Here is a 57,671-nt window from a genome sequence, read left to right as displayed (position 1 = left end):
CACGTCGTCCAGGATCGGCTGGGCGATCTCCTTCACGCCCCGGTCGGAGAGCACCGTGCGGGAGGCCTCCAGGAGGTTGCTCTCCAGGCTGGAGATGGTGTCGGCGCCGGTCCAGCCGTCCACGTAGTAGAGCAGGCCGATCATGCTGACGAGCAGCGGCGGCACGGACATCAGGGTGAAGAACGCCGCCTCCGCCGCGAGGCCGAGGATGCGGTACTCCATGCACGAGTTCACCGTGTCCTTGAGGAGCAGCCAGGCGGTCCGGCGCTTGGAGACGTTCCGGTAGAGGGCGCGGGCCCGGTGGAGACGGCCGGAGGGGTGCTCGGTGAACTCAACTGCTGGCTGCACGCCTCTTACGGTATCCGCCGCGACAGGCGGCCCTCACCACGCGGTACGCATACCGGGGTGCTCCGGGTACGGATTGCCGGTCCTGTTCCGGTACGGGCGGCGCAGCGCCCGCCGGTTCCGGTGCGTGGTCGCGGGGTACGCACGCCGTCCACCCCTCCCGCACCGGGCCGCACGCTTCCCACGGGTCGCGCCGCACGGCAGAAATACAAAGGCAACCCACGGGAAACCGGCGAGATTTATTTGGCATTCCACTTGTCATGACCGCGCTGGCCGGGCGGTGGCCGAAAACAGCGGGTTCAGCAAGTGGAATGGTTGATGACGCTTGCTTCGACCGGAGTAGAAGTTCCCCGTTGAAGCACATGCCGGGGCTGCCCGGCAGACACCGGAGAAGATCGGCCATGGCGCGGTCGTGGCATCGGAAAGCGTCAATTGCCCGAACTCCCTTGACCTGTTCCCGAATAGACCGAAAGAATCCAGATTGCATTCCACTGCGGACCACCGCCAAGGGGGAGGGGCGCCGCGAAACGGGGGACCACAGGACACCTGACCAAGTGTCCCAACTGCAACGTTGCCCGTGATCTGTCGGAGAACCGGGCAGATCACCCTCGTACCGCTCCGCGCCGACCCAGCCGGCCGTCCGGTTCCACTCTTCCACACGCCGACTGAACGTTTTTGCTCGACATGTCATTGTGCGCCACGCCACTCACCCCTGGGCGTATTCCAACGATGAACCGCCCCGGAGAGTTCAATGCTTTCACTCGCACCACGCCCTCCTCTTTCCCGTCCGTTCCCAGACGTCACCGCCCGGCCCAGGCAATGCGTGCCCGGCACGACGTGATCAGCCACGGCCCCTGACGAATACTTCCGGACGCTCCGGAACCGGTGCGCCATAACCGGCACGACGGGGCGCGGGTGCATATCCGGGGACCGAAGGACAGGGAAACGGGCGGCCGGTGCCCGGGCCCGTCGTGCGACGGCCGGGCCCTCGTCACGGTTGCCCGCGGTCCGCCGGCCGGTCCGGGCACCGCACACGACAACACACACGCCGAAACGAAACATCGCGCAAGGAGTTCATGTGGTGGGAAACAGCGGTGAGGCCGCGACGGCCGCTCCGCCCGGCCTTCCGGCCGCGCAGGTCACACGCGCGGACACCGGCACCCCGGTCACGCACGCGGAGGCGGACACGCGGGTCGCACACACCGGCACGGCGGACACGGGCACGGACACGCGGCTCACCCGCGCGGACACCGAACGGGTCCTCGCCGAGGTGCTGGCCGCGGTCGTACGGGTCGACCACGTACCGGCCGACAGCCACTTCTTCGACGATCTCGGCGCCAACTCGCTGGTGCTGGCCCACTTCTGTGCGAAGGTCCGGAAGCGGTCCGACCTGCCGTCGGTGTCGATGAAGGACGTGTACGCCCATCCGACGGTGCGCGGCCTGGCCGCCGCCCTGACCGAGGCCCCCGATCCGGGCCCCGAGCGGGCGCCCGTGCAGGCCGAGCCGGTGGCCCCCGGCAGCCCGTTCGGCCACGCGCTGGTCGGGACGCTGCAGCTCCTCCTCTTCGTCCTCTCCTGCCTGATCGGCGCGGTCACCCTGACGCGGGGGTACGAGTGGGTGACCGCCACCGGGTCGGCCCTGACGGCCTACCTGCGGGCGGCGCTCTACGGCGGGGCGCTCGTCGTCGTCACGAGCATCCTGCCGATCGCCGCCAAGTGGCTGCTCATCGGCCGCGCCCGGCCGACCGAGTTCCCGGTCTGGTCACTGGCCTACCTGCGGTTCTGGGTCGTCCGGGCGCTGCTGCACACCAGCCCCGTGATGCTCTTCGTCGGCAACCCGCTGTACGTGCTGTACCTGCGCGCCCTCGGTGCCCGCATCGGCAGGAACGTCACCGTCCTGAGCCGGCTGGTGCCCGTCGCCGCGGACCTGCTCACGGTGGGCGAGGGCTCGGTGATCCGCAAGGACGCCCTGATGCAGTGCTACCAGGCCCGTGCGGGACGCCTGCGCACCGGCCCGGTCACCCTGGGCCGCGACGTGTTCGTGGGCGAGCGGACCGTGCTGGACATCGGCACGTCGATGGGTGACGGCTCCCAGCTCGGCCACTCCTCCGCGCTGCGCCCCGGTGAGTCCGTGCCGGCCGGGGAGAGCTGGCACGGGTCCCCGGCCGAGCGCACCTCGATCGACCACGTGCGGGTGGCCCCGGCGACGTGCGGCACGTTCCGCCGCTTCGGCTTCGCCCTCGCCTCCGTGCTCCAGGTGTTCCTGCTCTGGGTGCCGCTGGCCGTCGGCGGGCTGTACCTGCTCTTCGCGGTGGCGCCCGGGCTGGAGGCGCTCGTCAACCCGCGGGCCCGGGACATCGGCTCGCTGCGGTTCTACGTCGAGGCGCTGGCGCTGTCCGCGGTGCTGTTCGCGATCGGCATCGTGACCGGCGCGGTCATGGTGCTCGTGGTGCCGCGCCTGCTGAACCGGATGATCGAGCCCGACAAGGTGTACCCGCTCTACGGCTTCCACTACGGGGTGCACCGCACGATCACCCGCCTGACCAACATCAGGTTCTACAAGTGGCTCTTCGGCGACAGCTCCTACATCGTGTACTACCTCAAGGCCCTCGGGTACGACCTGTCCAAGGTGCGGCAGACCGGCTCCAACTTCGGGACCGAGCTGGCGCACGAGACACCGTTCCTGTCCTCGGTCGGCAGCGGCACGATGGTCGCGGACGGGCTGTCGATCATGAACGGGGAGTACTCGGCCACCTCCTTCAAGGTCACCCGGACCTCGATCGGCGCGAGCAACTTCCTCGGGAACGCCATCGCCTACCCGGCCGGGGGCAGGACCGGCGACAACTGCCTGCTGGCGACCAAGGTGCTGGTCCCACTGGACGGCGAGGTCCGCGAAGGGGTGGGGCTGCTCGGCTCGCCCGCCTTCGAGATCCCGCGGTCGGTGGAGCGCGACAGCCGCTTCGACCACCTGCGCGAGGGCGCGGAGTTCGAGCGCCGGCTGCTCGCGAAGAACCGTTACAACCTGAAGTCGATGGGCATGCACCTGGTCCTGAGGTGGGTGTGCGGCTTCGTGCTCACGGTGCTCGGCTTCGCCGCCGCCGACCTGTACTGGCACGGCACCGCAGGGCTCGCCGTGGTCACCGCGTTCATGGTGTTCAGCTCGGTCTTCGTCGTCGTGTACTTCGCGCTGGTGGAACGCTTCATCCTCGGGTTCCGCCCGCTGCAGCCGGAGATCTTCTCCATCTACGACGAGCGGTTCTGGCACATCGAGCGCCTGTGGAAGGTGCCCGACCTGCACCTGGGCGTGCTGAACGGCACCCCGTACAAGATCTGGGCCTGGCGGCTGATGGGGGCGAAGTTCGGCAAGCGGGTCTTCGACGACGGCGCCTACCTGACCGAGCGGACCCTGTCCACGGTCGGTGACGACTGCACCCTCAACGCGGGCAGCCGGCTGCAGGCGCACTCGCAGGAGGACGGCACCTTCAAGTCGGACCACGTCCATCTCGGCGACGGCGTGACCCTCGGGGTCGGCTCGCTGGTCCACTACGGCGTGACCATGGGCGACGGCGCCGAGCTCGCCGCCGACTCCTTCCTGCTGAAGGGCGAACAGGTACCGCCGCGCGCGCGGTGGGGCGGCAACCCGGCCACGGAGGACCGGGGACGACGGTGAGCTGGGGGAACGAACCGATGGACCTGATGGACGCGAAGAGGAAGCGGGCCGAGGACGCCCGCGCGTACTGGCGCGGGGTGCTGACCGCCGGCGGGCGGACGGAGGTCCCCCGCTGGACACCGGCGCCGGCGGCCGGGACGGGCGAGGTCGAGGTGGCGCTGCCCGACGGGTTCCTGGCGGCCGTGCGGGCCCTGGCCCTGCCGCTGGACTCGGTCCTGCTCGCCGCACACGCGCGCGTGCTGGCCGTGCTGACCGGCGAGCGGGAGGTCACCACCGGCTGGGTGGCCGTCGCGGGCGGCCGTCCGCTGCCCTGCCGGCTGAACACCGCTCACGGCCCGTGGCACGAGCTGCTGCGGCACGCCCGGCAGGTCACGGCCGACGTACGGGCGTACGCGGACTTCCCGGTCGACGACCTGCGCGAGGAACTGGGCCTCACCGGCCCGCCGTTCGAGACGGTGCTCGACGCCACCGGCAGCGACGGCGCCCTGGAGGGCGACACCGTGCTGCGGGTGGGCATCCGGAGGCAGGGCGACCGGATCGGGCTGCGGGTGCGCCACCGCACCGACGTGCTCGGCGGGGAGGCCGCGGCCCGGGTCGCCGGCTACCACGTCACCGCGCTGACCTCGCTGGCCCTCGACCCCGAAGCCGACTACGGACGGCAGGGCCTGCTCTCCGCCGACGAGACCCGCCGGCAGCTCGACGGGCTGGCGGGGCCGCGCCGCGAGCTGCCGGACCGGCGGGTGCACGAGCTGTTCGAGGAGCGGGTACGGACCGACCCGGACGCGGTCGCCGCCGTGTGCGGCGAGGAGCGGTGGACGTACCGGGAGCTGAACTCCCGCGCCAACCGCATCGCCCACGCCCTGCTCGCGCGCGGCCTGGAACGCGAGGGCGTCGTCGCGGTGGTGACCGAGCGCAACCTGGACTGGACGGCCGCCGTGCTCGGCGTGCTGAAGGCCGGCGGCGTCTACCTGCCCGTCGAGCCGCACTTCCCGGCCGGGCGCATCGCGAGGACGCTGACCCGCGCCGAGTGCGTGCTGGCCCTGACCGAGGAGGGCAGCACGGCCACGCTCGACGCGGCGCTGGAGAGGCTGCCCGGCGTGGCACGGCTCCTGGTCGGCACCGCGTACGAGGAGGACCACGCCGCCGACGACCCGAACGTGCCGGTCTCCGCCGACCAGCTCGCCTACGTGTACTTCACCTCCGGCTCCACGGGGGAGCCGAAGGGCGCGATGTGCGAGCACGCCGGGATGCTGAACCACGTCCTCGCCAAGATCGAGGACCTGGGGATCGAGGAGGGGACCGTGGTCGCCCAGACCGCGCCCCAGTGCTTCGACATCTCGCTGTGGCAGCTGGTGTCCGCGCTGCTCGTGGGCGGGCGGACCCTGCTGGTGGAGCAGGAGGTGATCCTGGACGTCGACCGGTTCGTCGACCGGATCGCCCGCGGCCGGGCCAACGTGCTCCAGGTCGTGCCCTCGTACCTGGAGGCCGTCCTCGCCCACCTGGAGCACCACCCGCGCCCGCTGCCCGAACTGAGGATCGTGTCGGTGACCGGCGAGGCGCTCAAAAAGGAGCTGACCGAGCGCTGGTTCGCGGCGCACCCGACCGTTCCGCTGGTCAACGCCTACGGGCTGACCGAGACCTCGGACGACACCAACCACGAGGTGCTGCGCCGGCCGCCGGACGGGGACCGGGTGCCGCTCGGCCGTGCGGTGCGCAACGTCCGCGTGTACGTCGTCGACGAGCACCTGGGCCTGGTGCCGCTGGGCGCCCCGGGCGAGATCGTGTTCTCCGGGGTCTGCGTCGGCCGGGGCTACGTCAACGACCCGGAGCGGACCCGGCTCGCCTTCACCGCCGACCCCTACCGGCCGGGTGAGCGGCTGTACCGCAGCGGCGACCAGGGGCGCTGGCGGCCCGACGGCAAGCTGGAGTTCCTGGGCCGCAAGGACACCCAGGTGAAGGTGCGCGGCTTCCGCATCGAGATCGGCGAGGTGGAGAACGCGCTGCTGCGGGTCGCGGGCGTGCGCGACGGCGCCGTGGTCGTGGCCCGGGGCGAGCACCTGACCGCCTTCTACAGCGGGCGGAACCGGCTGGACCCCGAGGTGCTGCGCCGGACGCTCGCCGCGTCCCTGCCCACGTACATGGTGCCCACGGTCGTCCACTGGCGCGAGCGCCTGCCGCTCACCGCCAACGGCAAGATCGACCGCAAGGTGCTGACCGCCCTCGCCGAGGAGCTGGAGGCCGCCGGGGACGGCTCTCCCGCCCCCGCGCCGGACACCCCGACCGAGGAACGGCTGGCCGCCGCGTGGTCCGAGGTGCTCGGCGTCCCGCGCGACCGCGTCGGCCGGCGGGACCACTTCTTCGACCGCGGCGGCACCTCGCTGTCGGCGGTGAAGCTGGCGATCGCCCTGGACCGGGCGGTGACCCCCAAGGACGTCACCCGGTACCCGGTCCTGGCCGACCTGGCCGGGCTGATCGACGTACGGACGGGCACCGGCGTACCGGCCGGGACCGCCGTACCGGCCGAGGGCACCGACGCATGAACCGCTCCCGCCCCGCACCGCCCGTACCACCGAGCACCACGGAACCGAGCACTACGGAAAGGACCATCACCACCATGTCGTCCTCGACTTCCCTGCTCCGCGACGACCTCGTCCTGAGCGAGGGCAGGCCACCGCTCCTCGGCGTCTCCGGCGACGCAACGGAGTGGACCACCCGGCACCGGGACGCGCTGCGCGCCCTCGTCGCCGAGCACGGCGCGGTGCTCGTCCGCGGACTCGGCCTGACCGACCGGGCCCGGGCGGGCACCGTCCTGACCCGGCTGGCGGACAGCCTGATGCCCGAGAAGGAGGCGTTCGCACCGCGCGAATCGGGCGCCGACGGGCTGCACTCCTCCACCGCCTGGCCGCCCAACCAGCTGATGTGCATGCACCACGAGCTCAGCTACGCGATGGAGTTCCCCGGGCTGATGCTGTTCGCCTGCCTGACCCCGCCCGCCGAGGGCGGAGCGACGACCGTGGCCGACGGGGAGGCCGTGCTCGCGGCGCTCCCCGCCGAGCTGACCGAACGGTTCGAGCGGGAGGGCTGGCTGCTCACCCGCAGCTACAACGACGAGATCGGCGCCACCCTCGAGGAGGCGTTCGGCACGGACGACCGGGGCGCCGTCGAGGCGTACTGCCGGGTGCACGCCATCGAGTACGCCTGGCAGGACGACGGTTCGCTGCACACCCGGCAGCGCCGCAGCGCCGTGGTGCGCCACCCGGTGACGGGCCGCCGCTGCTGGTTCAACCAGATCGCGTTCCTCAACGAGTGGACCATGGAGACCGAGGTCCGCGAGTACCTGGTGGACGTGTACGGGGAGGACGGCCTGCCGTTCAACACCCGTTTCGGCAACGGCGACCCGGTCGGCCCGGACGTGGTCGAGGCGATCCAGGACGTCTACACGGCGCACACCCGTCGCGAGCCGTGGCAGGCGGGCGACCTGCTGCTCGTCGACAACATCCGTACGGCGCACAGCCGGGAGCCCTACACGGGGGACCGCGAGGTCCTCGTGGGCCTGGCCGACCCGGTGCGGTTCTCCGACGTCTCCACGCCCCTGGAAGGGACCGCCCGATGACCCCGCCCGCCGGCGGCACGCCGCCGTCCTTCGCAGTGATCACCGGCGCCCAGGTGCGGCAGGTGCTCCAGGGCCGCGAGCGCGAGGTCGTGGACCTGGTGGAGTCCGTGTACCGCCTGCACGGCGCGGGCGACACGGTCAACCCGCCGTCGTACTTCCTGCGCTTCCCCGACCGCCCCTCGTCCCGCATCATCGCGCTGCCCGCCTCGCTCGGCGGCGAGAAGCGGGTCGACGGGCTGAAGTGGGTCTCCAGTTTCCCGGAGAACATCAAGTCGGGGCTGCCGCGCGCGTCGGCCGTGCTGATCCTCAACGACCCGGCCACGGGCTATCCGTTCGCCTGTCTGGAGGCGTCGGTGATCAGCGCGGCCCGCACGGCGGCGTCGGCGGCGCTCGCCGCCCACCGGCTCGGCGACGCCCGCGAGGGGCGCGCGAAGCCGTCCCGGGTGGTCTTCGTCGGCACGGGGCTGATCGCCCGGTACATCCACACGTACCTGGCGTCGACCGGCTGGCCGTTCGAGGAGATCGGGGTGTACGACCTGATCGCGGAGAGCGCCGCCGGGTTCCGGGCCTATCTGGAACGGTCGGGCGGCGGCGCGCGGATCACCGTGCACGAGGACGCCGGGGAGGCGATCCGCGCGGGCGACCTGGTCGTCTTCGCCACGGTCGCGGGGACCCCGCACGTCCACGACCCGAAGTGGTTCGCGCACGATCCGCTGGTGCTGCACGTGTCGCTACGCGATCTGGCGCCGGAGATCCTGCTCGGCGCGGCGAACTTCGTCGACGACGTGGAGCACTGTCTGAAGGCGGACACCTCACCGCACCTGGCCGAGAAGCTCACCAAGGGCCGGGACTTCCTGACGGGAACGCTGGAGGACGTGCTCTCCGGCCGGGTGGGCGTGCCGTCCGACCGGCCGGTGATCTTCTCACCGTTCGGCCTCGGCGTCCTCGACCTGGCGGTGGGCGCCCATGTCCACGAGGCCGTGTCCCGGGCCGACCAGCTGCACGTGGTGGACGGCTTCTTCGACGAGCTCAGCCGCCACGGCTGAGCCACCCGCACCACCCGCACGAGCGGCGCGAACGGGCCCGACCAGCCCGTGCGTGCCTCGCTCAGGCGAAATATGCGCAAAAACCAGTCAACACAACAATTGTCTGTACAACACGCCAGTTATGACAGCATGGCAAGCGCGAAACAGGGGGGCGTAGTGCCAGTCATATCCGTACCCACGGACTTCAACGAGGAGGAGCTGTTCGTCGATCTGCGACCGGTCGTCGGACACTCCCTCTACCTGAAGTGCGAGGGCTTCAACTTCGCGGGCTCGATCAAGGTCAAGGCCGCGCTGGAAATGGTGAAGGCCGCCGAACGGGACGGGATCCTCACGCCGGGGTCCGTCCTGGTCGAGTCCTCGTCCGGCAATCTGGGCGTCGCACTCAGCATGATCGCGGCCAGCAGGGGCTACCGGTTCCTGTGTGTGACCGACTCCCGCTGCAACCCGCAGACACGCCGGCTGATGGAGGCGCTCGGCAGCGAGGTGCACGTGATCACGGAGCCGGCCACCGACGGCGGCTTCCTCGGGGCGCGCATCTCGTACGTCCGTGCCCTGTGCGCCTCCGACGACCGTTACGTCTGGCTCGACCAGTACACCAACTCGGGCAACTGGCGGGCGCACTACCGCACCACGGCCCCGGCCATCGCCCGGCAGTTCCCGCAACTGGACGTGCTGTTCGTCGGGGTGGGCACCTCCGGGACGCTGATGGGGTGCGCGCGCTGGTTCTGGGAACACCGGCGCGGCGTGCGCATCGTGGCCGTGGACAGTGAGGGCTCGGTGTCCTTCGGCGGGGCTCCGGGCCGCCGGATGATCCCGGGGCTGGGCATGAGCGTCACCCCGCCGCTGCTGGACGAGTCCTGGGTGGACGACCTGGTGCGGGTGGAGGAGGCGGACACCGTGCGTGCCTGCCGCCGGCTGGCCCGCCGCGGGTTCCTGTTCGGGGGCTCCACCGGCACGGTCGTCAGCGGCGCGTCCGACTGGCTGGCCCGGAACGGGAGCGACGACCTGACGGCGGTGGCCATCGCGCCGGACCTGGGCGAGCGCTACCTGGACAGCGTGTACCGCGACGGCTGGGTGAGCGACCTGTACGGCGCGGACGTCCTGGAGGGCACCACCGGGGGACTGCCGATGGTCTCCCGCTCGGCCTGAGCGCCCGTGCCCGGCCGCGCCCTCCCGGCCGGCCGGGCACGTACCGCACACCGCATGACCTGCGGCGCTCCGGGAGCCCGACGGCACCCGGAGCGCCGCGGCGCGTGCGGGGGCCGCCGGGCGGGGGACGGCGGCTGCCGCGCACCGGGTGAGCACCCCCGTACCCGAGGGTAGGTTCCGGACATGGCAGCGAGCACCCATGAAGTGAGCAACCAGCCCCCGCCCCTGCAGGGCTACGACGTCTTCACCGCCGACCGGGCCCTCACCGAGGCGGTCGAGCGGCACCTCGCCCCGGACCTGCTCGACGAGGTCCGTGCGGAACTGTCGGCGTTCGGGCAGACGGCGGGCTCCGCGCAGGTGCAGGAGTGGGGAAGGCTGGCCAACGAGAACCCGCCGAAGCTGCGGACCCACGACCGCTACGGCCACCGGATCGACGAGGTGGAGTTCCACCCCGCCTGGCACCGGCTCCTCGGCAAGGGCGTCTCCCAGGGGCTCACGGCGGCCTGGACCCGGCCCGGCGGCCATGTGCGGCGCGCGGCCGGCTTCGTCGTCTGGGCGCAGGTCGAGGCGGGCAACGGCTGCCCGCTGTCGATGACGCACGCGGCGGTGCCCGCGCTGCGCGCCGACCCGGACCTCGCGGCCGAGTGGGAGCCCCGGCTGACCTCCCAGCTCTACGACTGGGACATGCGGCCCGCCGACCGGAAGGCCGGCGCCCTGTTCGGCATGGGGATGACGGAGAAGCAGGGCGGCAGCGACGTCCGGGCGAACACCACGGCGGCACGGCCGCTCGCCGAGGACGGGACGTACGAGCTCAAGGGCCACAAGTGGTTCTGCTCGGCGCCGATGTCGGACGGTTTCCTGGTGCTGGCGCAGGCGCCGGGGGGCCTGACGTGCTTCCTGGTGCCGCGGCTGCTCGCGGACGGCACCCGCAACGTGTTCCGCATCCAGCGGCTCAAGGACAAGCTGGGCAACCGGTCCAACGCCTCCGCGGAGGTCGAGTTCGACGGGACGTGGGCGCGCCGGGTCGGCGAGGAGGGCCGCGGGGTACGCACGATCATCGGCATGGTGGCCGCCACCCGGGTGGACTGCGTGCTGGGCTCGGCCGGGCTGATGCGGCAGGCGGTGGCGCAGGCGGTGCACCACTGCACGTACCGGGAGGCGTTCGGCGGCAGGCTGCTCGACAAGCCGCTGATGCGCAACGTCCTCGCGGACCTGGCCCTGGAGTCGGAGGCGGCGACCGCGCTCGGCCTGCGGCTGGCGGCGGCGTACGACGACGGGAGCGAGGCCGAGCGGGCGTTCCTGCGGCTCGCGGTGCCCGCAGCCAAGTACTGGGTGACCAAGCGCTGTACCCCGCTGGTGACCGAGGCGGCGGAGTGCCTGGGCGGCAACGGGTATGTGGAGGAGTCGGGGATGCCCCGGCTGCTGCGCGAGTCGCCGCTCAACTCGGTCTGGGAGGGCGCCGGGAACGTGCAGGCGCTGGACGTGCTGCGGGCGCTGCAGCGCGAGCCGCAGGCGCTGAACGCGTACCTGACGGAGGTCGGGCAGGTCCGGGGCGCCGACCACCGGCTGGACGGCGCGATCAAGAACCTGCTGACCGAGCTCGCCGACCTGGAGGGCGTGGAGGCGCGTGCGCGCCGGGTCGTGGAGCGGCTCGCCCTGGTGCTCCAGGGCTCGCTGCTGGTGCGGTACGCGCCCCCGGAGGTCGCCGACGCGTTCTGCGCCTCGCGGCTGGGCGGCGACTGGGGCACGGCCTTCGGCACCCTGCCCCACACCCTGGACCTCGCCTCGGTGGTGGAGCGGGCACACCCGGTGGGCTGAAGCCTGCCGGCATGCGCACCCGGTGAACACGTGTGATCACCGGGTGTGGGAAGTCGTTGTATTTATGCGGTTCCCCGACCGGGCACGGAGTGGTCTGAAGTAGCATCCCTCCCGCACCACCCACCTGCTTCTCCGTCAACGTCCGGATCGATCGAGGCAGTTGGCCGGCTGTCATCGGAGGTTGGTTGTGACGAGGCACCGCGGCAGGCACCGACGACGCGGACGGGGGCGCGCGCTGCGCGCCGGACTGACCGGTACGGCGCTCGCGCTGACCGCGGCCGCGACCCTGATCAGCACCTCGCAGGCGGCCGGCGGCGACACTCCCGGCCCGCTGACCCCGCTCACCTCCGCCGCCGAGATGGGCCGGTTCCAGCTCCACGAGAGCATGACGCGCGGGGCGACGCTCGACACCCTGGCCGACGGGATGGGCGGCGCCGTCGGCGTCGACGAGGTGCTGCGCAGCGCCGACCGCCCGATGCGCAACGAGGAGGACTGCTCCGGGAGCGAGCAGTCCGCGCTGCCCGTCGAGCCCACCGCGACCCGCGCCTACTGCTGGGACACCGACGACGCGACGACCCGGCAGTGGCTCCCCCGGTCCGTCACCACCTCGGGCGACGCCACCGAGGACGGCACCTGGGGCGGTGACCGCGTCATCCTCGCCGGCTGGACGCACGACGACCGCGCGGCCGGCGGGCCGGCGGCGGACGAGGGCCTGGCCCGGGTCGCGTTCATCGACGCGAGCGACCCGGACGACCTCAGGTACCGCTGGGTCCTCCTGGTCGCCCCGACCGACGGCGGCAGGGACTTCGCCCCGGTGCGCTCCCGCGCCGGCGGCATGGTCTGGTACCAGGACAAGCTGATCGTCACGGCACGGGACGGCGCCGGCCACGACGACGCCCTGTACGTCTTCGACCTGGACCGCGTCCTGCGGGCGGACGTGACCGGCGACGCGGTCGGCAGGGTGGGCGGCGGCTGGTCGGCCGCCCGCCACCGGTACGTGCTGCCGGCGACCGGCTCGTACACCCCGACGGGCGGCGCGTGCACCGCCGCGCGCGAGGACGCGGCGCCCTGCTTCGCCTCCCTCTCGCTGGACCGCACCTCCACCCCGCACAGTCTGGTGGCCACCGAGGAGTCCGGCTCCGGCGACGACGCGCCGGCCCGGGTCTGGCGCTACCCCTTCAGCACCGCCGCCGACCGCACCGGACTGCTGCGCACCGACGCCTTCGGCCTGGTGGACGCGGAGGAGGCGTACGCGACGGAGGCGGCCGGCGTCCGGGGCGTGCTGTCCCACCGGCGCGGCGACGCGGGCCGGCCCGACTGGTACGTCGGGCACACCTCCGAGCACCTCGGCCCGCACGGCACGCTGTGGCGGCAGGACGAGGACGGCGCCGACGCGGCCCAGTGCACCGCCGACGGCTCCCGCGCCTGCTGGGGCCGGCACGCCGAGTCGCTGTCGTACTGGCCGCAGACCGGCGAGCTGTGGACGCTCACGGAGCGGACGGCGGAGGGGGACGGCGGCGGGGAACCGGACGACGATCCGCAGCGGGTGCTGTACGCGGTGCCGCTGGCGTCGGTGGACGAGTCGATGGAGTGAGTCCGCGCGGGCCCCTCCCCGGCGGCCCCGCCCTGGCACCGGGCCCGGACCTCGTGATTCGCTGGCCCCCATGTCCACGATCACCGTCACCACCTGGTCCCTGGAGCAGACATCCCCGGCGGACCTGCTGCCCGCCGGGGCCCCCGAGGGGGACGTCCGCGTCCTCCGCTCCGAGGTCCCCTCGCCCGAGTTCAGCCGCTTCCTGTACGCCTCCGTCGGCGGCGACATCCGCTGGACGGACCGGCTGCCGTGGACGTACGCCCGCTGGCTGGAGCACCTCGGCCGGCCCGGCGTGGAGACCTGGGTGGCGTACGACCGCGGGACCCCCGCCGGCTTCGTCGAGCTGCAGGCGCAGGACGAGGGGGCCGTGGAGATCGTGTACTTCGGGCTGCTGCCGGCCTTCCGCGGACGCCGCATCGGCGGGCACCTGCTGACGTCCGGGACCGCGCGGGCCTGGGACCTGGCCGAGCGGTGGCCGGGGCGCGCCCCCACGAAGCGGGTGTGGCTGCACACGTGCAGCAAGGACGGTGAGCACGCGCTGGCGAACTACCGGCGGCGCGGCTTCCGGCTCTTCGACACCGAGGTCGGGGAGGAGCCGGACACCGCCGCGCCGGGACCCTGGCCAGGGGCCTGAGCCCGCCCGGCACGCAGGCCCCCGGCACACCCGTGACACACAGCACCACGTCTCGCCATGCGGGACGGTCTCGTCCGCCATCCGGACGAAGGTGGACTGGGTCCGAAAAGCCGTGCCACGCTTCCGCCATGTCCGGAACTGGAATTGCCTTGGTGAGTCGACGGCACGTCGATCTCTGCCGCATGTCCAGCGCCATCTGTCCGGCGAGCTGAGCCGAGCCCAGCACCGCCGTTCTCACCCTCCCCGCCTCACCCGCGCAAGGACGCGCAAGCCCGGCACGCTTCCCGTGCCGTGCCCGTGCGCGCAGGTAAGAGCCGCATTCCCGCCTGTCCCGAAGGACGTAACAACCATGGCCGCCACCCCGCACAACTCCGCCGCGCCCCGCCGCAAGGTGAGCCGTCACCGCGGCGAGGGTCAGTGGGCCGTAGGTCACCACACCCCGCTCAACGGCAACGAACAGTTCAAGAAGGACGACGACGGTCTCAATGTGCGGACACGCATTGAGACGATCTACGCCAAGCGCGGCTTCGACTCGATCGACCCCAACGACCTGCGCGGCCGGATGCGCTGGTGGGGCCTGTACACCCAGCGCAAGCCCGGCATCGACGGCGGCAAGACCGCGGTCCTGGAGCCGGAGGAGCTGGACGACCGGTACTTCATGCTGCGGGTGCGCATCGACGGCGGCCGGCTGACCGTCGCCCAGCTGCGCGCCATCGGCGAGGTCTCCGAGACCTACGCGCGCGGCACCGCGGACATCACCGACCGGCAGAACATCCAGCTGCACTGGATCCGCATCGAGGACGTGCCCGCGATCTGGGAGAAGCTGGAGGCCGTCGGGCTCTCCACGACCGAGGCGTGCGGGGACTGCCCGCGCGTCATCATCGGCTCCCCCGTCGCGGGCATCGCAGCGGACGAGATCATCGACGGCACCCCGGCCGTGGACGAGATCCACGAGCGCTACATCGGCAGCAAGGAGTTCTCCAACCTGCCGCGCAAGTTCAAGACGGCCGTCTCCGGCTCCCCCGTGCAGGACGTCGTGCACGAGATCAACGACGTGGCCTTCGTCGGCGTGGTCCACCCCGAGCACGGCCCCGGCTTCGACCTCTGGGTCGGCGGCGGCCTGTCCACCAACCCCCGGCTGGCCGAGCGCCTGGGCACCTGGGTGCCGCTGGCCGAGGTCCCGGACGTCTGGGCCGGTGTCGTCGGCATCTTCCGCGACTACGGCTACCGGCGGCTGCGCAACCGGGCCCGGCTGAAGTTCCTGATGGCCGACTGGGGCCCGGCCAGGTTCCGCCAGGTGCTGGAGGACGAGTACCTGCACCGCAAGCTCGTCGACGGCCCCGCGCCCGAGGAGCCCGTCTCCGAGTGGCGCGACCACGTCGGCGTCCACCGGCAGCGCGACGGCCGCTACTACGTGGGCTTCGCCCCGCGCGTCGGCCGCGTCGACGGCACCACCCTGACGAAGATCGCGGAACTGGCCGCCGCCCACGGCTCCGACCGGCTCAACACCACCGTCGAGCAGAAGATGATCATCCTCGACGTGGCGGAGGACCAGGTCGACTCCCTCGTGGCCGGGCTGGAGGCGCTGGACTTCCAGGTGAACCCCTCGCCGTTCCGGCGCGGCACCATCGCCTGCACCGGCATCGAGTTCTGCAAGCTCGCCATCGTCGAGACCAAGGCGCGCGGCGCCCGGCTCATCGACGAACTGGAGCGCCGCATGCCGGACTTCGCCGAGCCGCTCACCATCAACATCAACGGCTGCCCGAACGCCTGCGCCCGCATCCAGACCGCCGACATCGGCCTCAAGGGGCAGCTGGTCCTGGACGCCGACGGCAACCAGGTCGAGGGCTACCAGGTGCACCTGGGCGGTGCGCTCGGCCTCCAGGCCGGTTTCGGCCGCAAGGTGCGCGGCCTGAAGGTCACCTCCGAGGAGCTGCCCGACTACGTCGAGCGCGTCCTGCGGCGGTTCCAGGAGCAGCGCGAGGACGGCGAGCGGTTCGCGGCGTGGGTGACGCGGGCCAGTGAGGAGTCCCTGTCGTGAGTGAGCGTGCCGCGCCCTTCCACTGCCCCTACTGCGGCGACGAGGACCTGCGTCCGAGCGAACAGGCCCCGCACGGCGCCTGGGAATGCCGTGCGTGCAACCGGGCCTTCCAGCTGAAGTACCTCGGGCTGCTGTCCCGGGGAGTCCAGCGAGCCGACAGCGGAGGGGACGCATGACCGTCAAGGTGGATCCCGACACGAACGCGCAGGCGACGGACGCCCGGCACGCCGGGCTCAGGGCACTCGCCGAGCAGGCCGGACGCGACCTGGAGGACGCCCCGGCCCTGGACATCCTGAAGTGGGCCGCCGACACCTTCGGCGAACGCTTCTGCGTGACCTCCTCCATGGAGGACGCGGTCGTCGCCCACCTCGCCTCCCGCGCGATGCCCGGTGTCGACGTCGTCTTCCTGGACACCGGCTACCACTTCGAGGAGACCATCGGCACCCGGGACGCGGTGGAGGCCGTGATGGACGTCAACGTCATCACGCTGACGCCCCGTCGGACCGTCGCCGAGCAGGACGCCGAGCACGGGCCGAGGCTGCACGACCGCGACCCCGACCTGTGCTGCGCCCTGCGCAAGGTGAAGCCGCTGGAGGAGGGCCTCACGCGGTTCGACGCGTGGGCGACCGGCCTGCGCCGGGACGAGTCGCCGACCCGGGCGAACACCCCGGTCGTCGGCTGGGACGAGAAGCGGCGGAAGGTGAAGGTGTCCCCCATCGCGCGCTGGACGCAGGAGGACGTGGACGCCTACGTCGCCGAGCACGGAGTGCTCACCAACCCGCTGCTCATGGACGGCTACGCCTCCGTGGGCTGCGCCCCCTGCACCCGCAGGGTCCTCGAGGGGGAGGACGCGCGCGCCGGCCGCTGGGCGGGGCGCGGCAAGACCGAGTGCGGACTGCACGGCTGACATGGCCACCGTCCCACGGACCGCCCGAGACCAGGAGAACCAAGTGACCACCGGAGCCACCGTCTGGCTCACGGGTCTGCCGAGCGCCGGCAAGACCACCATCGCCCGCGAGCTGGCACAGCGGCTGCGCGAGGACGGCCACCGCGTGGAGGTCCTCGACGGCGACGAGATCCGCGAGTTCCTCACCGCCGGCCTCGGCTTCAGCCGCGCCGACCGGCACACCAACGTGCAGCGCATCGGCTTCCTCGCCGAGCTGCTGGCCCGCAACGGCGTCCTCGCGCTCGTCCCCGTCATCGCCCCGTACGCCGACAGCCGCGCGGCGGTGCGCGAGCGCCACGAGACGGGCGGCACCGCGTACGTCGAGGTGCACGTGGCCACGCCGGTCGACGTCTGCTCCGTACGCGACGTGAAGGGGCTGTACGCCAAGCAGGCCGCGGGCGAGATCTCCGGGCTGACCGGGGTGGACGACCCCTACGAGGAGCCCGTCTCCCCCGACCTGCGCATCGAGTCGCAGGACCAGACCGTGCCGGAGTCCGCGGCCGCCGTCCACAAGCTGCTCGTCGAAAGGGGTCTGGCATGACGACCGTCGCCTCCGTCTCCGAGGGGACCGAGAGCCCGTACGCCCTGTCCCACCTGGACGCGCTGGAGTCCGAGGCGGTGCACGTCTTCCGCGAGGTGGCGGGCGAGTTCGAGAACCCGGTGATCCTCTTCTCCGGCGGCAAGGACTCCATCGTCATGCTGCACCTGGCGCTGAAGGCCTTCACCCCCGCCCCCGTGCCGTTCGCGCTGCTGCACGTGGACACCGGGCACAACTTCCCCGAGGTCCTCGACTACCGCGACCGCGCCGTGGCCCGGCACGGGCTGCGCCTCCACGTCGCGTCCGTGCAGGACTACATCGACCGGGGGGTGCTCAAGGAGCGCCCGGACGGCACCCGCAACCCGCTGCAGACCCTCCCCCTGACCGAGAGGATCGCCGCCGAGCGGTTCGACGCGGTCTTCGGCGGCGGGCGCCGCGACGAGGAGAAGGCCCGCGCCAAGGAACGCGTGTTCTCCCTGCGCGACGAGTTCTCCCAGTGGGACCCCCGCCGCCAGCGCCCCGAACTGTGGCAGCTCTACAACGGCCGGCACGCACCCGGCGAGCACGTGCGCGTCTTCCCGCTGTCCAACTGGACCGAGCTGGACGTGTGGCAGTACATCGCCCGCGAGGGCATCGAGCTGCCGGAGATCTACTTCGCCCACGAGCGCGAGGTGTTCGGCCGCGGCGGCATGTGGCTGACGCCCGGCGAGTGGGGCGGGCCGAAGGAGAACGAGCCGGTCGAGACCCGCCTCGTGCGCTACCGCACGGTCGGCGACATGTCCTGCACCGGCGCCGTCGACTCCGACGCGACCACGCTCGACGCCGTGATCGCCGAGATCGCCGCCTCCCGGCTCACCGAGCGCGGCGCCACCCGCGCCGACGACAAGATGTCCGAGGCCGCGATGGAAGACCGCAAACGCGAGGGGTACTTCTAAGCATGAGCACCACCACGACCGAGGCGCTCTCGGCCACCACCCTGCTGCGGTTCGCCACCGCGGGCTCCGTCGACGACGGCAAGTCCACCCTCGTCGGGCGGCTGCTGCACGACTCCAAGTCGGTCCTCACCGACCAGCTGGAGGCCGTGGAGCGCGCCTCCGCGAGCCGCGGCCAGGAGGGCCCCGACCTGGCGCTGCTCACCGACGGGCTGCGGGCCGAGCGCGAGCAGGGCATCACCATCGACGTGGCCTACCGCTACTTCGCCACCCCGCGGCGCCGGTTCATCCTCGCCGACACCCCGGGCCACGTGCAGTACACCCGCAACATGGTCACCGGGGCCTCCACGGCCGAGCTGACGGTCGTCCTCGTCGACGCCCGCAACGGCGTCGTCGAGCAGACCCGCCGCCACGCCGCCATCGCCGCCCTGCTCCGCGTCCCGCACGTCGTCCTCGCCGTCAACAAGATGGACCTCGTCGGCTACCGGGAGAAGGAGTTCGCGGCGATCGCCGAGGAGTTCACGGCGTACGCGTCCGAGCTGGGCGTCCCGGAGATCACCGCGATCCCGATCTCCGCGCTGGCGGGCGACAACGTCGTGGAGCCTTCCGCGCACATGGACTGGTACGGCGGCCCGACGGTCCTGGAGCACCTGGAGACCGTCGCCGTCAGCCACGACCTGGCGCACTGCCACGCCCGGCTGCCCGTGCAGTACGTGATCCGTCCGCAGACCGCCGAGCACCCGGACTACCGGGGGTACGCGGGGCAGATCGCGGCCGGTACGTTCCGTGTCGGCGAGCCGGTGACGGTGCTGCCCTCGGGCCGGACGACGACGCTCACCGGGATCGACCTGCTGGGCGAGCGGGTCGACGTGGCGTGGACGCCCCAGTCGGTGACCCTGCTGCTCGAGGACGACATCGACGTCTCGCGCGGCGACCTGATCGTGCCGACGAAGGACGCGCCCGCCACCACGCAGGACATCGAGGCGACCGTCTGCCACGTCGCCGACCAGGCGCTGACCGTGGGCCACCGGGTGCTGCTCAAGCACGGCACCCGCACGGTCAAGGCGATCGTCAAGGACATCCCGTCCCGGCTGACCCTGGACGACCTGTCCCTGCACCCGCACCCGGGCCGGCTCGTCGCCAACGACATCGGCCGGGTCAAGATCCGTACCGCCGAGCCGCTGCCGGTCGACGCCTACGCGGACTCGCGGCGCACCGGCTCCTTCATCCTGATCGACCCCGCCGACGGCACCACGCTGACCGCGGGCATGGTCGGCGAGTCGTTCGCCGCGCCGGAGCCCGTCAGGGACGAGGCCGACGACGACGGGTGGGACTTCTGACATGTCCTTCCACGACTTCTGGTCGACGTTCGCCAAGGAGGGCGGCCGCGTCGGCAGCGGCGCCCTCGGCAGCGGGCAGGGCGGGGTCGCGCGATGTGTGCGCTGACGTACGCGCACTGCCTGCGCGCCCTCACCCCCCACCCGCCGTCGCGTGCTCGACGAAGACCTGCCGATCTCCCGGCCACCGCCTGATCCGACGAACCGACAGGCCGTGACCCGCCGGGCCAACGAGAGGAACGACCTCCCGTGCCTGCCACCACCGCCTTCCGGCGCTCCCTCGCCGTACTGGCCGCGCTTCCCCTGCTCACCCTGGCCGCCTGCGGCTACGGCTCCGAGAGCACCGGCGACGAGACCGAGAAGGTCTCCGCCGGGGCCGAGAAGATCGACGGTCTCGACACCGTACGGATCGGCTACTTCGGCAACCTCACGCACGCCACCGCGCTGGTGGGCCGGCAGGAGGGCATCTTCCAGAAGGAACTCGGCGGCACCAAGGCCGAGTACGCGACGTTCAACGCCGGACCCTCCGAGATCGAGGCGCTGAACTCCGGCTCCATCGACATCGGCTGGATCGGCCCGTCCCCGGCGGTCAACGGCTACACCAAGTCGGGCGGCAAGAACCTGCGGATCATCGGCGGTTCGGCGTCCGGCGGGGTGAAGCTCGTGGTGAACCCGGACAAGATCAAGACCCTGGACGACGTCAAGGGCAAGCGGATCGCCACCCCGCAGCTCGGCAACACCCAGGACGTGGCGCTGCTCAACTGGATCAACGAGCAGGGCTGGAAGGTCGACGCACAGAGCGGCAAGGGCGACGTGTCCGTGGTGCGTACGGACAACAAGGTCGCCCCGGACGCCTACAGGTCGGGCTCCATCGACGGCGCCTGGGTGCCGGAGCCGACCGCGTCCAAGCTGGTCGCCGAGGGCGCCGAGGTGCTGCTGGACGAGGCCGACCTGTGGCCCGACAAGAAGTTCGTGATCACGAACATCATCGTGTCGCAGAAGTTCCTCGAGGAGCACCCGGACGTCGTCGAGGCCGTGCTGCGCGGCTCGGTGAAGACCAACGCGTGGATCAACGACAACCCGGAGGAGGCCAAGGCGGTCGCCAACGAGCGGCTGAAGCAGGACTCCGGCAAGGCGCTGCCCGCCGAGGTGCTCGACCCGGCGTGGAAGTCCATCCAGATCATCGACGACCCGCTCGCCTCCACCCTGGACACCGAGGCGGCCAACGCCGTGCAGGCGGGCCTGCTGGAGGAGCCCGTCCTGGACGGGATCTACGACCTGACGCTGCTGAACAAGGTGCTGAAAGCGGAGGGCGAGCCCGAGGTCGACGACGCCGGCCTCGGCGTGAAGTAACCCCTGCCCCGACCGATTCCAGGATTCCCAGGAGGTGACGACCATGGCCACCACCACGCTCGCCGAGGGCGCCGAGGGCACCGGCACGGTGCGGCACGCCGCTCGCATCGAGCACGTCTCGAAGTCCTTCACCGGCCCCGCGGGGCGGCAGCTCGTCCTCGACGACATCACGCTCGATGTCGCCCCGGGTGAGTTCGTCACCCTCCTGGGGGCCTCGGGCTGCGGCAAGTCGACGCTGCTGAACCTGGTGGCGGGGCTCGACGCCCCGTCCGCCGGGGACATCACCACCGACGGGCGGCCCGCCCTGATGTTCCAGGAGCACGCCCTGTTCCCGTGGCTGACCGCGGGCAAGAACATCGAGCTCGCCCTGAAGCTGCGGGGCGTGCCCAAGAACGAGCGGCGCGGCCGGGCCGAGGAGCTGCTGGAGCTCGTCCGGCTCGGCGGCGCGTACGGCAAGCGCGTGCACGAGCTGTCGGGCGGCATGCGCCAGCGCGTGGCCCTGGCCCGCGCGCTCGCCCAGGAGAGCAAGCTGCTGCTGATGGACGAGCCGTTCGCCGCGCTCGACGCCATCACCCGCGACGTGCTGCACGACGAGCTGACCCGCATCTGGCGGGAGACGAACGTGTCCGTGCTGTTCGTGACGCACAACGTGCGCGAGGCGGTACGGCTCGCGGAGCGCGTGGTGCTGCTGTCCTCCCGTCCGGGCCGTATCGCCCGCCAGTGGACGGTGGACATCCCGCAGCCGCGCCGCATCGAGGACACCGCCGTGGCGGAGCTGTCCGTCGAGATCACCGAAGAACTGCGTGGGGAGATCCGCCGCCATGGCCAGCACTGAGACCTCCGCCGTGCAGGACGGCGACGTCGAGGACGAGAAGAGCGTGAAGCACGGCGGCGACCTCGCGGGCCTGGAGGCGGGCCTGGACGCGCTGGAGACCGTCCACACCGGGCGCCCGCCGTTCCGGGAGACCTTCGTCCGCAAGATCCTGCCGCCGATGGTCGCCGTCGCGCTGGTGCTGGTGGTGTGGCAGGCACTGGTCTCGTTCGGAATCGTCGACGACCCGTCCAAGCTGCCCGCGCCCGGCGACGTGTGGGGCGAGATCCAGGACGCCTGGCTGCAGGGCACCCTGCTCGAGTACATCTGGACCTCCGTCTCCCGCGGCCTGTTCGGCTTCCTGCTGGCGCTCGCGATCGGCACGCCGCTGGGGCTGCTGGTGTCCCGGGTGAGGTTCGTCCGCGCGGCGATCGGCCCGATCCTCTCCGGCCTCCAGTCCCTCCCCTCGGTGGCTTGGGTGCCGCCGGCCGTGATCTGGCTGGGCCTCAACGACCAGATGATGTACGCGGTCATCCTGCTCGGCGCGGTCCCGTCGATCGCCAACGGCCTGGTGTCCGGCGTCGACCAGGTGCCCCCGCTCTTCCTGCGGGCCGGCCGCACCCTCGGTGCGACGGGGCTGCGCGGCACCTGGCACATCGTGATGCCGGCGGCGCTGCCCGGCTACGTGGCGGGGCTGAAGCAGGGCTGGGCGTTCTCGTGGCGCTCGCTGATGGCGGCGGAGATCATCGCCCAGCACCCCGACCTCGGCACCGGACTCGGCCAGCTCCTGGAGAACGGCCGCAACTCCAGTTCGATGTCCATGGTGTTCCTCGCCATCCTCCTCATCCTCGTCGTCGGCATCGCGATCGACCTGCTGATCTTCAGTCCGCTGGAGCGGTACGTCCTGCGCAGCCGCGGCCTCCTCGTGAAAAGCTGACCGTCCATGCGTTCCATGCCCGCCCCGGTGCTCCTCGTCATCGCCCACGGCAGCCGCGACCCGCGGCACGCCGCGACCGTGCATGCCCTCGTGCGGCGGGTACGGGCGATGCGGCCGGGGCTGCGCGTGGAGACCGGCTTCCTGGACTTCAACGTCCCCTCCGTGCAGGGCGTCCTCGAGTCCCTGGCGGCGGAGGGCGTACGGGACGTGGTGGCGCTGCCGCTGCTCCTCACCCGCGCCTTCCACGCCAAGTCGGACATCCCCGCCGTCCTGCGGGAGGCGCCGGGCCGGTTGCGCGTCCGTCAGGCGGAGGTGCTCGGCCCGTCGCCGCTGCTGCTGGCGGCGCTGGAGCGCCGGCTGTTCGAGGCGGGGCTCTCCCCCGCCGACAGGTCCTCGACCGGGGTCGTGCTGGCCTCGGCGGGGTCCAGCGACCCGGAGGCGATCGCGGTGATCGCGGACATCGCGCGGGAGTGGCGGCGCACCGGCTGGCGCGCCGTGCGGCCCGCGTTCGCCTCCGCGTCCCTCCCCCGCACCGAGGACGCGGTACGGGAACTGCGCGCCGCGGGCTGCGCCCGGGTGGCGGTCGCCCCGTACGTCCTCGCGCCCGGTTTCCTCCCGGACCGCATCGCCCGGGGCGCCGCCGGGGCGGACGTCCTCGCGGACGTCCTGGGCCCGGCACCCGAGGTGGCCCGGGTGCTGCTGGAGCGTTACGAGGCGGCCCGGCGGCCGGCGCTGGCGGCCCTGGGCGCCTGAGCCGTACCGCCGTCTACACGGTGTCCGGGCGCGGGTCCCGTCCGGTCGTCGCGAGCAGCCGCTCGAAGGACGTGGCACCGTCCGGTACGGGTGCCGGGTCGCCGAACGCCTTCCACTCCCGGGCCATCGGCGCCATCCGCTCCACCACCTGCACCAGGGCGTCGACGACGGCGGGGTCGGGCGCGTACTCCTGCCCGGTGGCGCGGGCCAGGTCCCAGGGGTGCACCAGTAGGTCGAGGAGCGCCATGTGGCCCAGGGTGCGGGCGGGGAGGTCCAGCTGCCCGGCCGTGCCCTCCTCGGCACCGGGTGCCGCCCACGCCTCGGCCAGCTTCCGCGCCTCGGCGGCGAACCGCTCCCGCCAGCGAGGGTCCTCGCCGACGTGGTCGGGCGTCACCGAGAAGTCCGCCTGCCCCTTGGCCGCGTACGCCTGGAACCCCACGACCACGTGCGTGAGGTGGCCGACCAGTTCCCGCACGGTGTACTCGGCGCACGGGGTCGGGTCGCCGAGCCGGTCGTCGGTCACCCCGCGCACCACGGGCACGGCGCGGGCGGAGGCGGCTGCCAGCAGGCCGCTGATGCTTGGTTCGTCACTCATGACCGCGACGTTACGGGCCCTCCGCACCGCTGGTCTTGAAGGAACGCGACAGCCACGGCTCACTCCCGCGCCGGGTCGAACGGCGTCCCCTGGTGGAAGTACAGCCGCCAGCCGTCCCCCGTACGCCGCCACAGCGAACTACGATGCGCCCAGCGGCCGTCGCTCTCCGAGTCATAGGTGAGGTGGACGACATCGGGGGCGACCCGGACGCCGTGCATCCGAGCCGTCGCGGGACGCGCCATCGGGCCGGCCGGGTCGGTGAGCGCCGCGACGATCGAGGCCCGGTCCCACCGCCGCCCCGAGACGCCGAACTCCGTGAACTCCGGGTGCAGCAGCGCCCCCACGAGGTCGGGCACGCGGCAGACCTCCGGGTCGAGCAGCCGCAGTTCGCCCCGCACCGCGGCCTCGACCGCGGTGTCCCGGTGGTCAGCCACGGGTCAGTTCCTCCAGCTTGACGACCGTGTTCCAGTTGCGGGTCGTGGCGATCAGCCCCTCGAGGAGGCGGGGACGGGCCAGGGTGTCCGCCAGCCGGGAACGGCCGAGACCGTCGGGCGCGTACAGGTACAGGGCACGGTCGCCGACGCGGAACTCCTCGGGGAGGAAGGACGGCCGGTCGAGGTGCGCGAAGCGGTCCGCGTCCACCGGGGCCGAGAAGTACGTGACGTGGAGCTGCCTGGGCTGGAGGTCGGCCGCCGGAAAGGGGCAGGCCTCGCGGACGGCCCGCAGATAGGCGTGGTCGCGCACGAGGACGTCCACCGGGAAGCCGAACCGCTTCTCCAGGAGCTGTACGATGCCGGCGGCCAGGTTGTCCTCGTCGTCGTCACCGTCCGTGCTGAACACCGCGTTGCCACTCTGCAGGTGGGTGGCCACGGCGGTGTGGCCCAGCTCCTCCAGGAGGCCGCGCAGGCCGGCCATCGGGATCTTCCGGTGGCCGCCCACGTTGATTCCGCGCAACAGCGCCGCGAAGGTCGTCACCCGAGCGCCGCCTCGATGAGGTCGGCCGCCCGCCGGGTGCCGCCCTCCTCGGCCATCTCCGCCTGGATGCGGGCGAGCCGGCGCGCCACCTCGGGGTCACCGACCAGGGCCAGCACCGCCTCGCGCAGGGTCTCCGCGGTGGCCTCCTCCTTCGGTACGTGCCGGGCGACGCCCAGCGCCTGCAGCATGTCCGCGTTGCCGAACTGGTCGACGGCCTGCGGTACGGCGACCATGGGCGTGGCCGTGGCGAGGCCCTCCTGGCTGCCGCCGGCGCCCGCGTGCGTGATGAACGCGTCGGCCTGCTTCAGGATCGCGAGCTGCGGCACCCAGTCGCGCACCTCCACGTCGGCCGGTACGTCACCCAGTTCGGCCGGGTCGACGTGCTTGCCGATCTGGAGCACCACGTGCCAGCCGGGCAGGTCGCCGAAGGCCTCGACGCACGCGCGGTAGAAGTCGGGGCGCTTGGTGAAGGCCGAGCCGAGCGACACGAGCAGCACCTTCTCGGCGCCCTCGGGCCGCTGCCACTCCCCCTCGGCCGTACGGTCGCCCTGGCAGGCGCCCACGAAGGTGTACACGCTTTCGTCGACGCGGTCGGCGTTCGGCTGGAGCGCCTTGGGGATGAGGACGAGGGAGCGGCCGGGCCGGCCGTAGAAGTCGTCCGGGTCCTCGGTGATCCCGTTCTCCTCGAGCCAGGCGCGGAAGCGGGCGAAGTACGCCTTGCCGCGCTCCGTCTGCTTCGGCTCCCGCCACATCGGCTCGGCGACCTCCTCCTCGTACCCCTCCCAGGCGACCATGTGCGTCGAGAGGGAGATCGCCGGGACGCCCCAGCGGCGGGCGAGGACGGCACCCGGGTAGCCGGTGGTGTCGTACAGCACGAGGTCCGGTTCGTCGCCCTCGTACGCCTCGATCAGCTGGGGCAGCGCCTGGATCGCGTCGTCCAGGAAGGGCTCCACGTTGTCCAGGAGTGTGTCGCCCCAGGCCGAGGGGTCGTCGTCCGGGGTGGGCAGCGTCGAGTTCCAGAGCCTGGGCTCCGCGCCCGTCCCGGCGACCTTGTCCGCGAACACCGGCGGGATCGCGTACGTCACGCGGTGCCCGCGCGCGACCAGCTCGCGGATCACCTCGAGGTGGGGATTCACGTGGCCGTGGGCGGCGATCGAGAACATGGCTATGTGCGAGGTCATGCGCCGACCATAGGCGAGACGATACGTCTCGTGCAACTAGTTTCTCCGGTCGGTCCCTACCTCTTTACCTCTGGTAGCGGGCCAGCACCAGGTTCCCGTCCTCCACGAGCCGCGTCCGCAGCTCACCGAGGCCGATCGCGCCGCTGTAGTACTCCTGGAGGGCGGGTGTGGCGACCTTGTCCTTCCACTCCGGGTAGCCGCGGACGGACTGGGCGGGGGCCGGGCGGAGGTGCTCCGCGAGGGCCGTGCCGGTGGACCAGCCGTGCTCCTCCGTCCGCAGGGCCGGGTCCGCGAGGGCCGTCCGGCCGGTGGGCAGCATCCAGTCGCCGAGCGCGAGGCGCACCTGGTTCTCCGGGCGGAGCAGGAAGTCGAGGAACGCGGCCGCCTCCGCCTTGTGCGGGCTGTCCTCGGCGATCGAGAGGGTCTGCGGGCTGACGCCCTGGGTGAGCCCGTCGGCGCCCGCGGGGGCGGGCAGCACCTGCCAGTCGAAGCCCTCGGGCGCCTGCCGGACGATCTGCTGACGGTAGGAGAAGCCCAGCGGGACCATCGCGTACCGGCCGCCGAAGAACCCGGGCAGCGTGTCCGAGCCGCCCATGCCGAGCGTGCTGCCCGACGCGCTGCCTTCGGTGTTCACCTGGGCGTGGACCGTACTCGGCACCACCGCGTCGGCGGCCCCGAAGCGGATGCGCGCCTTGCCGGCCGCGTCCCGGTGGAACATGCGGCCCCCGGCGGACAGGGACAGGTTGAGCGTGGCGGAGACGGGCTCCTTGAGCGGCCAGGCGACCCCGTACTTCCCGGCCCCCGGGTCGCTCAGCTCCTTGGTCACCGAGCGGAACTCGTCCCACGTCCACGGGTCGTCCGGGGTCGGGACCCGCACACCCGCCTCCCTCAGCCAGGTGGCGTTGGCGAGGAGCACGCGCGGCTCCTGGAGGAACGGCACTCCGTGGATCCCGTCCCCGAACGTCGTCGTCTCCCAGCTGCGGCGCGGGATGTCCGCCTCCAGCCGGTCGGACAGGAGGCCGCGCAGATCGGCGAGGTAGCCGCCGTAGGCGAAGTCGGCCAGGTCGTCGGAGGCGTCGTGGATGATGTCGGGTGCCTCCCCGCCCATGAACGAGGTGAGCAACTGGTCGTGGACGTTGTCCCAGCTGCCCTGGACGTACTCCACCCGGACGCCCGGGTGAGTGGCGTTCCACTCCGCCACCAGTTCCTCGTTGGCCTCGACCGACTCCTGCTGCCAGGCCAGGGACTGGAAGCGCAGGGTGATCCGGCCGTCCTCGCGACCGCCGTCGTCGCTGTCGCCGTCGCCGTCGCCGGAGCAGGCGGTGAGCACGAGTACCAGCGCCACCAGGGCGGTCCACAGCCTGCCGCGCATCAGCTCTTCACCGCCCCGGCGAGCAGTCCACTGGTGATCCGCCGCTGGACGATCGCGAAGACGACCAGCGAGGGCAGCGTCGCCAGGAAGGCCGCCGCCGCGAGGGGGCCCAGGTCGGCGACGCCCTCCGCACCGATGAAACGGGCGAGGACGACCGGCAGGGTCTGGTTCTCCGGGGTCTTCAGCAGCACCAGCGCGAAGAAGAACTCGTTCCAGGCGGTGACGAACGCGAACAGCGCCGTCGCGACGACCCCCGGCGCGAGCAGCGGCGCCGTCACCGACACCAGCGTGCGCAGCTTGCCCGCCCCGTCCACCGCCGCGGCCTCCTCCAGCTCGACGGGCACGGCGCGTACGTACCCCACGAGCATCCACAGCGCGAACGGCAGCGACCACACCACGTACACCAGGACCAGACCGGCGACCGAGTCGATCAGCCGCAGGTTCTTCAGCACCAGGAACAGGGGGATGATCACCAGTACGAACGGGAACGCCTGGCTGACCACCACCCAGCCGGTCGCGGCGCGGGCCAGCAGGGTGCGGCGCCGGGCGACGACGTACGCCATGGGGGTCGCGATCAGTACGGCGACGACGGCCGCGCCGACCGCCGCCATCAGGGAGTTGAGCGCCGCGCGCAGCAGCGGCTGCTCGTCGAAGGCCTGGTGGAAGTTGGCGAGTGTGGGGTGCTCGGGGATCCACGTCGGGTGTAGGCTGCCCAGTTCGCGCGGTGGTTTGAAGGCGGTCGAGACCAGCCAGAGGAAGGGGACGGCGAGGAAGACGAGATAGGCGACGAGCGCCGCGTACTGGCCCGCTCGCGCCACCGGACCGGTCCTCATCCGTCCTCCCCGCCCCGCAACCGGCCCACCAGGTGGAAGGCGAGGATCACCGAGATCACCGCCACCATCACGCAGCCCATCGCCGCCGCGTACCCGAACTGCCCGTAGCGGAAGGCCTCCTCGTACGCGAAGAGCATCGGCAGCCGGGTGCGGCCGCCGGGTCCGCCGCTGGTCAGCACGTACACCAGGGCGAAGGAGTTGAAGTTCCAGATGAAGTTGAGCGCCGTGATCGCCAGCGCCACCGGTCTGATGGCGGGCCAGGTCACGGTGCGGAAGCGGCGCCAGGCGCCCGCGCCGTCCACCGCGGCCGCCTCGTGGAGTTCGCGCGGGGTGTTCTGGACTCCGGCGAGCAGGGCGACCGTGGTCTGCGGCATGCCCGCCCAGACGCCGACCACGATCACCGCGGGCAGGGCGGTGGCCAGTCCGCTGAGCCAGTCGCGGCCCTCGCCGAGGCCCAGGTCGCGGATCGTCTCGTTGAGGACGCCCGCGTCCGGGTGGTAGACGAGCCGCCACATGACGCCGACCACGACCTCGGGCATCGCCCACGGGACGATCGCGAGGGCCCGGGCGAGCCAGCGCAGCCGGAGGTCCTGGCTGAGCAGCAGGGCGAGGCCTAGCGCCAAAAGGAACTGCGGCACGGTCACCCCGGCCGCCCACAGCAGCCCGATCCGGAACGAGTCCCAGAACAGGGTGTCGTGCAGCAGGTCCCGGAAGTTGAGGGCCCCGATCCACCGCGTGGGCTCGGTCCGCCCCGACTGGGCGTCGGTGAACGCCAGCGCGATCCCGTACAGCAGCGGTCCGACGCTGAGCACCAGGACGGGCAGCAGTGCGGGCAGGACGAGGAACCAGGCGCCGTGGTCGAGGACGGGCCGGTCCCCGCCCGGGCGGGGCGCGCGCCGCGCCGGGCGGGACGGCGGTCTGTCCGTCTTGGTCGCCGCCGTCATGGCACCGCCGCCGCGGGCTCGCCCGTCGTCACGGATCCGCCCGTCGTCACGGACCCGCCGATGTCATGGGATCGCCAGCGTCATGGTTGCGGCTCCTGTGGGGCGGCTCGTCCGGGCCTGACCTGTGCGGCGCGCCCGGCGCCCGGGTGGCCTGGCGCCATGGTGCTGAGCCGCGGTCGGAGCGTCAAGGGTCCGCGCGCACCGTCCGACCTGTGCGAATGCGACACTGGCGGACGAAAACGGGTAGGACGCGGCGACACGGAGGCGACGGATGGACGAGGCACGGGCGCGGGAGGTACTCGCCGGGGCCGGGCTGGGGCCCGCCGGGGAGCTGCTCGCCCTCGGCGAGAACGCGGTGTTCGCCGTCGGCGGCCTGGTCGTCAAGGTGGGCCGCGACGCCGAACTCCTCGACCGCGCCCGCCGGGAGCTCGACGTCGCGCTCTGGCTCGCCGAGGCGGGGGTCCCCGCCGTACGGGCCGCCGAACCGAAGCCACTGACGGTGGACGGCCACCCGGTGACGGTCTGGCACCGGCTGCCCGCCGCCGTACGACCCGCCGAGCCGCGTGACCTGGCCGGGCTGCTGCGTCAGGTGCACGCGCTCCCCGCCCCGCCCTTCGCCCTGCCGCGCCGCGAACTCCTCGGCGGGGTGGAGCGCTGGCTGCGCCTCGCGGGCGAGGTGATCGACCCGGCGGACGCGGTGTACCTGCGCGGGCGCCGTGACGGCTTCGCCGAGGCCGCGGCCGCCCTGGTCCCGCACCTGCCGCCCGGACCGATCCACGGCGACGCCCTGCCCCGCAACGTCCATGTCGGCCCCGACGGCCCGGTCCTGGTGGACCTGGAGACCTTCTCCGCCGACCTGCGCGAGCACGACCTGGTGGTGCTGGCCCTCTCCCGCGACCGCTACGGTCTGCCCCCCGAGGCGTACGAGTCGTTCACCCGCGCCTACGGCTGGGACGTGCGCGCGTGGGACGGCTGCGCGGTGCTGCGCGGCGCCCGCGAGACGGCCAGCTGCGCCTGGGTCGCCCAGCACGCACCGGGCAACCCCAAGGCACTGGCCGAGTTCCGACGCCGGGTGGCGTCCCTGCGGGACGGGGACACGGCGGTGCGCTGGTACCCGTTCTGACGCCCCACCGGTGACGACGGAGGACCGGGAGGACCGGGAGGGCCGGGAGGACCGGGAGGACTCACACCGGTTCGTCCGCCGGTTCCCGCAGCGGCCACGACGCGTCCACCACCGCCTCCGGGTCGCCCTTGCGGCGCAGGAAGTCCTGGAAGTCCGCCGCCCACTCGGCGTACCACTCGATCTGACGGCGGTGCAGCTCCGCCGGGGCGAGGGCCGCGACCTTGGGGTGGCGGCCGGCTATCGCGTGGGCGAGCCGGGCCGCGGCCAGCGCGTCCGCCGCCGCGTCGTGGGCGGCGTCGAGCACGACCCCGTACTCCCCGCAGACCGCCTCCAGATTGCGTTTGCCGCGACGGTAGCGGTCCACCCGGCGGTCGATGGTGTACGGGTCGACGACCGGCGCGGGATCGAGGCCGCCGAGCCGCTCGCGCAGGGACGGCAGCCCGTGGCGGCGCAGTTCGGCGCTGAGCAGGGTCAGGTCGAAGGCGTTATCCACGCACGACCGTGTCTCACGACTTCCCCTGTCGTTGATTGGCCAGGGGGTGCGATCAGATGGAGATCTTCTTCACGAACCCGGACGCGCTGGAAGCGGCCGGGGGAAGGGATACACAGAGAGCGCTGGAACGGCACGGTTTACACGCCGGTGCGCCGTTCATCCTCAGCGATGACGGCAGCTACGACATACACCTGAACCGCTTTCTGTGGTCCTTGCCCACCCTCGGGGTGAGGTCGGCGAACTCCTGGCGGGCGTACGCCCTCGATCTGCTGACGTGGGGTCGGTTCCTCCACGAACATCGCGGCAAGACCGTCTGGCGAGCCGACCGTGACGACGTCACGGCCTTCCACCGGGCCCGGCGTATCTCGCCCGACCCCACGCAGGTCATCTCGGCCTCCACCTGGAACCGGTCCGTCGCGGCCCTGGACAAGTTCTATACCTGGGCGTCGGACGAGGGCCTGATCGAGCGGACACCGTTCAAGTACTACGAGAGCTCACGGCGAGCGCGATCCGGCCGACAAGTGCCCGTCCGTACCAACCGCGCGGTGGAAAAAGCCGCGAAGCGCGGGTCCGTCAAGTTCCTCTCGGTCCCCCGATATGCGGCTCTCCGCGATGTCGGACTGCGCGGCCAACAGCCGTCAGGAGCAACCGATCCGTCCTTCCGCGCCCGCAACGCGGAACGCAACGTCGTCATGGCAGAACTGCTGGTCACTACCGGCTTGCGCATCGAGGAGGCCGCGTCGCTCTGTTGGCCGGAGCTGCCAGCCCCGGACCGCCAGGACGGGAAGAAGAGCGTGCCGTTCGACCTGGCGCCGCCGACCGCGAAACGGGACAAGGGTCGCAGGATCCTACTGCCGAACCGAGTCGCCGCGGCCCTGTCCGATTACATGGAGATCGAGCGGTCCTTGGTGGTGGACCGCTGGAATGCCCGAGGCCGTCCACTGCCTGCCGATGCAGTGCTGGGGAGCCAACCCGACCGCCGGGGCGTACGGATGCAGACGAAGGACAGTCGACTGCGGAAAGTTCCCTGGTCACGTGTGCCGCCATCGATCCGGTCCCGGCTCTACCTCATGGACGAGCAGGACCGGCCTCTTGGCCCCGCGTGCGTGTGGCTCGGACAGGAAGCACGACCCGTGTCTCTGTCCGCCTGGGAGTCCGTATTCGTGCGCGCCTCGGAGAGGTGCCGGACGCTGGGGGTCGATATCACCGCCACGCCTCATGTGCTCAGGCACACCTTCGCGGTTCATCTGCTGTCGGCGCTGATTCACGAGCAGATCGGCTCGGTGGACAGGCATGAGATGGCCGACGGCGTGTACCGCCGGATCCTCGGAGATCCCCTCGATCATCTGCGCCGGCTGCTGGGGCACTCCTCGATCACGACGACGTACATCTACCTCGACTGCACCGACCAGGCGCAGTCGTTGATCGACGGTGCGGTGGACACCTGGGCGTCCGAGGTTGCCGCCATGGCCACGCAGGTCTTCCAGGAGGAGCAACTGACCGTGGCACAGGCATATGGAGAGAACCCGTGGTAGGACGTGGCCGACGTCAAGCTCGCTTGAATGCGCCTGCACCACAGGCTGCTGATCCAGTTCCTGCGGCACTGGGGCTGCTGAGGTTCGAAGTCACCTTCCCGGACAGTCGATCGGCTGTCGTGGACTGGACGTACGAGCCTCAGCAGCGGCTGCTGCGGGCACTGGGTACCGAACTGGCGGATTCCTGCGCCGTGGGCCAAGGCACAGGGTCTCCTCATACGCTGCGCAATCGTGCTCGCTCCTGCCTCGAATGGGCACGCTGGCTCACATCGACAGAGCATGTGGAGCTACGCGTGGGCGACCTCCTGCCCCGCCACCTGGACGGGTTTGAGAGCCATCTGCGCGAGAGATATCCGGAATCCTCCAGGACCCCGTACACGCGTATCTCCGATGTTGTCTGGATCTTGCGGCGCTCAGCGACAAGGACGCAGGTCTGTCGCCTGCTCTCGTGCGGCGCCTCGCCCATACCTCCGCCGGTCCGGTCGGTTCGTACACCCCGCGCGATGCCTATTCGCCGTACGTGGTGGAGCAGTTGCGCGCTGCCGCCCGCTCCGACGTCGACCAGGCTCTACGGCGGCTGACGCTGGAGGGACCCATGCTCCTGGAGCAGGGACAGGACCCTCGGGTGGCGGGATGGGACTCCGACGCCAACGTGTTGTGGGAGATCCACCGGAGCCGTGGAATGCTCACGCGCCAACAGTTGGCCCAGCAGGTCGGCCAGTCCTTGGCCGACGAGCATTCCCCCGGCCGTCTGGCACCTCTGCTCTATCCCACAAGCCGCGATCTGTTCGCTCTGCTGCTTCTGTTCTGCCTCGAAAGCGGAATGGAACTGGAGGCGGCCAGGGACCTGACCTCCGACTGCCTCAAGAACCCGAACCGCGGTTACGTACAGATCGAATACCTCAAGCGCCGTCGGCATGGTCAGGAATGGAACACGATCCGGGTCAGGGACGGCTCGTCCAACTCGCCGGGGGGTCTGTTGCGGCTGGCCCTTCGGCTCACGGTCGCCATCAGAGAGACCACCGGCTCGTCCGCCCTGTGGCAGTTCCGGACGAAAGAAGGCATCCTGACCACGGGCTTCAGCACGAGCGCGGTGACGCACATGGCGCGGCGCTTCGTCTCGGCTCACGGCATCAGCGACGAAAGCCGCCCTGTGGAGCTCCGCTTGTCACGGCTGCGGAAGACCTACAAGGCAGCCGTCTACAAGGTCACTGGCGGCAGGATGTCGGCCTTCGTGCAAGGACACTCGCCCGATGTCGCCGCAGCGCACTACGCGAACATCCCCTCGCTGCGCGACCTGCACGAACAAGCCGTGGCTGATGGCCTGCAGGACGCCTTCAACGAGGCCCGCAGTCCCTCGGTCCTTACCCCGGAAGAGGAGGAACACCTAATTCAACGCCCCATCGAGGCGGGGCAGTTACTTGGAGTGCCTCCGAAGGAAATCGGACCGCTCCTGTCCGGAGCATCCGATCTGTGGCTGTCGTCCTGCCGCGACTTCTTCGACTCGCCTTTCGGCACCAAGGGCAAAGCGTGCCCGGTGTCGTTCTTCGGCTGCCTCGGCTGCGGAAACGCGGTTATCACCCGTAGGAAACTGCCCGCCATCCTGGCGTTCCTCAACCACATCGAGGCCGAGCGGGCCAAGACACCCGAAGCGGAGTGGACGGCGCGTTTCGGCGAGGCCCGTAAGCAGATTCTACGACTGATCCTTCCGAAGTTCAGTGCGAGCGACGTCCTCAGTGCCAAGGCCGTAGCCGAGTCCTTGGAGCCACTCCTGTTCCTGCCCTCCAACCTGTTCGGAGGCCTCTGATGTCCACAATCCCCCTCCCACACGATCACGGTGCTTCCCACCCCATCGGCACCGCGCCCGTTCTGTCCGGACGTCCACTCGTGTGCGACACGTCCCTCGTGCCACGGTTCGGAGACGAGGTCTGGAACCTGGGCGTCGCAGGTTTTGCCGGAAACCGGTACGCCAGCGAGTTCCTGATCGACTTCAGGTCGCTTGGCGACGCCGTGCGCCGTGAAGCCGCACGCGAGTTCCTCTTCTGGAGGCTCAACACCCGTCCCGCCCGGGGTTCACTGCCTTCCGTCTCGACGGTCGCAGCAGAGTGGTGGAACCTGCGCTGCTTCCTCCGGTTTCTCGACACCGAGCACGACGGCATTCGCCTGGACGCGGTTACGCAACCGGTCCTCGACTCCTATCTCGCTCACTGCCGAGGCGAAGGGCTGCTCACGAACAGCCTTCGCCATCGACTTCAGGTAATCCCGCGCCTGTACCTCGCGGCACAAGCTGTCACCACTGACGCGTTGCTTATCAACCCGTGGAACGGCCGCCCCATCGCCCGGGTCGTCGGCGGCGAATCGACGCGCAAGGGCGAGAACGTGACCCCCAGAATCCCGCCCCAGGTGATCAGCCCAATGGTGCAGGCGGCACTGTTCTACGTCCGTACCGCGGCAGCGGACATCATCAACGCACGCGCCGAACTCGGAGAGCTGGAAGCTTCCGTCGAAAGCATCCACTGCCTGTCCCTCAAGCGACTTGAGCGCTATTTCGACGGCCTTGCCAGCGACGGACGGGGGGTCCCCGTGTTGGACGGGACGGGACGGCAGTCGCGACTGGCCGGCTCGCCCGCCTACACGTACATCATGCGGAAATCCGGAGCCGGTCGAGAATTCGCCGACGGCGTCTACAACGAGTGCATCGACCGAGCACTGGAGCGACTGGGGCCCGAGCCCGGCGGCATGGAAACGCTTGTAGCCCTGCACCCTCAGACGGATCTCCCCTGGCGGGGCAGATTCAGCCCCGCCGCCGTACCTCATGAGGAATTGCTCCTCAGGACCGCCTGTTACATCCTCATCGCCTATCTGTCCGGAATGCGCGACTCCGAGGTGAAGGAACTGCGGGACGGCTGCCACTACACCGAGCGCAGTGCGGATGGCGTCGTCGTTCGTCACGAACTACGTTCTCAGCTCGTCAAGGGCGGGCGTGGCACGGCGGAGAGCTGGGTGGTCATCGAGCCCGTCGCCGAAGCCATCGGCATCCTGGAACAGCTGCCCCATCGAGAAGCACTGTTCTGCCGACCGGTGACACGTGAGCGGTATACGACGGTCTCAGCCAACCGGATGAACGAGAACCTCAACACATTTCGGGCCCACTGCGCTCGCATCGGCTTCCCCGTGCCCGACATCGACGGGGAACCCTGGAACCTCACCACCCGCCAGTTCCGCAGAACCGTGGCGTGGCACATCGCCCACCGCCCCTATGGCACGGTCGCCGGAATGATCCAGTACAAGCATCTCTCCGTTGCCATGTTCGAGGGGTACGCCGGTACCTCAGCCTCGGGTTTCCGCGCGGAGGTCGCAGCCGAAGAGGCCATGGCACGCTTGGCGGACGTTGTGGAGCGCTACGAGGACTTCAAGGCCGGTGTCCGCTCATCCGCACCCGGCAGCGCGCGGACCGACAACGAGTTCGCGCGCGTGCGGGAGGAACTGCAGGACTTTCCCGGGCGAGTGGTCGATGAACGCCGCCTCCACGCCATGCTCAGGACCACGGCACACACCCTGCACGTCGGAACGCTGAACGACTGCTACTACCAGCCCGAAACCGCCCTCTGCCGAACTGCTGGCGCGGACCAGCCCATGCTCAACAACTGCCGTCCCGATCGTTGCGGGAACTCGACCATCACGAACCGCCACCGCCCAGGGTGGGAAGCCGCGCGCGGAGACACCGAGCGAGCCCTCGCCTTCGTCGGGCTCTCCGACCTGCAGCGCACGGCTCTGCGGCAGCACCTGAGCGACATCAACAAGGTGATCGAAGGCGTCGACCATGCCAGCGACTGAACGCATCGAGGCTGCCCTCCGCGCAGCCGGTGAACGCCTGCTCAAGGGAGCACCCATACGTAGTGACGGTTCCCTTACCGTCGCCTCTCTGGCCGCCGAAGCAGGCATCAGCCGAGCCAGCGCGTACCGCTGCCCCCAGGCCGTGAACGACTTCCGAACGTCCGTCGCCGCGCAGGGGGCCACCGGCTCGTCCTCGACCACGCTCAGACAGGAAGTCCTGGCTCTGAAAGCAGCAGAGCGCAATCTTCGCCGGCAACACGCCCGAGAGGTACGCGAGCTGCGCACTTCGATCGACGTCCTGGCACAGCACGTGCAGTACCTCACCTTGGAGAATCAGCGCCTCACCGAGGCCAACGACCAGCGCAACGGCGTGACTCGCATCGACAGGGTCGCCCGGCAGCCGAGGAACGGGCGCGAACCCACAGCACAGGGAGCCGCCGGCCCGGACGGCGCGGGTGGAGAATGAGCTGCGGGCCCGCCCTCACACGTCCCGACGCCGCACCACGAGTACAGCAGTAGCCACGGCCAGGGTGGTCCACGCACCGTAGACGATCCACGCCTCGGTGACTGTCAACGGGAACGTGCCCAGGTCGTGCGCCCGCACAGGGTTCGTCACCAGCCGCTTCCAGGCGCTGAGCGGCATGGCGTTGCCGATCTCCCTGACCCACCGGTAGCGCTCTCCTTGGAGAAGTGCTGGTAGGAGCAACAGCAGGGCGATGACGGTGACGATGGAGCCGGCGGCGTGCCGGACGACCGCCGCCACCGCCATACCGGCCAGCGCACACAGCGGTGCGAGCAGGGCGGCCGCTGCGACGGCGCGCAGTGCGCCCGGGTCGCTCAGCGACAGCCCCCCGTACTCCTTCAGCAGCATCTGGGTGACGCCGAAGGAGGTGCCGGAGACGAGCGTGCCGAGGGCCAGCATGACGGCCGACATCACGGTCACCTTGGCGGCGACCACCGCCTGCCGGTCGGGTACGGCGGCGAAGGTCGTACGGATCAGCCCACTGGAGTACTCGCCGAATACCGCGATCCCTCCCACTGTCGCAGCTATGATCATGAACAGCTGCCAGGCGGGATCGACGAACGCCGTGTGCATCGGATCGAACAGGAACTCGGGGCGGGACGGACCCCCCGGCTCCGGCGGCAGCTGCTGATGCGCCAGCCGGTCCGCATTCGACGCCGCTGAGTTCACGTTGATGCCGATGACGGTCAGCGCACCACCACCGAGCACCCAGTAAGTGGAACGCAGCGACCAAAGTTTGATCCACTCGGCGGCAAGAAGATGGCGGAACCGAGCAGACACACGGACCGGGAAGCGGGCGGGCACCCTGTCGTTCACGGAGGTCATCGAGCAGCTCCTGCTGGGTATTCGACGCTTCCTGCGGTGAGTTCCATGAACGCCTCCTCCAGTGAGGCCGACTGCGGGCTGAGCTCGTACAGCCGCACCCTGTGCGTGAAGGCGAGCTCACCGATGCGATCCGCGGACAGACCGGTCACCGTGTATGCCCCGTCGTCTTCCGCCCGGACCGTCGCGCCTTCTCCTGCCAACAGCCCGGGAAACACAGCGGCGTCGGGTGTACGAACGCTCACCCGCAGCGGTGCGCCGCGGGCTGCGAAGTCCCTCAGACTCTGCGCCGCGATCATCCTGCCGCGGCCGATGACGATCAGCTCTTCAGCCGTCTGCTCCATCTCCCGCATCAGATGACTGGAGACGAGCACGGTGCGGCCCTCCTCCGCCAGGTGCTTGAAGAGGCTGCGCACCCAGCTCACCCCCTCAGGGTCGAGGCCGTTCAGCGGCTCGTCGAAGAGCAGTACGGGCGGGTCGCCGAGCAGGGCTGCCGCGATTCCGAGCCGTTGTCTCATCCCCAGCGAGAAGCCGTCGATTCTACGGTCGGCCGCGTCCGCCATGCCCGCCTCTGCCAGCACCTCCACGACCCTCCTGCGCGGCAGGCCATTGCTGACCGCCAGGGCCGTCAGATGGGCACGGGCGGTTCGGCCACCGTGCACGTCGTGGGCGTCGAGCAGAGCGCCCACGTGTCGCAGCCCACGAGGACGGCCGCCGAACGGCTGCCCGTCGACGGTGACCGTACCGCCGGTGGGCTGGTTCAACCCGAGGACCATCCGCAGCGTCGTGGTCTTCCCTGCGCCGTTCGGGCCCAGAAAACCGGTGACCACGCCTGGCCGCACGGTGAAAGACAGCCGGTCGACGGCGGTGATCCGGCCGTAGCGCTTGGTGAGTTCCGTTGCTTCGATCACGGCGTCCACACTGCCGGGACGGAGCTCTCTGGGGCATCGGACCTCGGCCCGCAATCCGAGTGCGGCAAGTAGCCCCCGGGAGTAAGACCGTGGGCCAATGCCGGGGTGCGGACCGCTTGCCTATGATCGGCGCATGAAAGCCCCGCAGGACACTCCGCGGTCGCTCCTCGCCCAGATTCCGGCCTGGTGTTCAGGCCTCGCATACGCCGTCCTGCTGTACGTCGTCGTACTCGGCACCGGCCGGGACCTGACCGGCATGCGCCTGCTGCCGGCGGCACTGCTCGCCGTTCTGCTGTTGCCTCTGGTACTGCGCCGGACGCTGCCCGCCCTGGTGCTGCTGCTCCTCGTCTCCTTCGCGGCGACCGTGCGGGCGGACTCGGCAATGGCCGCGGCACAGCATGTGATGGGCATCGTGCCGCCGGCTCAGACGCAGGCGTGGCAGATCGCGTTGTTGCAGGCAGTCCTCACCGATCTCACCGTCGGACGGCTCGCCGCCACCCGGCCGGGACGTACCCCGGTCATCGCCGCCCTGGTGGCGCTCGGCGTACAGATCGGGGGCGCGAGGTACTACCGGGAGGGCACTGCGGAGTTCCTTGCCGCCTCGGCCGCCCTGTTCCTGATGATGGTCACCGCCTGGACGGTCGGGTACTCGGTCCGGGAACGCCGCCAGCACACGGCAGCTCTGCGGGCGCGCGTCGCCGAGCAGGCCGTTGTCGCGGAGCGGCTGCGGATCGCCCGGGAACTGCACGACATGGTGGCCCACAGCATCGGCGTCATCGCCATCCAGGCCGGAGTGGGTCGGCGCGTCATCGACACCCAGCCGGCAGAGGCCCGCAACGCTCTCGCCGCCATCGAGGACACCAGCCGTGACACCTTGGCGGGCCTGCGCCGGATGCTCGGCGCGCTGCGGCAGGCGGACCCCGTGGACGGTGCGCCGCTCGGCCCGGCACCGGTGCTCGCCGATCTCGACGCGCTGGCGGCGCGGACCCGGGACGCGGACGTGCAGGTGGACATCGAGTGGCGGGGCGAACGGCGGCCGTTGCCGACGGAGATCGAGCTGTCCGCGTACCGCATCGTCCAGGAGGCGATCACCAATGTGGTCCGCCACTCGGGCGCCGACGCCTGCCGGGTGACCATCGACTGCCAGGAGGACGACCTGTCCATCGAGATCACCGACTCCGGCCGCGGCCGGTCCGGCCTGCCCGGTGCGGCCGGCTACGGGCTGACGGGCATGAGGGAGAGAGCTGCGCTGCTGCACGGCGACTTCACGGCCGGACCGCGCCCTGAAGGCGGATTCCGCGTGGCGGCACGGTTCCCGCTGCCGACGGCGGCTACATGATCAGGGTGCTGCTCACCGACGATCAGCCGCTGGTCCGGCACGGTCTGCGGGTACTGATCGCCGACCGCCCCGGGCTGGAAGTGGCAGGCGAGGCAGCGAACGGTGAGGAGGCGGTGCGGCTCGCGGCCCGGCTCGCGCCGGACGTGGTGGTGATGGACATCCGCATGCCTGGCATGAACGGCATCGAGGCCACCCGGCAGATCACCGCAGTCTCCGGCACACCGCCGAAGGTCCTCATCCTCACCACGTTCGACGACGACGAGTACGTCTACGGCGCGCTGCGTGCAGGAGCCGGCGGCTTCCTCGTCAAAGACATGGACATGGACCAGATCCTCACCGCGATCGAGGTCGTCGCCGCTGGCGACGCCCTCATCGCACCGAGCGTGACCCGCCGCCTGATCGCCGAGTTCGCGGCCCGCCCCGATGCCGCCCCGCCGCCCCCACGACCGGTGGAGGGCGTCACCGCCCGCGAACGGGAGGTGCTCACCTTGGTCGGCCGTGGACTGTCCAATGCGGAGATCGCCTCGCAGCTCCATATCAGCATGGCCACGGCGAAGGCCCATGTGGGCAGACTGCTGACAAAGCTGAATGCGCGCGACCGGGTGCAGTTGGTCATCCTGGCGTACGAGCTGGGGCTGGTGACGCCGACGCGGGGATAGGGACGCCGCGCCATCCACCGCGAGCTGCTGTCCAGCGCCGCGGCCACGAGCCGGTGTCCGGCTGACGATCGAGCCGGCTGTCAGCCGCCATAGGGGATGACGGGCCAGGCCGACTCGACAGTCGCCTTCGGGTCAGAGGTACGTCGAAGGTATTTCTGCAGCGACTCGGCCTGCTCGGCTGCGGCACGAACCTGCAGGTCGTGCAGGTCCATCGGCGCCAAGGTCCCTATGACGGAGTGCTTGACCCCCATGGATCGCGCCGCATGTGCCGCGGCCACCGCGTCCGCGACGGCGTTGTGCGCGTCTTCGAGCGGCACCCCGTAGTGCGCGCAGAGGGCCTGGAGATTCCGCGACCCCTTCCGGTACCGATCCACATGCTTGTCCAGCACCAAGGGATCGATGACGGGCGATGCATTCCCGGGCAACCGGTCGCCCAACGGCGCTATCCCATGCCGTCGGCACTCACGGTCGAGGAGGGAGAGATCGTACCTTGCGTTCATCACCACCAGCGGGCTCCCCGAGTTCAACACCTCGGTGACAGCCGAAGTGATCTCTTCGATCGCCGGAGCCGCCTTCATCCCGTGCTCGCGGGCATGTTCGGTGGAGATGCCGTGGATGGCCGAAGCCTGCGGTGGGATGACAACTCCCGGGTCGAGCAGCCATGTGCATGCCGCCGGAAGCTGCCCGTCAGGATAAACCGCCACCACGGCCGCAGTGACGATCCGGTCGGTCTCGATGTCGGTTCCTGTGGTCTCCAGGTCGAAGGCCACCAGCGGTCGGCTGGTCCAGCTCATCGCAGACCCCCACTCACCAGCACGCCCTGAGACACGTGAGACGTTATTGCGGTGCGCGGATAAAAGGCGGCGTTGTACGCGACGACCGGGACGCCCGCCCGCCAGTGGTCGGCGAGGACGTCCGCGACCGCGTCGGCGACCCGGTCGGCGGGGCTGCCCCCGGCCGTTGCGCGCTCGTTGCTGATGCCGTGCACGGCGACCGCCTCGGCCGGGATCTCCACGCCGGGGTCGGCCAGCCACTCGCGGCGCGCGCCCGGCTCACCGTCCCGCAGCTCGATGACCGCCGCCGTGACGATGCGTGCCTCGTGCGGGTCCGTGCCGGTGGTCTCCAGGTCGAAGCCGATCAGCGACTCCCGGTGCCAGCTCATGGTGGCCCCCTCCTCAGTGGTGCTGTCCCCCAGTGGTCCCCACCTTCGCACGGGCCACTGACAACCGGACCACCGTCTTCCGCTTCATCGGGGTCACGAAACCGGGCGGGAGTCCGCCCAGGCCAGTTCGAACTCCTCGCGGTACGTCTCGAAAAGGCACCCTTCGTCCCTCTCGTCCGCCTTGAGCAGCCGGCCGCCGCCGCGCAGCACGAGCACGGGTGACTCCATGCCGCGCGAGCGGCGCAGGTACGTCTGGACGACCGCGACGCCGTCGGAGCCGTCGCCGTCCACGAGGTACGCCGTGAAGCGCGGCGTCTCGTCGAACACCTGGATCTCGAAGGCCCCCGGATCGCGCAGCTTGGACCGCACCCGGCGCATGTGCAGGATGTTCATCTCCACCGCGCGGCTCAGCTCGCCGCGCTTGACGCCGAGTTCGCGCTCGCGCCGCTTCACCGCGCTGGACGCCGGGTTCAGGAACAGCAGCCGCACCCGGCTCCCCGCTTCGGCGAGCCGCACCAGCCGTCGCCCGGAGAAGTTCTGCACCAGCAGGTTCAGGCCGATCCCGATGGCGTCCAGCCGGCGGGCACCGCCGAAGAGGTCCTCCGCGGGGAACTGCCGCAGCAGGCGCACGCGGTCCGTGTGCACCCCCACGACGTCCGCGTACCGGTCGCCCACCAGGTCCTCGACCGCGTCGACCGGCAGCCGTCGGGCGGAGGGCACGTCGCCGCCCGTGCCGAGGATCTCCAGGAGCCGGGCGGAGGCGCGCTCGGCCTGGGCCAGCACGGCCTCCGACAGTGCCCGGTTGCGGGAGACGACGTTCCGCGTCACCTCCAGCTCGTCGAGCGCGAGTTCGACGTCGCGCCGCTCGTCGATGTACGGCTCGAAGCACGGCCAGTGCTGCACCATCAGCTCGCGCAGCTGGGGCAGGGTGAGGAAGCTGATCACATTGTCGTCGGCGGGGTCCAGCAGATAGCCCTTGCGGCGGCTGACCTCCCGGACGGCGACCGCGCGCTGCACCCACTCCTGTCCGGCGGGCCCGGCGGCGGCCACCACCCAGTCGTCGCCGTGGACGGGCTCGTACACGGGGCGCAGCACGGCGGCCACGACCGCGCGCAGCCGCTGTTCGACGAGGTTCAGCCAGATGTAGGCGCGGCCGGCCCGCTGGGCGCGCGTGCGCACCTCACGCCAGGCGTCGGCGTTCCAGTCCAGTTCCGGACCGATGGACCCCCTCTCCACCGGCCGCGCCAGCGACACCGCGCCGGGTGGGACCTCTGTGGGGTTCCCCTCGTGACCCTCGTCACCAGGAGGCAGCTCCAGCCCTCCCGAGCCCACCCACGCACCGCCTTCCGCACCCCGGGTCAACCCCTGTTCAACGATCAAGGAAGGGTACTCCGGGAGCGGTGGGCGGTGCAGCCGGATGGGCAGGTCGTTTCCCAACGGGCTGTCGCGGCGCGGCCGTTCCGGTGCGTGCGCCTGGCCGGAGTGAGCGGTTCCACAGCCGACGCGCCCCGCGGGCGCCGGGTTCACGATCCGGCCACGGGAGGGCGTGGGACGGGGGCCGATCGGGAAGAGGGGCGTAAGTCATAGGTGCGGCCATCACTTTCGGGGACACTCGACCGCAAGACGCTCCCTGTGGCACGGCCCAACTGAAAGAGTCGTTTCCATGCAGGTCTGGCCTGGAGAGGCATATCCACTCGGTGCCGCGTACGACGGCGCCGGCACCAACTTCGCGGTCTTCTCGGAGGCCGCCGACCGTATCGAGCTCTGTCTGCTGCACGACGACGGCTCCGAGACGGCGGTGGAACTGCGGGAGACGGACGCGTTCGTCCGGCACGCGTACCTGCCCGGCATCATGCCCGGCCAGCGGTACGGCTACCGCGTGCACGGCCCCTACGAGCCGGAACGCGGACTGCGCTGCAACTCGGCGAAGCTGCTGCTGGACCCGTACGCGCGCGCCATCAGCGGTTCCGTCAAATGGGGCGAGGAGGTGTACGGATACCATTTCGGCTCCCCCGACAGCCGTAACGACCTCGACTCGGCCCCGCACTCGATGGCCTCGGTCGTGGTCAATCCCTACTTCGACTGGGGCGACGACCGGCGCCCCCGCACCGAGTACCACCACACGGTGATCTACGAGGCCCACGTGAAGGGCCTGACGATGCGGCACCCGGGGCTCCCGGAGGAGCTGCGCGGCACCTACGCGGCGCTCGCCCACCCGGCGATCATCGAGCACCTGACCGAACTGGGGGTGACCGCGCTCGAGCTGATGCCGGTGCACCAGTTCGTGAACGACCATCGCCTGGTGGACATGGGCCTCGGCAACTACTGGGGCTACAACACCATAGGCTTCTTCGCCCCGCACAACGCGTTCGCGTCCTGGGGCGACCGCGGGCAGCAGGTGCTGGAGTTCAAGTCGGCGGTGAAGGCGCTGCACGAGGCCGGCATCGAGGTCATCCTCGACGTGGTCTACAACCACACCGCGGAGGGCAACCACCTGGGGCCCACGCTCTCCTTCAAGGGCCTGGACAACCCCTCGTACTACCGGCTGACCGACGATCCGCGGTACTACATGGACACCACGGGGACGGGCAACTCGCTGCTCATGCGCTCCCCCCACGTCCTGCAGCTGATCATGGACTCGCTGCGGTACTGGGTGACCGAGATGCACGTGGACGGGTTCCGCTTCGACCTCGCGGCCACGCTGGCCCGGCAGTTCCACGAGGTGGACCGGCTGTCGTCGTTCTTCGACCTGGTCCAGCAGGACCCGGTCGTCTCCCAGGTGAAGCTGATCGCCGAGCCCTGGGACGTCGGCGAGGGCGGATACCAGGTGGGCAACTTCCCGCCGTTGTGGACGGAGTGGAACGGCAAGTACCGCGACACCGTGCGGGACCTGTGGCGGGGCGAGCCGCGCACGATGGCGGAGTTCGCGTCCCGGCTGACCGGCTCCTCCGACCTGTACCAGGACGACGGGCGCCGCCCGCTGGCCTCGATCAACTTCGTCACCTGCCACGACGGCTTCACCCTGCACGACCTCGTCGCGTACAACGAGAAGCACAACGAGGCCAACGGCGAGGACAACCGCGACGGGGAGAGCCACAACCGCTCCTGGAACTGCGGGGCCGAGGGCGATACGGACGATCCCGAGGTGCTCCGGCTGCGGGCCCGCCAGATGCGGAACTTCATGGCGACGCTGATGCTGTCCCAGGGCGTTCCGATGCTCAGCCACGGCGACGAGTTCGCCCGCAGCCAGGGCGGCAACAACAACGCGTACTGCCAGGACAACGAGATCTCCTGGGTGCCGTGGCCCGAGGAGGGCGACGACGATCCGGGCGGTCTGCTGGAGTTCACGCGCGCGGTCGTGCGGCTGCGCAAGGAGCACCCCGTCTTCCGGCGCCGCCGCTTCTTCCACGGGCGGCCGGTCGAGGGCACCCACGACGAGCTCTCCGACATCGCGTGGTTCACCCCGGTGGGCGAGGAGATGACCCAGCGCGACTGGGACTCCGCGCAGGCGTCGGCGCTGACCGTGTTCCTCAACGGCAACGCGATCTCCGAACCGGACGTGCGCGGGCAGCGCATCTCCGACGACTCGTTCCTGCTGATGTTCAACGCCTCGCACAGACCACTGGAGTTCGTGGTGCCCGTCAACCACGGCCGCCAGTGGCAGGTCGTGGTCGACACCTCCCGCTCCGACGGGGTGGCGCCGGACACGGGTGCGAAGGTCAAGGCCGGGGACCGGCTGACCCTGCCGGACCGGAGCATGACGGTGCTGCAGCGGCCGGCGTAGGTACCGGCACACGCGCGCGGACCGCCCGGGTGAGCCGTTCACCCGGGCGGTCCGCCGTGCGGCGGCACGGGTGCCCGGACGACGGCGGACGCGGTGATCATGGCCGGGCACGGCGGGCCCGCCCGCGGTTCCCACGGGCGGGCGCGCAGGTTCCCCCGGCGAGCGGGTACGTAGGGTGGCATGACACCTGAGCGTTCCGGTCCCCTGAGCGACGCCGTGCCGACCACCCCCACCGCCACCTACCGCCTCCAACTGCAGCCGGACTTCCCCTTCGCCGCCGCGGCGGACGCCGTGCCGTACGTGGCCTCGCTCGGCGTCTCGCACCTGCACCTGTCGCCGGTGCTGGAGGCCGTACCGGGCTCGGAACACGGGTACGACGTCGTGGACCACGCGCGCGTGCGCGGCGAGCTGGGCGGCGAGGAGGCCTTGCGGACGCTGTCGCGCACCGCGCGGGAGCACGGGCTCGGCCTGGTCGTCGACATCGTGCCCAACCACATGGCGATGTCCCCGCGCCACAACCGCGCCCTCGCGGAGGTGCTGCGCGAGGGCCCCGCGTCACCGTACGCGCGGTGGTTCGACATCGACTGGGACGCGCAGGACGGGCAGGTGCTGCTGCCGCTCCTCGGCGGGCCGCTCGGCGACGAGCTGGACCGGTTCGTGGTCGACGGCCACGAGCTGCGCTACCACGACCACGTCCTCCCGCTGCGCGAGGGCACCGAGAAGCTGCCGCTGCCGCAGCTCCTGGACGCCCAGTGGTACCGCCCGGTGTGGTGGCGGCTGGCCCGCACCGAGCTGAACTACCGGCGGTTCTTCAGCATCTCGGAGCTGATCGGGGTGCGGGTCGAGGACCCCGAGGTGTTCACGGCCACCCACGCCAAGATCCTCCAGCTGCTCGACGAGGGCGTCGTCGACGGGCTGCGCGTGGACCACCCGGACGGCCTCGCCGACCCCGAGGCGTACCTGCGCCGGCTGCACGGGGCGACCGGCGGGCGCTGGACGGTGGTGGAGAAGATCCTCGCCGAGGGCGAGGCGCTGCCGGCGGCGTGGCCGGTCGCGGGCACCACCGGCTACGACGCGCTGCGCCACGTGGACGGTCTCCTCGTCGATCCGGCGGGCGCCGGTGAGCTGCTCGGCCAGTACCGGCGGTACGCGGCCCCGCAGCCCGACCGGGGCGGCCACTGGGAGGCCACCGTGCGGCGCGCCGCGTACAAGGTGCTCACGCACGAGCTGGCCACGGAGGTGGACCGGCTCACTCGCGTGGCGCACCACCTGTGCGTCCACGCCCCCGATCCCGCGCTGCGGGACCACGCCCCCTGGGCCCTGCGCACCGCGCTGTGCGAACTCCTGGTGCGTCTGGAGGTGTACCGGCCGTACGCCTCCCAGGACGCCTCCGCGGTCGTCACCGAGGAGGCCGCGGCCGACGCGCGCACCACGTTCGTGGTCCCCGAGGAGGCACGGGCCGTCGACACGGTACGGAACCTGGTGCTCGGGCGCGCGGGTGCGGGCCCGGGGGCGGAGGAGTTCCGCACCCGGTTCGCGCAGACCGCGTCCGCGCTGCGCGCCAAGTCCGTGGAGGACACCGCGTTCTACCGCTACGTGCCGCTGCTGTCGGCGAACGAGGTGGGCGGGAACCCGGGGAACCCGGCCGTCGCCCCGCGGACCTTCCACGCGTACTGCGCGCGCGTGCAGCGTGACTGGCCGGCCACGGGCACGGTGCTGTCGACGCACGACACCAAGCGCAGCGCCGACGTGCGCGCCGCGCTGGCCGTGCTCACCGAGTGCCCCGAGCGGTGGGCCGGCCTGCTCGCCGAGGTGACCCGCGAGGGCCCGGTCGTGCCCGACGCCCAGCTGGCGTGGACGGCCTGGCAGACGGCGTTCGGGCTGGGCCCCGCGGACGGGGAGCGGCTCCGGGGAGCCCTGCTCAAGCACGTGCGGGAGGCCGGTCTGCACACCTCCTGGACCGAGCAGGACGCCGGGTACGAGCGCGCGGTGGCCGAGTTCGTGGCCGCGGGCCCGGCCGACGACCCGCGCGTGGCCGCGCTGCGGGACGGGCTGGCGCCCCACATCCGGGCGAACGTGCTGGCCGCGGCGCTGGTCCAGCTGACGATGCCGGGCGTGCCGGACGTCTACCAGGGCTCCGAGGACGAGTACCGGGCGCTGGTGGACCCGGACAACCGGCAGCCGTTCGCCGGCCGTGAGCGGCCCGGGGGGCCTTCGGAGAAGTCCCGCGTCACCACCGCGGCCCTGGCACTGCGCCGCCGGCGTCCGGAGGTGTTCGGGGAGACGGCGACGTACCGGCCGCTGACCGCGGAGGGCCCGGGCGCCGCGCACTGTGTCGCCTTCGCGCGCTCCGGCGAGGTCGTCACGGCCGTCACCCGGCTGTCGCTGCGGCTGGACGAGGCGGGCGGCTGGGGCGACACCCGGCTGGCGCTGCCTCCCGGCCGGTGGAGCGACGTCCTCTCCTCGAAGCGGGAGGAGCAGGGGGAGCAGGGGGAGCGGGGGGAGCAGGGGGAGCAGGAGTTCGAGGGACACGTACCCGCGGCGGAGCTCTTCGGGCGGCTTCCGGTGGCCCTGCTGGAGCGCGTGCGGGAGTGAGCGGGCCGGCCCGTCGCCGCTCCACCGCACCGGTCATATAACTCCCCTCCGGTGGCGCGTGCTCCCAGGCGCCCCCTGGAGCCGCCCCCGTCCCCTCCTTGACACCGATCCGGGTGCGGGGAGACTGCGAGAGGCGGGTCCGGGCGGACAGGACGGGGGTGGGTGCCCTTGCAGGAGCTGCGCTACCCCACGGTCACGGAACTGCAGTCGGCCGCCCGGGCACTGGCGGCCCACCGCCCCGCCACGTGCACCTTCCGGCAGGTCGGTGTCTCCCGCGCGGGGCGGCCCCTCCAGCTGCTGTCCGTGGGCCACGACCCGCACGCGGTCCTCGTCGTCGCCGGCGCCCACGCCAACGAGCCGACCGGCGGCTCGACCCTGCTGGCACTGGCCGAACGGGTGTTGCGCGAAAGGGAGTTGCGGACCGGTGCGTCCTGGCACTTCCTGCTCTGCGCGGACCCGGACGGGGCGAGTCTGCACTCGACCCCGGCCCCGCGCACCCTGTTCGACTACCACCTCGGGTTCTTCCGCCCGGCGGGGCCCGAGCAGCCCGAGTGGTCTCCTTCGGTGCTGCCTCCGGACCGCCTGCCGCCCGAGACCCGTGCCCTCCTCCGCGTCATCGACGAGCTGCGGCCCTACCTCCAGGTGACCCTGCACGGGACCGATCTGGGCGGCAGCTGGGTCCAGCTGACGAAGGACGTCCCCGGGCTCGCGGAGCCCTTCGCGAAGTCCGCGGCCGAGCTGAACATCCCGGTGGAGACGAGCGCCTCCGACGCCGCCGGCTGGTCCGCCGCCGGGCCCGGCGTGCGCGTGATGCCCGACCCCGGTCCGGGCGCGGCGCGCCCGGGTGTCCAGGACGACGCCCGGCACAGCACCTGGTACCACGCCCACCGGTACGGCGGGCTGACCGCCGTGGTCGAGGTGCCCATGTGGGCGAGCGACCTGGTGGACGACGCCGTGCCGCACCCGGCCCCGGCGGCGGCGCTCGGGGAGCTGGCGCGCCGGCTGCGGGAGGACGCCCGACTGGTGGAGCGGATCCTCGCCGGGGCGCTGCCCCGGCTGCCGGGTGCGGAGGGGCCGTTGCTGCGGGCCGTGCGGTGGGCGCTGGCACTGGTGCCGGGGCTGGCCGCGGACTGGGCGCGGGGAACCCCGCCGGACACGACGGTGGCGTACGTGAGCAGTGTGGAGGCCTTCGGGCGGCGGCTGCCGCTGCGCGCGGCGGCGATGCTGTTGCGGGTGCTCCGGGAGACCGACGACCGCGCGGCGCCGCGTCTGGAGGAGCTGGTGGCCGCCTGGAGCGGGGCCTTCGCGGAGCGGTTCGGCGCCCGCTGGGTGCCCCTGGAGAACCAGGTGGAGCACCAGGCCCGCACCGTGGTGACGGCGGCGCGCCACGCACGGGACCGCACGACGTGAACCGCTCTCCTTCGGGGCGCCGGCACAAAGAGGTGTACGGCGGGCCTCACCTCCCGGCCCGGCTCATCCTGGGCGGACCGGAGCCGGGGTCCCCGCGCGCCTGCCGCCCGGCCAGGTCGAAGGCGGCGAGCACCACGCGCGCCTGGTACTCCACCTGGCACCCCAGCGGTATCCAGCGCGCGCCGTGGCCGTCGCGGTAGTCCGCGCACCAGGCGTCGATGAGCCGGTCCAGACGGAGCAGCACACCGGCCGGCCCGTCCCCGGCGCGGCGGACGAGCTGGTGCAGCAGTCCCGCCGTGCGCAGCGCGATGCGGCGCGCCGAGAGGGCGAGGGCGGTGAGCCGGGCGGTGTCGAGCGGTGGCAGCCGGCGGGCGCCGGCGGTGCCGGGCTCCCAGGAGTCGGCGATGCCGGGAGCGACCAGGACGTAGTCGTCGACGGCCGCGAGCAGGCGGGCCGCGTCGGGGCCGGCGCTCACCGAGGGCCGGACGCCGGCCAGGATGCCGGCGAGGAGCGCCGTGTCGCGGCGCAGCGTCCCGGCGACCGTGCGCAGGACCGCGTCGGCGTCCGCGGGCCGCGAGGCGTCCTCCACGGCCCGTACGCCCCACATGGGGGCCTCGACGACGGCGGTCACCGTGCCGTAGGCGTGCGGGTGGAACCAGGTGGAGTCCACCGCGGCCTCCGTGAGGGCCGCGGTCAGGTCGCCGGGGCGGGGCGGCGGGATGCGGTAGACGGCGGGGCCGAGCGTCGGCCAGTACAGGGTGTCGTAGGGGCCGAGTTCGCGCGGTACGCCGAGGTGGGCGGCCGCGCGCGCGAGGCGCTGCGGGAGGCCGGGCAGGTCGCGGGTCAGCTCGACGAAACCGCCGCCGATGTCGACGCCGTGCAGGGAGCACTGGAGGAAGGGACGCAGTTCGTCCTGGACGTCGAGCAGGGCCCGGGTCTCCGGCAGGACGGCCCCGCCGGCGCCCTCCGGAAGCCACTCGGGCTGCTCCAGGAAGCCCGGGCGGAAGAAGTTGCGGAAGTAGTGTCCGAGCGAGTAGGGGCCCGCCAGCCAGCCCTCGTTGCGGCGGGAGCCGTCGGGGTCGAGGCACAGCAGCAGGTTCCAGGTGGTGTCGGCGCCCTCCCGCAGCCGCCGGTCGGCGAGGACCCGTTCGGCGAGACGGAGCGCCGTGGCGCCGCCCACGGGCTCGTTGGCGTGGGGTCCGGCGACGACGAGGACGTGCCGGCCGCCGTGCCCCACGGAGAGCAGCCACAGGGGCGTGCCCGCCCGCGAGGTCCCCACCCGGCGCAGCCGGGCCCGGCCGGGGTGGAGCGCCGCGAGTGCGGCCGCGCGGGCGCCGAGCTCGTCCACGGTGGGGTAGCGGAGGAGCGGGCTCGGGGAGTCCGTCGACACGGCACAGTGAAACACGTGGAACACGTGGACGACAGAGGCACTTCTTCACCGGAATCCCGGGCCGGGGTACAGGTGTCGTACGGGTGGGGAACGGGGGCCGGACCGCCGGGCCCCCGGGCCTCAGGGCCGGCGCCTCACCCCGACGCCAGCCGGAACGCCAGGTGCCCGAAGCTCACCTGGTCGCCGTCGCGGACCACGGCCGCGCCGGTGACGCGCCGCCCGTTGACGGTCGTGCCGTTGGTCGAGCCGAGGTCACGCAGCACCCACAGCCCGCCCTGGCGGCTCAGTTCGGCGTGCACCCGGGAGACGGTCTCGTGGTTCAGCCGCAGCCCGTTGGCCCGGTCGCGTCCTATGCGCAGCGGGGGCGCGCCGCTCGGATGGGGCAGCAGCAGCTTGGGGAGCCGCTCGGTCTGCCAGGCCCGGCGCAGCCCCACGGTGAAGCCGGAGACCGCCCGGACGGTTCCGAACACCGCGCGCGACCAGCGGTTCTCGCCCCGCAGGTCGGCGGTGAGCGCCGCCAGTTCGTCGGGGCGGCGGGCGGCGAGCGCCAGCTCCATGCGCCGGACGAACGTGTCGTGCGAGAGACGGCCGAGGGCGACGCCGTCGCGGAGGACCTTCAGCGCCCGGTCGCGCTCCGCGTCGGACAGCCGCGCGGGGTACGTGTTGAACTCGAAGGACGACGTCACGCAGGTGATTGTCGGTCAGCTCGGCCCGGGTGTCCAGAAAGCGCGGAACCGGCTGTCCCCGGTCACCCGCGGTTCCCCGGCGGGCAAATGGGCCGTTTCACCGGCGAGGTGATCGCGGGTGCCGCACCATGGACGGGTTACCTCACGTACCGCAGCCGAAGGGGAACCGTCCGTGCAGTTCGAGGTGTGGGCACCGCTGGCCGACCGGGTGACGCTTCATCGCGCGGACACCACGCGCGCGTTGGACCGCGATCCGGAGCGTGCGGGGTGGTGGACGGGTGAGGCGGAGGCGGCGGACGGCACGCGGTACGGCTTCGCGCTCGACGACGGCCCCGTGCTGCCCGATCCGCGCTCCCGCCGCCAGCCGGACGGACCGGACGGGCTCAGCGCGGTGGTCGACCACGAGCGGTACGCGTGGCGCGTGCCGTGGGCCGGGCGCGGACTGCCCGGCGCGGTGCTGTACGAGCTCCACGTGGGCACCTACACGCGCGAGGGCACGCTCGACGCGGCCGCCGAGCGGCTCGGGCACCTCGCGGACCTGGGCGTCACGCACGTCGAACTGATGCCGCTGTGCCCGTTCCCGGGGACGCACGGCTGGGGGTACGAGGGGGTGTCGCTGTGGGCGGTGCACGAGCCGTACGGCGGGCCCGAGGCGCTGAAGCGCTTCGTCGACCGGGCCCACGAGCTGGGCCTGGGCGTCGTCCTGGACGTGGTGCACAACCACCTGGGCCCGTCCGGCAACTACCTGCCGTCCTTCGGGCCGTACTTCACGGACAGGCACCACACGCCCTGGGGCGTGGCCGTCAACCTGGACGCGCCCGGCTCGGACGAGGTGCGCGCGTACTTCGTCGGCAGCGCCCTGGCCTGGCTGCGCGACTACCGGCTGGACGGGCTGCGCCTGGACGCGGTGCACGCGCTGAAGGACACGCGCGCGTGCCACTTCCTGGAGGAACTGTCGACGGCCGTGGACGCGCTCGCCGAGGAGGTGGAGCGGCCGCTGTTCCTGGTCGCCGAGTCCGACCTCAACGACCCGCGGCTCATCACCCGGCGCGCGCAGGGCGGGTACGGGCTGCACGCGCAGTGGAACGACGACTTCCACCACGCGCTGCACACCGCGCTCACGGGCGAGTCCCAGGGCTACTACGAGGACTTCGCGCGCGCCCCCTTCACGGCGCTGGCGAAGACGTTCACCGGCGGCTACTTCCACGACGGCACGTACTCGACGTTCCGGGGCCGCGGCCACGGCCGCCCGCTGGACCGTACGCGCGTCTCGGCGCACCGGCTGCTCGGCTACACGCAGACCCACGACCAGATCGGCAACCGCGCCCAGGGGGACCGGCTCGCGGCGGGCCTCTCCCCCGGGCTGCTCGCGTGCGCGGCGGCCCTGATGCTCACCTCGCCCTTCACGCCCATGCTGTTCATGGGCGAGGAGTGGGCGGCGGGCACGCCCTGGCAGTTCTTCACCGACCACACCGACCCGGAGCTCGCCGAGGCCGTGCGCCGGGGCAGGCGCCGGGAGTTCGCGGAGCACGGGTGGGCCGAGGAGGACGTCCCCGACCCCCAGGACCCGGCGACCCGTTGGCGCTCCTGCCTCGACTGGTCGGAGCCCACGCGTGAGCCGCACACGCGCGTGCTCGCCTGGTACCGCTCGCTGATCGCGCTCCGCCGCTCCCAGCCCGACCTGTCGGACCCCGATCTCGCCGAGGTGCGGGCCGCCCACGACGAGGCGGCCCGCTGGTTCGCCTTCCGCCGCGGTGACGTGCGGGTGGCGGTCAACCTCGGTCCGGAGCCCGCCGCGATCCCGCTCGGTGTGCACCGCGCGCGCGTACTGGCCGCCTGGGAGCCCGTCGGGGCGCCGGGCCCGGACGGGGTGCTGCACCTGCCCGGCGAGTCGTGCGTGGTGCTGGCCCAGGAGTGACCCGGGCGCCCGCCGCCCCGGCCCGGGCCCGCCCTGCCCCCTTCCGCCGGTCCTCCCCCGTCACCGCTCTTCCGGCAGGTCCGTGACCCGCTCCAGGAGGATGGCCTCCCAGGCCCGGCGCAGCCGGCCGCGCAGCAGCGGGAGCGGCGTGCCGTCGCGGCCCCGGAGGCGGTCGGAGAGGCGGACCACCGTGTCGCAGCGGGCCAGCCACAGGCCGCGCAGACAGGGACGGGCCCCGTACCCGGCGAGCGTGGCGGCGCGGACGGCGGCCGGGGAGCCGACGGCCAGGGCGAGCCCTGCGATGTCCTCGGCGGGGTCGCCGACCGCCGCGCGGGTCCAGTCGAGGACGCCGCGCACCCGGCCGTCGGCGCTCACCACCAGGTGCTCGTCCGTCAGTCCGTGGTGCACGAGCACGGGCGCGGACGCGGTGAGCCGGTCCGCGGCGGGCGGGGTGAACCGGCCGAACCCGTCGTCGAACTCGTCGGCCCGGGCGAGGTGGTGGGCCGCCCTCGCCGCGGCCGCCCGCAGGCCCTCCAGGGAGCGCGGCGCGGCCCGCGGGACGCCCAGCGCCCCCGCCTGCGCCACGGGCACCTCGCGCAGTCCGGTGAGCAGTCCCGCCAGATCGGCCTCGCCGAGCGCGGAGACCGCGTGGTCCTCGCCGCTGGAACCGGGCAGCCTGACGTCGAGGGTGTACGCGAGACGGGGCGCCCACTCGCCGTGCGCGACGCTCACCGGTACGGCCGTCCCCAGGTGCGGGCGGACCAGGTCCCGCAGCCGCAGTTCGCGCCGCAGCCGTACGGTGGCCTCGTGGTCCGGGGCCAGGCGCAGCACGTGGCGGGTGCCGACCCACCAGGTGCGGTGCGCGCCGCCCTCGTCGACGGGCCGCACTTCGGGTCCGTCGCCGCCTGGCAGCAGGGAGCGGACCAGTCGGCGGACGGTGTCCGCGGTGGGTGTCGGTGCCTGGGTCATGGTCGGCCGTCGTCATCCGGGTGTCGGGGTGTCGGTGGGCTCCTGTGGTCGGGTGCGGCCGGCGGACGCCGTACGCGGTCAGTCGACTATCGCCAGCTCGCGCGAGGTGGTGTTGAGGCGGCGCCCGCCGTCCCCGGTCACGGTCACGATGTCCTCGATGCGCACGCCGAAGCGGCCGGGCAGGTAGATCCCGGGCTCCACGGAGAAGCACATCCCGGGCACCAGGGGCCGCTCCTCGCCCTCGACCATGTACGGCGGCTCGTGGGTGGTGACGCCGATGCCGTGCCCGGTGCGGTGGACGAAGTACGCGCCGTACCCGGCCCCGTCGACGACCGCGCGGGCGGCCCGGTCGACGTCCTGGCAGGCGGCGCCCGGCCGAACGGCCCGGCAGCCCTCCTCCTGGGCGGCGCGCACGACCTCGTGCACCCTGCGCTCCTCGGCGTCCGGTTCGCCGACGTGCACGGTGCGCGAGGTGTCGGACCCGTAGCCGTCCTTGAGGCCGCCGAAGTCGAGGACCACCATGTCACCGCGGACGATGGTCCGTCCGCCGGGCTCGTGGTGCGGGTCGGCGCCGTTGGGGCCCGAGGCGACGATGGTGAAGTCGACCTGGGAGTGGCCGGTGTCCCGGAGCAGCCCGGCGAGGTCGGCGGCGACGTCGGTCTCCCGCCGGCCGCCGAAGCGCACCCGCAGGATCTCCTCGTACACGGCGTCGGCGGCCGCGCCCGCGGCGGCCAGGCGGTCCAGTTCCGCCGCGTCCTTGACCGCGCGCAGCATGGGCAGGGCCTCCGTGAACGACGCGTACCCCGTGTCGGGCAGCCGCCGCTGGAGGCCGAGGAGGTGCATCGCCCAGGTGTTGTCGCTGACGGCGTAGCGCCGGGTGCGGCCGCCGGTGCGGGCGAGGAGGGAGGCGGCGGCCTCGTAGGGGTCCTGGCCGTCGGTCCAGTCGCGCAGGGTGAGCGCGGGTGCCGCCCGGGCCGCGTCGGGCGCCTCCAGGGCCGGCACCACCAGGACGGGGTCCTCACCGGGCCGCAGCAGCAGGAGCGTGAGCCGCTCGGTCTCCACCGGCCGGTACCCCGTCAGCCACACCAGGTCGGGCCCGGGCGCGACCAGGAGGCCGTCGAGTCCGGCGGCGGCCGCCGCCGACTCCGCGCGCCGCATGCGGGCCGCGTGGTCGTCGGCGGTGAAGGGCGCGGGCGTGGCGGTCATCCGTTCCTCCGTGGTCCTGGGGTCCGCGAGGGGTCTACGGGCAGCATCCTGCCCGTCCGCCGCGGCGGGCGCGAGCGGATCGCGGCGTGGCGTCCCGAACGGCCCGGACCGGCACGTCACAGCACCGCCGGTGCCGCTCGCCGGACCGGCGGTGCGGGTGCCCGGTCCGGCAGGAAGCCGTGGGCGCGGCGGGCGAGGTGGTCGGCGCGGTAACGGCGGACCGCGCGGTGCCAGTTGAGGATGCCGGCCATCCAGTCGCGCAACTGGACCACGTACCCGTCCAGACCGGCGCGTGCCTCGGGCGAGAGGCCGAGGTCCTCGCGGAGGACGGGCAGTTCGTGCCGGGTGATGTGCTGGAACTGCCTCATGCGCTGGGTCGTCAGGTCGTGGACGACGCCGAGCGCGGCCGGGTAGTCGCAGCCGAAGAAGTGCTGCACGACCAGGATGCCGTTGTGGAGCTCGCCCTCGTACTCGATCTCCTTCTGGTACGAGAACACGTCGTTGACGAGCATCGCGTAGTCGGTGGCGGCCCGCTCCAGGGACCGGACGGGGCCGCTGCGGTACACCTCGGGCGGGAGCGCCGGTCCGTGGCCCCGGCGGCACAGGTTCATGGTGAGCTCGGAGCCGGAGGTCGCGCGGCGCATCTCCAGGTAGTCGACGGGGTCCGGGACGCGGTTCTGCAGCTGGTTGGAGAGCTCCCACAGCCAGGCGGCGGTCATCGTCCCCACCGACGCCCGCAGGGCGCGGCGGGCCTCGCGGGTCATCGGGGCCGTGGTGTCGCGCCAGAGGTCGGTCAGGCCGCGCTCCAGCGCGTTGCCCGGGACGAGTGGCTCCGCGTCGTCCTCCACGGGCATGCACGCGGACAGACGTTCGGTGCACAGCCGGGCTCCGGCGAGGTCGCGCCGGTGACCGAAGACGAGGGGGTAGTAGTCGTCGCCGTACGTGCCCCAGGCCAGCCACCGGGAGCTCAGGTCGAGCGCCTCCGCGCTTCCGTCGGGGTCCAGTCCCGCCGCGCACAGCGGCAGGTCGCCCGCGTCGAGCTTGTCCTCGTCCCAGACGCCCTCGGCGAGCAGGCCCGTGCGCCGCGCCCACGGCAGGAGCCGCTGCCGCGCCCCGTCGAGCCCGGGGTTCAGCCGTACGTCGAACGGCATGGGGAGGTCCGGGATCAGGGAGGGGCCGACCTTCCGGAACGGGACGTGGGCGTGGGCGCGCGGCCTCCGCCACTGCCCGTGGGGCGTGGGAGGTGTCCCCGTGGCGCCGGCCCCGGTGAGCAGGGCGCCCACGTCGGCGGCGGACCTGCCGAGGCCCGCCCGCCACAGCGGCACCGGTCCGGTGAGCACCGCGCCGCCGAGGTCCAGCGGCCCGCGCGCGGACGCGGCGCCCTCGTTCATGTACCGGCTGGACCGCAGGTGCCACTCGTGGCCGCCCGACTGCCAGTCCTGGAGCCCCTTCGTGTAAGCGGCGACGGCGGCCACCTCGCCGGGGGTGAGCCCCCGCTCCGCGGCGAGCGCGGGCACCTCGGTGAGCGCCGTGTGCTCGAACTGGTGGAGCCGGGAGGTCAGGATGTCGTTGACGGTGTCGGCCGCCTGTTGCGTCGTACAGCCGAAGAACGTCTCCAGGACGAGGACGCCGTTGCTGAGTTCGCCCTCGTCCTCGACCTCCCGCTGGTAGGAGAACAGGTCGTTGCGCAGGTGGACGGCGTCCGCGAAGGTCTCCGTCAGCACCCTGAGCGGCCTGGTGCCCGCCGCGCGCGCGGGGACCTCGGCCGTCGCGTACTCCACGAGCCCCGCCGACCAGGGGGCGCCGCCCACCTTGCGGCGCATCTCGATGTACTCGACGGGGTTGGCGACCCGCCCCTCGTCGATGTTGGACAGCTCCCACAGCGACTCCTC

The 57,671-nt window shown here is 72.1% G+C and carries 47 protein-coding genes and 2 pseudogenes (2 of these 49 only partly in view); 30 read left to right on the top strand and 19 right to left on the bottom strand.

The genetic code is table 11. The annotated features are described in order from the left end of the window. Positions 1–348: the 5' portion of a YihY/virulence factor BrkB family protein gene (locus tag UW392_RS58700; protein ID WP_320783690.1), read on the bottom strand. 831 nt of this gene lie to the left of the window's left edge; 348 of the gene's 1,179 nt are visible here — the first part of the coding sequence; the start codon lies at positions 346–348; its stop codon lies off the left edge, out of view. A gap of 1,267 nt (positions 349–1,615) precedes the next feature. On the opposite strand from UW392_RS58700, the gene UW392_RS58695 reads away from it, so the two are divergent. The 19 genes from UW392_RS58695 (at position 1,616) to UW392_RS58605 (ending at position 23,517) form a co-directional block, all read left to right on the top strand. Beyond that, positions 1,616–4,015 carry a Pls/PosA family non-ribosomal peptide synthetase gene (locus UW392_RS58695; protein WP_320783697.1) on the top strand — a complete coding sequence of 800 codons (2,400 nt, stop codon included), beginning with the start codon at positions 1,616–1,618 and terminating at the stop codon, positions 4,013–4,015. A 26-nt stretch (positions 4,016–4,041) separates the two neighbouring features. After that, positions 4,042–6,555, top strand: coding sequence for an amino acid adenylation domain-containing protein (locus tag UW392_RS58690; protein ID WP_320783696.1), 2,514 nt, complete (start codon positions 4,042–4,044; stop codon positions 6,553–6,555). 74 nt (positions 6,556–6,629) lie between these two features. Further along, positions 6,630–7,628, top strand: coding sequence for a TauD/TfdA family dioxygenase (locus UW392_RS58685; protein ID WP_320783689.1), 999 nt, complete (start codon positions 6,630–6,632; stop codon positions 7,626–7,628). After that, positions 7,625–8,674: a 2,3-diaminopropionate biosynthesis protein SbnB gene (gene sbnB / locus UW392_RS58680; protein ID WP_320783688.1), complete on the top strand. Its 1,050-nt coding sequence runs from the start codon at positions 7,625–7,627 to the stop codon at positions 8,672–8,674. The genes UW392_RS58685 and sbnB overlap by 4 nt, the downstream gene beginning before the upstream one ends. A gap of 156 nt (positions 8,675–8,830) precedes the next feature. Then, complete coding sequence (sbnA, locus tag UW392_RS58675; RefSeq protein ID WP_320783687.1) at positions 8,831–9,823, top strand: 2,3-diaminopropionate biosynthesis protein SbnA; 993 nt, start codon at positions 8,831–8,833, stop codon at positions 9,821–9,823. A 183-nt stretch (positions 9,824–10,006) separates the two neighbouring features. Next, the gene (locus tag UW392_RS58670) at positions 10,007–11,641 is read left to right on the top strand and encodes an acyl-CoA dehydrogenase family protein (protein ID WP_320783686.1); all 1,635 of its coding nucleotides are present in this window, start codon (positions 10,007–10,009) and stop codon (positions 11,639–11,641) included. 187 nt (positions 11,642–11,828) lie between these two features. After that, positions 11,829–13,235, top strand: coding sequence for a hypothetical protein (locus UW392_RS58665; protein WP_320783685.1), 1,407 nt, complete (start codon positions 11,829–11,831; stop codon positions 13,233–13,235). A gap of 70 nt (positions 13,236–13,305) precedes the next feature. After that, positions 13,306–13,869 (top strand): GNAT family N-acetyltransferase, encoded by a 564-nt coding sequence (locus UW392_RS58660; protein WP_320783684.1) that lies wholly within the window; start codon positions 13,306–13,308, stop codon positions 13,867–13,869. Between the two features lie 128 nt (positions 13,870–13,997). Further along, positions 13,998–14,081, top strand: a complete 84-nt coding sequence (locus tag UW392_RS58655) for a putative leader peptide (protein WP_316944184.1) — start codon at positions 13,998–14,000, stop codon at positions 14,079–14,081. 137 nt (positions 14,082–14,218) lie between these two features. Continuing rightward, a complete protein-coding gene (locus tag UW392_RS58650) occupies positions 14,219–15,910 on the top strand; it encodes a nitrite/sulfite reductase (protein WP_320783683.1) in 1,692 nt (563 codons plus the stop codon). Next, entirely contained in the window at positions 15,907–16,086 is a 180-nt protein-coding gene (locus tag UW392_RS58645; RefSeq protein WP_320783682.1) for a hypothetical protein, read from the top strand. The genes UW392_RS58650 and UW392_RS58645 overlap by 4 nt, the downstream gene beginning before the upstream one ends. Beyond that, positions 16,083–16,817 (top strand): phosphoadenylyl-sulfate reductase, encoded by a 735-nt coding sequence (locus UW392_RS58640; protein WP_320783681.1) that lies wholly within the window; start codon positions 16,083–16,085, stop codon positions 16,815–16,817. The genes UW392_RS58645 and UW392_RS58640 overlap by 4 nt, the downstream gene beginning before the upstream one ends. Before the next feature lies 1 nt (position 16,818). Further along, complete coding sequence (gene cysC / locus UW392_RS58635) at positions 16,819–17,397, top strand: adenylyl-sulfate kinase (RefSeq protein ID WP_320783680.1); 579 nt, start codon at positions 16,819–16,821, stop codon at positions 17,395–17,397. Next, positions 17,394–18,329 carry a sulfate adenylyltransferase subunit CysD gene (gene cysD / locus UW392_RS58630; protein ID WP_320783679.1) on the top strand — a complete coding sequence of 312 codons (936 nt, stop codon included), beginning with the start codon at positions 17,394–17,396 and terminating at the stop codon, positions 18,327–18,329. The genes cysC and cysD overlap by 4 nt, the downstream gene beginning before the upstream one ends. 2 nt (positions 18,330–18,331) lie before the next feature. After that, complete coding sequence (locus UW392_RS58625) at positions 18,332–19,666, top strand: sulfate adenylyltransferase subunit 1 (protein ID WP_320783678.1); 1,335 nt, start codon at positions 18,332–18,334, stop codon at positions 19,664–19,666. A 246-nt stretch (positions 19,667–19,912) separates the two neighbouring features. After that, positions 19,913–21,016 carry an aliphatic sulfonate ABC transporter substrate-binding protein gene (locus UW392_RS58620; protein ID WP_320783677.1) on the top strand — a complete coding sequence of 368 codons (1,104 nt, stop codon included), beginning with the start codon at positions 19,913–19,915 and terminating at the stop codon, positions 21,014–21,016. A gap of 43 nt (positions 21,017–21,059) precedes the next feature. Then, positions 21,060–21,851, top strand: a complete 792-nt coding sequence (locus UW392_RS58615) for an ABC transporter ATP-binding protein (RefSeq protein WP_320783676.1) — start codon at positions 21,060–21,062, stop codon at positions 21,849–21,851. Continuing rightward, positions 21,838–22,764: an ABC transporter permease gene (locus tag UW392_RS58610; protein WP_320783675.1), complete on the top strand. Its 927-nt coding sequence runs from the start codon at positions 21,838–21,840 to the stop codon at positions 22,762–22,764. Before UW392_RS58615 ends, UW392_RS58610 begins: the two co-directional genes overlap by 14 nt. A 15-nt stretch (positions 22,765–22,779) precedes the next feature. Beyond that, positions 22,780–23,517, top strand: coding sequence for a sirohydrochlorin chelatase (locus UW392_RS58605; protein WP_320783695.1), 738 nt, complete (start codon positions 22,780–22,782; stop codon positions 23,515–23,517). A gap of 13 nt (positions 23,518–23,530) precedes the next feature. Here UW392_RS58605 and UW392_RS58600 read toward each other — a convergent pair whose 3' ends face one another. The 7 genes from UW392_RS58600 to UW392_RS58570 all read right to left on the bottom strand — a co-directional run bounded on the left by UW392_RS58600 (position 23,531) and on the right by UW392_RS58570 (position 29,417). Next, on the bottom strand, positions 23,531–24,112 hold the full coding sequence (locus UW392_RS58600) for a TIGR03086 family metal-binding protein (protein ID WP_320783674.1): 582 nt from the start codon (positions 24,110–24,112) through the stop codon (positions 23,531–23,533). Positions 24,113–24,171: 59 nt separating this feature from the next. Then, positions 24,172–24,546 (bottom strand): nuclear transport factor 2 family protein, encoded by a 375-nt coding sequence (locus tag UW392_RS58595; RefSeq protein WP_320783673.1) that lies wholly within the window; start codon positions 24,544–24,546, stop codon positions 24,172–24,174. Next, positions 24,539–25,087, bottom strand: a complete 549-nt coding sequence (locus UW392_RS58590; protein WP_320783672.1) for a DUF1697 domain-containing protein — start codon at positions 25,085–25,087, stop codon at positions 24,539–24,541. The genes UW392_RS58595 and UW392_RS58590 overlap by 8 nt, the downstream gene beginning before the upstream one ends. Further along, entirely contained in the window at positions 25,084–26,268 is a 1,185-nt protein-coding gene (mgt, locus tag UW392_RS58585) for a macrolide-inactivating glycosyltransferase (RefSeq protein WP_320783671.1), read from the bottom strand. Before mgt ends, UW392_RS58590 begins: the two co-directional genes overlap by 4 nt. 64 nt (positions 26,269–26,332) lie before the next feature. Further along, a complete protein-coding gene (locus UW392_RS58580) occupies positions 26,333–27,640 on the bottom strand; it encodes a sugar ABC transporter substrate-binding protein (RefSeq protein WP_320783670.1) in 1,308 nt (435 codons plus the stop codon). Continuing rightward, positions 27,640–28,473, bottom strand: a complete 834-nt coding sequence (locus UW392_RS58575; RefSeq protein WP_320783669.1) for a carbohydrate ABC transporter permease — start codon at positions 28,471–28,473, stop codon at positions 27,640–27,642. Before UW392_RS58575 ends, UW392_RS58580 begins: the two co-directional genes overlap by 1 nt. After that, positions 28,470–29,417 carry a sugar ABC transporter permease gene (locus UW392_RS58570; protein ID WP_320783668.1) on the bottom strand — a complete coding sequence of 316 codons (948 nt, stop codon included), beginning with the start codon at positions 29,415–29,417 and terminating at the stop codon, positions 28,470–28,472. Before UW392_RS58570 ends, UW392_RS58575 begins: the two co-directional genes overlap by 4 nt. A gap of 271 nt (positions 29,418–29,688) precedes the next feature. On the opposite strand from UW392_RS58570, the gene UW392_RS58565 reads away from it, so the two are divergent. Further along, entirely contained in the window at positions 29,689–30,540 is an 852-nt protein-coding gene (locus tag UW392_RS58565; RefSeq protein WP_320783667.1) for an aminoglycoside phosphotransferase family protein, read from the top strand. Between the two features lie 61 nt (positions 30,541–30,601). Here the strand turns inward: UW392_RS58565 and UW392_RS58560 are convergent. Further along, positions 30,602–31,024, bottom strand: a pseudogene (locus UW392_RS58560) (3'-5' exonuclease); the annotation flags it as partial. Between the two features lie 65 nt (positions 31,025–31,089). On the opposite strand from UW392_RS58560, the gene UW392_RS58555 reads away from it, so the two are divergent. The 4 genes from UW392_RS58555 (at position 31,090) to UW392_RS58540 (ending at position 36,871) form a co-directional block, all read left to right on the top strand. Beyond that, positions 31,090–32,568 carry a tyrosine-type recombinase/integrase gene (locus UW392_RS58555; RefSeq protein WP_320783666.1) on the top strand — a complete coding sequence of 493 codons (1,479 nt, stop codon included), beginning with the start codon at positions 31,090–31,092 and terminating at the stop codon, positions 32,566–32,568. Positions 32,569–33,016: 448 nt separating this feature from the next. Next, positions 33,017–34,375 carry a hypothetical protein gene (locus tag UW392_RS58550; RefSeq protein ID WP_320783665.1) on the top strand — a complete coding sequence of 453 codons (1,359 nt, stop codon included), beginning with the start codon at positions 33,017–33,019 and terminating at the stop codon, positions 34,373–34,375. 98 nt (positions 34,376–34,473) lie between these two features. Continuing rightward, positions 34,474–36,405, top strand: coding sequence for a hypothetical protein (locus tag UW392_RS58545; protein ID WP_320783664.1), 1,932 nt, complete (start codon positions 34,474–34,476; stop codon positions 36,403–36,405). Beyond that, positions 36,392–36,871, top strand: coding sequence for a hypothetical protein (locus tag UW392_RS58540; RefSeq protein WP_320783663.1), 480 nt, complete (start codon positions 36,392–36,394; stop codon positions 36,869–36,871). The genes UW392_RS58545 and UW392_RS58540 overlap by 14 nt, the downstream gene beginning before the upstream one ends. 15 nt (positions 36,872–36,886) lie before the next feature. Here UW392_RS58540 and UW392_RS58535 read toward each other — a convergent pair whose 3' ends face one another. Next, positions 36,887–37,753: an ABC transporter permease gene (locus UW392_RS58535; RefSeq protein ID WP_320783662.1), complete on the bottom strand. Its 867-nt coding sequence runs from the start codon at positions 37,751–37,753 to the stop codon at positions 36,887–36,889. Then, complete coding sequence (locus UW392_RS58530; RefSeq protein WP_320783661.1) at positions 37,750–38,661, bottom strand: ABC transporter ATP-binding protein; 912 nt, start codon at positions 38,659–38,661, stop codon at positions 37,750–37,752. Before UW392_RS58530 ends, UW392_RS58535 begins: the two co-directional genes overlap by 4 nt. Positions 38,662–38,794: 133 nt before the next feature. Between UW392_RS58530 and UW392_RS58525 the strand changes: the two genes are divergently transcribed. Together UW392_RS58525 and UW392_RS58520 are read left to right on the top strand one after the other, a co-directional pair. After that, the gene (locus UW392_RS58525; protein WP_320783660.1) at positions 38,795–40,000 is read left to right on the top strand and encodes a sensor histidine kinase; all 1,206 of its coding nucleotides are present in this window, start codon (positions 38,795–38,797) and stop codon (positions 39,998–40,000) included. Then, positions 39,997–40,659 carry a response regulator transcription factor gene (locus UW392_RS58520; RefSeq protein WP_320783659.1) on the top strand — a complete coding sequence of 221 codons (663 nt, stop codon included), beginning with the start codon at positions 39,997–39,999 and terminating at the stop codon, positions 40,657–40,659. Before UW392_RS58525 ends, UW392_RS58520 begins: the two co-directional genes overlap by 4 nt. Positions 40,660–40,739: 80 nt before the next feature. Here UW392_RS58520 and UW392_RS58515 read toward each other — a convergent pair whose 3' ends face one another. From UW392_RS58515 to UW392_RS58505, 3 genes and pseudogenes are all read right to left on the bottom strand, one after another. Beyond that, on the bottom strand, positions 40,740–41,453 hold the full coding sequence (locus UW392_RS58515; RefSeq protein ID WP_320783658.1) for a 3'-5' exonuclease: 714 nt from the start codon (positions 41,451–41,453) through the stop codon (positions 40,740–40,742). A gap of 62 nt (positions 41,454–41,515) precedes the next feature. Further along, a pseudogene (locus UW392_RS58510) lies at positions 41,516–41,821 on the bottom strand (exonuclease domain-containing protein); the annotation flags it as partial. A gap of 93 nt (positions 41,822–41,914) precedes the next feature. Continuing rightward, on the bottom strand, positions 41,915–43,153 hold the full coding sequence (locus UW392_RS58505; RefSeq protein WP_320783657.1) for an SAV2148 family HEPN domain-containing protein: 1,239 nt from the start codon (positions 43,151–43,153) through the stop codon (positions 41,915–41,917). A 331-nt stretch (positions 43,154–43,484) separates the two neighbouring features. Between UW392_RS58505 and glgX the strand changes: the two genes are divergently transcribed. From glgX to UW392_RS58490, 3 genes are all read left to right on the top strand, one after another. Further along, complete coding sequence (gene glgX / locus UW392_RS58500) at positions 43,485–45,605, top strand: glycogen debranching protein GlgX (RefSeq protein ID WP_320783656.1); 2,121 nt, start codon at positions 43,485–43,487, stop codon at positions 45,603–45,605. A gap of 180 nt (positions 45,606–45,785) precedes the next feature. Continuing rightward, complete coding sequence (gene treY, locus UW392_RS58495; RefSeq protein WP_320783655.1) at positions 45,786–48,200, top strand: malto-oligosyltrehalose synthase; 2,415 nt, start codon at positions 45,786–45,788, stop codon at positions 48,198–48,200. Positions 48,201–48,362: 162 nt separating this feature from the next. Continuing rightward, the gene (locus tag UW392_RS58490) at positions 48,363–49,610 is read left to right on the top strand and encodes a M14 family zinc carboxypeptidase (RefSeq protein WP_320783654.1); all 1,248 of its coding nucleotides are present in this window, start codon (positions 48,363–48,365) and stop codon (positions 49,608–49,610) included. A 46-nt stretch (positions 49,611–49,656) separates the two neighbouring features. Here the strand turns inward: UW392_RS58490 and UW392_RS58485 are convergent, their stop codons facing one another. Next, on the bottom strand, positions 49,657–51,015 hold the full coding sequence (locus tag UW392_RS58485) for a M14 family zinc carboxypeptidase (RefSeq protein WP_414497589.1): 1,359 nt from the start codon (positions 51,013–51,015) through the stop codon (positions 49,657–49,659). Between the two features lie 119 nt (positions 51,016–51,134). Then, positions 51,135–51,686: a DUF1707 and FHA domain-containing protein gene (locus UW392_RS58480; RefSeq protein ID WP_320783652.1), complete on the bottom strand. Its 552-nt coding sequence runs from the start codon at positions 51,684–51,686 to the stop codon at positions 51,135–51,137. A 172-nt stretch (positions 51,687–51,858) separates the two neighbouring features. Between UW392_RS58480 and treZ the strand changes: the two genes are divergently transcribed. Further along, positions 51,859–53,604: a malto-oligosyltrehalose trehalohydrolase gene (gene treZ, locus UW392_RS58475; protein WP_320783651.1), complete on the top strand. Its 1,746-nt coding sequence runs from the start codon at positions 51,859–51,861 to the stop codon at positions 53,602–53,604. Positions 53,605–53,664: 60 nt separating this feature from the next. On the opposite strand, the gene UW392_RS58470 is transcribed toward treZ, so the two are convergent. From UW392_RS58470 to cyc2, 3 genes are all read right to left on the bottom strand, one after another. Continuing rightward, positions 53,665–54,573, bottom strand: coding sequence for an aminoglycoside phosphotransferase family protein (locus UW392_RS58470; protein WP_320783650.1), 909 nt, complete (start codon positions 54,571–54,573; stop codon positions 53,665–53,667). A gap of 78 nt (positions 54,574–54,651) precedes the next feature. Further along, entirely contained in the window at positions 54,652–55,779 is a 1,128-nt protein-coding gene (locus tag UW392_RS58465; RefSeq protein ID WP_320783649.1) for an aminopeptidase P family protein, read from the bottom strand. A gap of 116 nt (positions 55,780–55,895) precedes the next feature. Beyond that, positions 55,896–57,671, bottom strand: the 3' portion of a protein-coding gene (gene cyc2 / locus UW392_RS58460; RefSeq protein ID WP_320783648.1) for a germacradienol/geosmin synthase Cyc2. The gene runs 474 nt beyond the window's last position; 1,776 of the gene's 2,250 nt are visible here — the last part of the coding sequence; its start codon lies beyond the right edge, outside the window; it ends in the stop codon at positions 55,896–55,898.

Source organism: Streptomyces sp. CRN 30, from assembly GCF_034105845.1.
This window is presented reverse-complemented; position numbering and strand designations above follow the sequence as displayed.

What these genes read in the sequence shown, in the direction of transcription:
- UW392_RS58690 (WP_320783696.1), top strand. Translation starts at nt 4,042, where the DNA reads ATGGACGCGAAGAGGAAGCGGGCCGAGGACGCCCGCGCGTACTGGCGC.
- UW392_RS58685 (WP_320783689.1), top strand. Translation starts at nt 6,630, where the DNA reads ATGTCGTCCTCGACTTCCCTGCTCCGCGACGACCTCGTCCTGAGCGAG.
- sbnB (WP_320783688.1), top strand. Translation starts at nt 7,625, where the DNA reads ATGACCCCGCCCGCCGGCGGCACGCCGCCGTCCTTCGCAGTGATCACC.
- UW392_RS58670 (WP_320783686.1), top strand. Translation starts at nt 10,007, where the DNA reads ATGGCAGCGAGCACCCATGAAGTGAGCAACCAGCCCCCGCCCCTGCAG.
- UW392_RS58660 (WP_320783684.1), top strand. Translation starts at nt 13,306, where the DNA reads ATGTCCACGATCACCGTCACCACCTGGTCCCTGGAGCAGACATCCCCG.
- UW392_RS58655 (WP_316944184.1), top strand. Translation starts at nt 13,998, where the DNA reads ATGTCCGGAACTGGAATTGCCTTGGTGAGTCGACGGCACGTCGATCTC.
- UW392_RS58650 (WP_320783683.1), top strand. Translation starts at nt 14,219, where the DNA reads ATGGCCGCCACCCCGCACAACTCCGCCGCGCCCCGCCGCAAGGTGAGC.
- UW392_RS58640 (WP_320783681.1), top strand. Translation starts at nt 16,083, where the DNA reads ATGACCGTCAAGGTGGATCCCGACACGAACGCGCAGGCGACGGACGCC.
- cysC (WP_320783680.1), top strand. Translation starts at nt 16,819, where the DNA reads ATGGCCACCGTCCCACGGACCGCCCGAGACCAGGAGAACCAAGTGACC.
- cysD (WP_320783679.1), top strand. Translation starts at nt 17,394, where the DNA reads ATGACGACCGTCGCCTCCGTCTCCGAGGGGACCGAGAGCCCGTACGCC.
- UW392_RS58625 (WP_320783678.1), top strand. Translation starts at nt 18,332, where the DNA reads ATGAGCACCACCACGACCGAGGCGCTCTCGGCCACCACCCTGCTGCGG.
- UW392_RS58615 (WP_320783676.1), top strand. Translation starts at nt 21,060, where the DNA reads ATGGCCACCACCACGCTCGCCGAGGGCGCCGAGGGCACCGGCACGGTG.
- UW392_RS58610 (WP_320783675.1), top strand. Translation starts at nt 21,838, where the DNA reads ATGGCCAGCACTGAGACCTCCGCCGTGCAGGACGGCGACGTCGAGGAC.
- UW392_RS58605 (WP_320783695.1), top strand. Translation starts at nt 22,780, where the DNA reads ATGCCCGCCCCGGTGCTCCTCGTCATCGCCCACGGCAGCCGCGACCCG.
- UW392_RS58600 (WP_320783674.1), bottom strand. Translation starts at nt 24,112, where the DNA reads ATGAGTGACGAACCAAGCATCAGCGGCCTGCTGGCAGCCGCCTCCGCC.
- mgt (WP_320783671.1), bottom strand. Translation starts at nt 26,268, where the DNA reads ATGACCTCGCACATAGCCATGTTCTCGATCGCCGCCCACGGCCACGTG.
- UW392_RS58580 (WP_320783670.1), bottom strand. Translation starts at nt 27,640, where the DNA reads ATGCGCGGCAGGCTGTGGACCGCCCTGGTGGCGCTGGTACTCGTGCTC.
- UW392_RS58575 (WP_320783669.1), bottom strand. Translation starts at nt 28,473, where the DNA reads ATGAGGACCGGTCCGGTGGCGCGAGCGGGCCAGTACGCGGCGCTCGTC.
- UW392_RS58570 (WP_320783668.1), bottom strand. Translation starts at nt 29,417, where the DNA reads ATGACGGCGGCGACCAAGACGGACAGACCGCCGTCCCGCCCGGCGCGG.
- UW392_RS58565 (WP_320783667.1), top strand. Translation starts at nt 29,689, where the DNA reads ATGGACGAGGCACGGGCGCGGGAGGTACTCGCCGGGGCCGGGCTGGGG.
- UW392_RS58555 (WP_320783666.1), top strand. Translation starts at nt 31,090, where the DNA reads ATGGAGATCTTCTTCACGAACCCGGACGCGCTGGAAGCGGCCGGGGGA.
- UW392_RS58540 (WP_320783663.1), top strand. Translation starts at nt 36,392, where the DNA reads ATGCCAGCGACTGAACGCATCGAGGCTGCCCTCCGCGCAGCCGGTGAA.
- UW392_RS58535 (WP_320783662.1), bottom strand. Translation starts at nt 37,753, where the DNA reads ATGACCTCCGTGAACGACAGGGTGCCCGCCCGCTTCCCGGTCCGTGTG.
- UW392_RS58525 (WP_320783660.1), top strand. Translation starts at nt 38,795, where the DNA reads ATGAAAGCCCCGCAGGACACTCCGCGGTCGCTCCTCGCCCAGATTCCG.
- UW392_RS58520 (WP_320783659.1), top strand. Translation starts at nt 39,997, where the DNA reads ATGATCAGGGTGCTGCTCACCGACGATCAGCCGCTGGTCCGGCACGGT.
- UW392_RS58515 (WP_320783658.1), bottom strand. Translation starts at nt 41,453, where the DNA reads ATGAGCTGGACCAGCCGACCGCTGGTGGCCTTCGACCTGGAGACCACA.
- glgX (WP_320783656.1), top strand. Translation starts at nt 43,485, where the DNA reads ATGCAGGTCTGGCCTGGAGAGGCATATCCACTCGGTGCCGCGTACGAC.
- treY (WP_320783655.1), top strand. Translation starts at nt 45,786, where the DNA reads ATGACACCTGAGCGTTCCGGTCCCCTGAGCGACGCCGTGCCGACCACC.
- UW392_RS58470 (WP_320783650.1), bottom strand. Translation starts at nt 54,573, where the DNA reads ATGACCCAGGCACCGACACCCACCGCGGACACCGTCCGCCGACTGGTC.
- UW392_RS58465 (WP_320783649.1), bottom strand. Translation starts at nt 55,779, where the DNA reads ATGACCGCCACGCCCGCGCCCTTCACCGCCGACGACCACGCGGCCCGC.